This is a genomic window from Micromonospora sp. NPDC003197, from assembly GCF_053590565.1.
On record NZ_JBSFTE010000009.1, the window covers coordinates 1 to 55,639 of the forward strand.

General features: G+C 69.4%; 57 protein-coding genes (1 of these 57 cut by a window edge). 35 read left to right on the plus strand and 22 right to left on the minus strand.

What is annotated here, in order from left to right:
* Positions 1-605: 605 nt before the first annotated feature.
* Positions 606-1,901, minus strand: coding sequence for a tyrosine--tRNA ligase (gene tyrS / locus ACWDV4_RS12050; protein WP_449977241.1), 1,296 nt, complete (start codon positions 1,899-1,901; stop codon positions 606-608).
* A gap of 261 nt (positions 1,902-2,162) precedes the next feature.
* Positions 2,163-2,792, minus strand: coding sequence for a TetR/AcrR family transcriptional regulator (locus ACWDV4_RS12055; RefSeq protein WP_449977244.1), 630 nt, complete (start codon positions 2,790-2,792; stop codon positions 2,163-2,165).
* A 108-nt stretch (positions 2,793-2,900) separates the two neighbouring features.
* Between ACWDV4_RS12055 and ACWDV4_RS12060 the strand changes: the two genes are divergently transcribed.
* The 4 genes from ACWDV4_RS12060 to hrpB all read left to right on the plus strand — a co-directional run bounded on the left by ACWDV4_RS12060 (position 2,901) and on the right by hrpB (position 9,215).
* Entirely contained in the window at positions 2,901-5,000 is a 2,100-nt protein-coding gene (locus tag ACWDV4_RS12060; RefSeq protein ID WP_449977247.1) for a HelD family protein, read from the plus strand.
* A 108-nt stretch (positions 5,001-5,108) separates the two neighbouring features.
* Positions 5,109-5,384, plus strand: coding sequence for a hypothetical protein (locus ACWDV4_RS12065; protein WP_449977250.1), 276 nt, complete (start codon positions 5,109-5,111; stop codon positions 5,382-5,384).
* A 318-nt stretch (positions 5,385-5,702) separates the two neighbouring features.
* Positions 5,703-6,533, plus strand: a complete 831-nt coding sequence (locus ACWDV4_RS12070; protein WP_449977251.1) for a SigB/SigF/SigG family RNA polymerase sigma factor — start codon at positions 5,703-5,705, stop codon at positions 6,531-6,533.
* A gap of 132 nt (positions 6,534-6,665) precedes the next feature.
* Positions 6,666-9,215 carry an ATP-dependent helicase HrpB gene (hrpB, locus tag ACWDV4_RS12075; RefSeq protein ID WP_449977254.1) on the plus strand — a complete coding sequence of 850 codons (2,550 nt, stop codon included), beginning with the start codon at positions 6,666-6,668 and terminating at the stop codon, positions 9,213-9,215.
* Here hrpB and ACWDV4_RS12080 read toward each other — a convergent pair whose 3' ends face one another.
* Positions 9,216-9,962, minus strand: coding sequence for a PP2C family protein-serine/threonine phosphatase (locus tag ACWDV4_RS12080; protein ID WP_449977257.1), 747 nt, complete (start codon positions 9,960-9,962; stop codon positions 9,216-9,218).
* 279 nt (positions 9,963-10,241) lie between these two features.
* Here ACWDV4_RS12080 and ACWDV4_RS12085 point away from each other — a divergent pair, with 279 nt between their 5' ends.
* From ACWDV4_RS12085 to ACWDV4_RS12120, 8 genes are all read left to right on the plus strand, one after another.
* Positions 10,242-10,619, plus strand: coding sequence for a hypothetical protein (locus ACWDV4_RS12085; RefSeq protein ID WP_449977260.1), 378 nt, complete (start codon positions 10,242-10,244; stop codon positions 10,617-10,619).
* Entirely contained in the window at positions 10,616-11,518 is a 903-nt protein-coding gene (locus ACWDV4_RS12090; protein ID WP_449977262.1) for an SRPBCC family protein, read from the plus strand. Before ACWDV4_RS12085 ends, ACWDV4_RS12090 begins: the two co-directional genes overlap by 4 nt.
* A gap of 10 nt (positions 11,519-11,528) precedes the next feature.
* Positions 11,529-11,987 (plus strand): GNAT family N-acetyltransferase, encoded by a 459-nt coding sequence (locus ACWDV4_RS12095; RefSeq protein WP_449977264.1) that lies wholly within the window; start codon positions 11,529-11,531, stop codon positions 11,985-11,987.
* A 273-nt stretch (positions 11,988-12,260) separates the two neighbouring features.
* Complete coding sequence (locus tag ACWDV4_RS12100) at positions 12,261-12,572, plus strand: hypothetical protein (RefSeq protein WP_449977267.1); 312 nt, start codon at positions 12,261-12,263, stop codon at positions 12,570-12,572.
* 39 nt (positions 12,573-12,611) lie between these two features.
* Complete coding sequence (locus tag ACWDV4_RS12105; protein ID WP_449977269.1) at positions 12,612-13,004, plus strand: hypothetical protein; 393 nt, start codon at positions 12,612-12,614, stop codon at positions 13,002-13,004.
* Positions 13,001-13,930 carry a zinc metalloprotease gene (locus tag ACWDV4_RS12110; RefSeq protein ID WP_449977271.1) on the plus strand — a complete coding sequence of 310 codons (930 nt, stop codon included), beginning with the start codon at positions 13,001-13,003 and terminating at the stop codon, positions 13,928-13,930. Before ACWDV4_RS12105 ends, ACWDV4_RS12110 begins: the two co-directional genes overlap by 4 nt.
* Positions 13,927-14,244, plus strand: a complete 318-nt coding sequence (locus ACWDV4_RS12115; RefSeq protein WP_449977274.1) for a hypothetical protein — start codon at positions 13,927-13,929, stop codon at positions 14,242-14,244. Before ACWDV4_RS12110 ends, ACWDV4_RS12115 begins: the two co-directional genes overlap by 4 nt.
* A gap of 85 nt (positions 14,245-14,329) precedes the next feature.
* Positions 14,330-14,863, plus strand: a complete 534-nt coding sequence (locus ACWDV4_RS12120) for a GNAT family N-acetyltransferase (RefSeq protein WP_449977276.1) — start codon at positions 14,330-14,332, stop codon at positions 14,861-14,863.
* A 67-nt stretch (positions 14,864-14,930) separates the two neighbouring features.
* On the opposite strand, the gene ACWDV4_RS12125 is transcribed toward ACWDV4_RS12120, so the two are convergent.
* The 5 genes from ACWDV4_RS12125 to ACWDV4_RS12145 form a co-directional block, all read right to left on the minus strand.
* The gene (locus ACWDV4_RS12125; RefSeq protein ID WP_449977278.1) at positions 14,931-15,188 is read right to left on the minus strand and encodes a UBP-type zinc finger domain-containing protein; all 258 of its coding nucleotides are present in this window, start codon (positions 15,186-15,188) and stop codon (positions 14,931-14,933) included.
* Positions 15,185-16,759, minus strand: coding sequence for a Na+/H+ antiporter (locus tag ACWDV4_RS12130; RefSeq protein WP_449977281.1), 1,575 nt, complete (start codon positions 16,757-16,759; stop codon positions 15,185-15,187). Before ACWDV4_RS12130 ends, ACWDV4_RS12125 begins: the two co-directional genes overlap by 4 nt.
* 96 nt (positions 16,760-16,855) lie before the next feature.
* Positions 16,856-17,818 carry a TIGR03885 family FMN-dependent LLM class oxidoreductase gene (locus ACWDV4_RS12135; RefSeq protein ID WP_449977284.1) on the minus strand — a complete coding sequence of 321 codons (963 nt, stop codon included), beginning with the start codon at positions 17,816-17,818 and terminating at the stop codon, positions 16,856-16,858.
* 99 nt (positions 17,819-17,917) lie between these two features.
* Complete coding sequence (locus ACWDV4_RS12140) at positions 17,918-19,330, minus strand: NADP-dependent succinic semialdehyde dehydrogenase (RefSeq protein WP_449977287.1); 1,413 nt, start codon at positions 19,328-19,330, stop codon at positions 17,918-17,920.
* Between the two features lie 14 nt (positions 19,331-19,344).
* Complete coding sequence (locus ACWDV4_RS12145) at positions 19,345-19,614, minus strand: hypothetical protein (RefSeq protein ID WP_449977289.1); 270 nt, start codon at positions 19,612-19,614, stop codon at positions 19,345-19,347.
* Positions 19,615-19,722: 108 nt separating this feature from the next.
* Here ACWDV4_RS12145 and ACWDV4_RS12150 point away from each other — a divergent pair, with 108 nt between their 5' ends.
* The 5 genes from ACWDV4_RS12150 to ACWDV4_RS12170 all read left to right on the plus strand — a co-directional run bounded on the left by ACWDV4_RS12150 (position 19,723) and on the right by ACWDV4_RS12170 (position 25,089).
* Positions 19,723-20,751, plus strand: coding sequence for a 3-oxoacyl-ACP synthase III family protein (locus tag ACWDV4_RS12150; protein WP_449977291.1), 1,029 nt, complete (start codon positions 19,723-19,725; stop codon positions 20,749-20,751).
* Between the two features lie 34 nt (positions 20,752-20,785).
* Positions 20,786-21,523: a glycosyltransferase gene (locus tag ACWDV4_RS12155; RefSeq protein ID WP_449977294.1), complete on the plus strand. Its 738-nt coding sequence runs from the start codon at positions 20,786-20,788 to the stop codon at positions 21,521-21,523.
* A complete protein-coding gene (locus ACWDV4_RS12160) occupies positions 21,523-23,007 on the plus strand; it encodes a class I adenylate-forming enzyme family protein (RefSeq protein ID WP_449977296.1) in 1,485 nt (494 codons plus the stop codon). Before ACWDV4_RS12155 ends, ACWDV4_RS12160 begins: the two co-directional genes overlap by 1 nt.
* A gap of 112 nt (positions 23,008-23,119) precedes the next feature.
* The gene (locus tag ACWDV4_RS12165) at positions 23,120-24,175 is read left to right on the plus strand and encodes a cytochrome P450 (protein ID WP_449977299.1); all 1,056 of its coding nucleotides are present in this window, start codon (positions 23,120-23,122) and stop codon (positions 24,173-24,175) included.
* Positions 24,172-25,089 carry an NAD-dependent epimerase/dehydratase family protein gene (locus ACWDV4_RS12170; protein WP_449977302.1) on the plus strand — a complete coding sequence of 306 codons (918 nt, stop codon included), beginning with the start codon at positions 24,172-24,174 and terminating at the stop codon, positions 25,087-25,089. The genes ACWDV4_RS12165 and ACWDV4_RS12170 overlap by 4 nt, the downstream gene beginning before the upstream one ends.
* Positions 25,090-25,120: 31 nt before the next feature.
* Here ACWDV4_RS12170 and ACWDV4_RS12175 read toward each other — a convergent pair whose 3' ends face one another.
* A complete protein-coding gene (locus tag ACWDV4_RS12175) occupies positions 25,121-25,777 on the minus strand; it encodes a TetR/AcrR family transcriptional regulator (RefSeq protein WP_449977305.1) in 657 nt (218 codons plus the stop codon).
* 255 nt (positions 25,778-26,032) lie between these two features.
* On the opposite strand from ACWDV4_RS12175, the gene ACWDV4_RS12180 reads away from it, so the two are divergent.
* Complete coding sequence (locus tag ACWDV4_RS12180; RefSeq protein ID WP_449977308.1) at positions 26,033-28,132, plus strand: ABC transporter permease; 2,100 nt, start codon at positions 26,033-26,035, stop codon at positions 28,130-28,132.
* Between the two features lie 161 nt (positions 28,133-28,293).
* A complete protein-coding gene (locus ACWDV4_RS12185; protein ID WP_449977310.1) occupies positions 28,294-29,157 on the plus strand; it encodes a GDSL-type esterase/lipase family protein in 864 nt (287 codons plus the stop codon).
* Between the two features lie 57 nt (positions 29,158-29,214).
* Here the strand turns inward: ACWDV4_RS12185 and ACWDV4_RS12190 are convergent, their stop codons facing one another.
* Positions 29,215-30,030 carry an EcsC family protein gene (locus ACWDV4_RS12190; protein WP_449977313.1) on the minus strand — a complete coding sequence of 272 codons (816 nt, stop codon included), beginning with the start codon at positions 30,028-30,030 and terminating at the stop codon, positions 29,215-29,217.
* 117 nt (positions 30,031-30,147) lie between these two features.
* Positions 30,148-31,038, minus strand: coding sequence for a peptidase M23 (locus ACWDV4_RS12195; protein ID WP_449977315.1), 891 nt, complete (start codon positions 31,036-31,038; stop codon positions 30,148-30,150).
* Between the two features lie 409 nt (positions 31,039-31,447).
* Here ACWDV4_RS12195 and ACWDV4_RS12200 point away from each other — a divergent pair, with 409 nt between their 5' ends.
* From ACWDV4_RS12200 to ACWDV4_RS12210, 3 genes are read left to right on the plus strand one after another with little or no spacing between them, the layout of a single operon-like run.
* Positions 31,448-32,368, plus strand: coding sequence for a proteasome assembly chaperone family protein (locus ACWDV4_RS12200; RefSeq protein WP_449977318.1), 921 nt, complete (start codon positions 31,448-31,450; stop codon positions 32,366-32,368).
* A 59-nt stretch (positions 32,369-32,427) separates the two neighbouring features.
* Complete coding sequence (locus ACWDV4_RS12205; protein WP_449977320.1) at positions 32,428-33,270, plus strand: exodeoxyribonuclease III; 843 nt, start codon at positions 32,428-32,430, stop codon at positions 33,268-33,270.
* Positions 33,245-33,733, plus strand: a complete 489-nt coding sequence (locus tag ACWDV4_RS12210) for a GNAT family N-acetyltransferase (RefSeq protein WP_449977322.1) — start codon at positions 33,245-33,247, stop codon at positions 33,731-33,733. The genes ACWDV4_RS12205 and ACWDV4_RS12210 overlap by 26 nt, the downstream gene beginning before the upstream one ends.
* Before the next feature lie 62 nt (positions 33,734-33,795).
* Here the strand turns inward: ACWDV4_RS12210 and ACWDV4_RS12215 are convergent, their stop codons facing one another.
* From ACWDV4_RS12215 to ACWDV4_RS12230, 4 genes are read right to left on the minus strand one after another with little or no spacing between them, the layout of a single operon-like run.
* Positions 33,796-34,002 carry a hypothetical protein gene (locus tag ACWDV4_RS12215; protein WP_449977755.1) on the minus strand — a complete coding sequence of 69 codons (207 nt, stop codon included), beginning with the start codon at positions 34,000-34,002 and terminating at the stop codon, positions 33,796-33,798.
* Positions 34,003-34,058: 56 nt separating this feature from the next.
* Positions 34,059-34,538, minus strand: coding sequence for a DUF2269 family protein (locus tag ACWDV4_RS12220; protein WP_449977324.1), 480 nt, complete (start codon positions 34,536-34,538; stop codon positions 34,059-34,061).
* Positions 34,535-34,861 carry a hypothetical protein gene (locus tag ACWDV4_RS12225; RefSeq protein ID WP_449977326.1) on the minus strand — a complete coding sequence of 109 codons (327 nt, stop codon included), beginning with the start codon at positions 34,859-34,861 and terminating at the stop codon, positions 34,535-34,537. The genes ACWDV4_RS12220 and ACWDV4_RS12225 overlap by 4 nt, the downstream gene beginning before the upstream one ends.
* 27 nt (positions 34,862-34,888) lie before the next feature.
* Positions 34,889-35,548, minus strand: coding sequence for a DJ-1/PfpI family protein (locus ACWDV4_RS12230; protein ID WP_449977328.1), 660 nt, complete (start codon positions 35,546-35,548; stop codon positions 34,889-34,891).
* A 118-nt stretch (positions 35,549-35,666) separates the two neighbouring features.
* Between ACWDV4_RS12230 and ACWDV4_RS12235 the strand changes: the two genes are divergently transcribed.
* Both ACWDV4_RS12235 and ACWDV4_RS12240 read left to right on the plus strand, forming a co-directional pair.
* The gene (locus tag ACWDV4_RS12235; protein ID WP_449977329.1) at positions 35,667-36,605 is read left to right on the plus strand and encodes a GlxA family transcriptional regulator; all 939 of its coding nucleotides are present in this window, start codon (positions 35,667-35,669) and stop codon (positions 36,603-36,605) included.
* Between the two features lie 158 nt (positions 36,606-36,763).
* Entirely contained in the window at positions 36,764-37,096 is a 333-nt protein-coding gene (locus ACWDV4_RS12240) for an antibiotic biosynthesis monooxygenase family protein (protein ID WP_449977331.1), read from the plus strand.
* Between the two features lie 54 nt (positions 37,097-37,150).
* Here ACWDV4_RS12240 and ACWDV4_RS12245 read toward each other — a convergent pair whose 3' ends face one another.
* Together ACWDV4_RS12245 and ACWDV4_RS12250 are read right to left on the minus strand one after the other, a co-directional pair.
* Positions 37,151-37,744 (minus strand): class F sortase, encoded by a 594-nt coding sequence (locus tag ACWDV4_RS12245; RefSeq protein WP_449977334.1) that lies wholly within the window; start codon positions 37,742-37,744, stop codon positions 37,151-37,153.
* A 185-nt stretch (positions 37,745-37,929) separates the two neighbouring features.
* Entirely contained in the window at positions 37,930-38,451 is a 522-nt protein-coding gene (locus tag ACWDV4_RS12250) for a hypothetical protein (protein WP_449977335.1), read from the minus strand.
* 128 nt (positions 38,452-38,579) lie between these two features.
* On the opposite strand from ACWDV4_RS12250, the gene trmB reads away from it, so the two are divergent.
* The 4 genes from trmB (at position 38,580) to ACWDV4_RS12270 (ending at position 44,227) form a co-directional block, all read left to right on the plus strand.
* Positions 38,580-39,314, plus strand: a complete 735-nt coding sequence (trmB, locus tag ACWDV4_RS12255) for a tRNA (guanosine(46)-N7)-methyltransferase TrmB (RefSeq protein WP_449977338.1) — start codon at positions 38,580-38,582, stop codon at positions 39,312-39,314.
* Positions 39,315-39,391: 77 nt separating this feature from the next.
* The gene (locus ACWDV4_RS12260) at positions 39,392-41,896 is read left to right on the plus strand and encodes a DEAD/DEAH box helicase (RefSeq protein WP_449977341.1); all 2,505 of its coding nucleotides are present in this window, start codon (positions 39,392-39,394) and stop codon (positions 41,894-41,896) included.
* Between the two features lie 176 nt (positions 41,897-42,072).
* Entirely contained in the window at positions 42,073-42,816 is a 744-nt protein-coding gene (locus ACWDV4_RS12265) for a 3-keto-5-aminohexanoate cleavage protein (RefSeq protein WP_449977344.1), read from the plus strand.
* A gap of 37 nt (positions 42,817-42,853) precedes the next feature.
* On the plus strand, positions 42,854-44,227 hold the full coding sequence (locus ACWDV4_RS12270; protein ID WP_449977346.1) for a hypothetical protein: 1,374 nt from the start codon (positions 42,854-42,856) through the stop codon (positions 44,225-44,227).
* A 184-nt stretch (positions 44,228-44,411) separates the two neighbouring features.
* Here ACWDV4_RS12270 and ACWDV4_RS12275 read toward each other — a convergent pair whose 3' ends face one another.
* Positions 44,412-44,819: a RidA family protein gene (locus ACWDV4_RS12275; RefSeq protein ID WP_449977348.1), complete on the minus strand. Its 408-nt coding sequence runs from the start codon at positions 44,817-44,819 to the stop codon at positions 44,412-44,414.
* A gap of 91 nt (positions 44,820-44,910) precedes the next feature.
* On the opposite strand from ACWDV4_RS12275, the gene ACWDV4_RS12280 reads away from it, so the two are divergent.
* The 4 genes from ACWDV4_RS12280 (at position 44,911) to ACWDV4_RS12295 (ending at position 47,962) form a co-directional block, all read left to right on the plus strand.
* Positions 44,911-45,534 (plus strand): TetR/AcrR family transcriptional regulator, encoded by a 624-nt coding sequence (locus ACWDV4_RS12280; RefSeq protein WP_449977350.1) that lies wholly within the window; start codon positions 44,911-44,913, stop codon positions 45,532-45,534.
* A 262-nt stretch (positions 45,535-45,796) separates the two neighbouring features.
* Positions 45,797-46,465, plus strand: a complete 669-nt coding sequence (locus ACWDV4_RS12285) for a hypothetical protein (RefSeq protein WP_449977351.1) — start codon at positions 45,797-45,799, stop codon at positions 46,463-46,465.
* A 202-nt stretch (positions 46,466-46,667) separates the two neighbouring features.
* Complete coding sequence (locus tag ACWDV4_RS12290; protein ID WP_449977353.1) at positions 46,668-47,504, plus strand: alpha/beta fold hydrolase; 837 nt, start codon at positions 46,668-46,670, stop codon at positions 47,502-47,504.
* A complete protein-coding gene (locus ACWDV4_RS12295; RefSeq protein WP_449977355.1) occupies positions 47,501-47,962 on the plus strand; it encodes a GbsR/MarR family transcriptional regulator in 462 nt (153 codons plus the stop codon). Before ACWDV4_RS12290 ends, ACWDV4_RS12295 begins: the two co-directional genes overlap by 4 nt.
* Positions 47,963-48,117: 155 nt before the next feature.
* On the opposite strand, the gene ACWDV4_RS12300 is transcribed toward ACWDV4_RS12295, so the two are convergent.
* The 4 genes from ACWDV4_RS12300 to ACWDV4_RS12315 are packed head-to-tail and all read right to left on the minus strand — an operon-like array spanning position 48,118 to position 52,049.
* Positions 48,118-49,062, minus strand: coding sequence for an ABC transporter substrate-binding protein (locus tag ACWDV4_RS12300; RefSeq protein WP_449977356.1), 945 nt, complete (start codon positions 49,060-49,062; stop codon positions 48,118-48,120).
* Positions 49,008-49,862 carry an ABC transporter ATP-binding protein gene (locus tag ACWDV4_RS12305; RefSeq protein WP_449977358.1) on the minus strand — a complete coding sequence of 285 codons (855 nt, stop codon included), beginning with the start codon at positions 49,860-49,862 and terminating at the stop codon, positions 49,008-49,010. The genes ACWDV4_RS12300 and ACWDV4_RS12305 overlap by 55 nt, the downstream gene beginning before the upstream one ends.
* Before the next feature lie 52 nt (positions 49,863-49,914).
* Positions 49,915-51,006 (minus strand): FecCD family ABC transporter permease, encoded by a 1,092-nt coding sequence (locus ACWDV4_RS12310; RefSeq protein ID WP_449977361.1) that lies wholly within the window; start codon positions 51,004-51,006, stop codon positions 49,915-49,917.
* Positions 51,003-52,049 (minus strand): FecCD family ABC transporter permease, encoded by a 1,047-nt coding sequence (locus ACWDV4_RS12315; RefSeq protein WP_449977363.1) that lies wholly within the window; start codon positions 52,047-52,049, stop codon positions 51,003-51,005. The genes ACWDV4_RS12310 and ACWDV4_RS12315 overlap by 4 nt, the downstream gene beginning before the upstream one ends.
* A 120-nt stretch (positions 52,050-52,169) precedes the next feature.
* Between ACWDV4_RS12315 and ACWDV4_RS12320 the strand changes: the two genes are divergently transcribed.
* From ACWDV4_RS12320 to hrpA, 3 genes are all read left to right on the plus strand, one after another.
* Positions 52,170-52,547: a VOC family protein gene (locus ACWDV4_RS12320; RefSeq protein WP_449977366.1), complete on the plus strand. Its 378-nt coding sequence runs from the start codon at positions 52,170-52,172 to the stop codon at positions 52,545-52,547.
* An 89-nt stretch (positions 52,548-52,636) separates the two neighbouring features.
* Positions 52,637-53,209 carry a histidine phosphatase family protein gene (locus ACWDV4_RS12325; RefSeq protein ID WP_449977368.1) on the plus strand — a complete coding sequence of 191 codons (573 nt, stop codon included), beginning with the start codon at positions 52,637-52,639 and terminating at the stop codon, positions 53,207-53,209.
* A gap of 87 nt (positions 53,210-53,296) precedes the next feature.
* On the plus strand, positions 53,297-55,639 hold the 5' portion of the coding sequence (gene hrpA, locus ACWDV4_RS12330) for an ATP-dependent RNA helicase HrpA (protein WP_449977371.1). 1,746 nt of this gene lie beyond the right edge of the window; 2,343 of the gene's 4,089 nt are visible here — the first part of the coding sequence; its start codon is at positions 53,297-53,299; its stop codon lies off the right edge, out of view.

Sequence of the window (55,639 nt, forward strand, 5' to 3'; positions counted from 1 at the left end):
ACCAATCAAATAGATCAGCCGGCCGGGGTTCAAACATAACTTGGCACTGGCTTATCAAGCACCCTGTTGAGTTCTCAAAGAACAAACACACACCAGAAAACCGACCCGAACCTTCAAGCCTGCCCTCTGGGGCTTCAGTTGTTTTCCGCTCCCGCCGTTTCCGCCGGGCGCTTTCAGTACTTTACCTTACCGCTTTCGTCTGTCAAATCCGGTCTCGACCGGATCCTTCTCGCTAGAGCGGTTTGGTCATTCCACAGATCAGCGCGGCGAATTTCGCCGTTGCTATTTCTCTGGAATTTGCAGGCCGTTCTCTCGGCGGTCCAACTTAACCGCTCGCTCGCCCGGTGCCCTGCCGACCTGCAACCATACATGGTCGGTCTCGCAACTCCAAATCGACCCGCACTCCGGATCGCTGGTGTCGCACCGCCCACCCAGCCCCACCGGCGGTTACCCGCTTAGGTCTGGAGGTCGTCCCTCAGGCCGGCCTTCTCGGCGTCTTCGCGCCGTTTCGTCCGTATCCCTGCGGGCAGAGAGAAAGTTACGCGGCGGACGGAATGATCGTCAAATCCGCCCGCCGCGTTCCGCGTCACACCAGCGATGTCCGACTATCCCACCAGCTCGACACCAGCGAAGGTGCGCTTTCCCCGCCGTAGGACAAGGAACCGACCATGCAGCAAGGCCTCTGGCGTCACCACCGCGTCGACGTCCGACACCCGCTCGTTGTTGACGTACGCACCGCCCTCGGTGATCGCCCGCCGGGCCTCGTTCTGGCTAGCCACCAGCCCGGACTCCTTGAGTAGCGTCGCCACCGGAGCCAGCTCGGTCAGCTGCACCAACCCAGCCTCGGACAACGCCGCTCGAAGAGTCTCCGGGGCCAGCTCGTCCAACGAGCCCCGCCCGAACAAGGCCTGACTCGCCGCCACCGCTTGCCGGGTCTCCTCCTCGCCGTGCACCAGCGTGGTCAGCTCCTCGGCCAACGCCCGCTGGGCGATCCGAGCCGCCGGTCGATCCGCCGTCGCCTTCTCCAACTCCTCGATCTCCTCACGGGACCGGAAGCTGAAGTAGCGCAGGTACCGGGCCACGTCGCGGTCGTCGGCGTTGATCCAGAACTGGTAGAAGGCGTACGGGCTGGTCATCTCCGGATCCAGCCACACCGCCCCACCCTCGGTCTTGCCGAACTTGGTGCCGTCGGCCTTGGTCACCAACGGGGTCACGAAGGCCTGGACCGGGCCGGCCCCACGCCGCCGGACGTAGTCCACCCCGGCGGTGATGTTGCCCCACTGGTCGGAACCGCCGAACTGCACCGTGCACCCGTGCCGGCGGTGCAGTTCGAAGAAGTCATTGGCCTGGAGCAGCTGGTAGCTGAACTCGGTGAAGCTGATGCCGGCGTCCAGTCGGGCCTTGACCACCTCGCGGGCGAGCATCCGGTTGACTGGGAAGTGCTTACCGACGTCGCGGAGGAATTCCACCACCGACATCTCGCCGGTCCAGTCCAGGTTGTTGACCATCGTGGCAGCATTCGCCCCGGTGTACGCCATGAACGGCGACAGCTGCTCGCGGATCCGATCCACCCAGCCGGCGACCACCTCGGGCGGGTTGAGCACTCGCTCGCCCGCCTCCTTGGGGTCACCGATCTGACCGGTCGCGCCTCCCACCAGCAGCAGCGGTCGGTGCCCGGCGCGCTGCAGTCGACGGGCGGTCAAGACCTGCACCAAATGGCCGACGTGCAGGCTCGGCGCGGTCGGGTCGAAGCCGACATAGAACGTCACGGCACCCCCGGCGAACTGCCTCTGCAGCTCATCGAGGTCGGTGGAGTCCTGGATCAGGCCCCGCCACCGGAGGTCGTCGATCAGTTGATCCCCGCCGTCAGGTCCGGCGGGAGTAAGGCTGCTATCGGTCACGCTGAGGATTCTCCCCCATCCGGCCGGTTCGGCCGCACCCGGTTTGGCAGGTCAGCCCGGTGCACCACCCGGCGTGACCGGCTAACCCCGGAGGCTGGCCAGCAATCTCCAGCACACCGCGTTTCGTTGCATGAGCGAGGAGCTCACGCAGTAAGTACTTACTGAGCAATTAGCAATGGGGGCATAGCGGAGGCTGATGCGCCTCAACGGGCAAGACACCACTGGAGATGCCGCCAAACCATGCCGGCGGCTGGCAGATCGCTAGGCGACGCTGGAGAGGCCGGTGCGGAACAACCGGAACGCCTGGTCGGCGTCGCGAACGGCCTGCGGATAGATTTCGTCGGCACTGCGTCCGTCAGCGAGCCAGTGCCAGTTGCGTCGGGCGAGAATGCGTTGCCCGGACACCACCTGGCCGGCCATCAGTCGTGCCACGAGGTCGGCCAGGCCCGCCTCGACGAGCGCCTCAGCCAGGGCCAACTCGTCCTGCTCGGCGTGTTGCCCGATTCTGGTCACCAGGCTGGGGGTGGCAAAGACCATCCGATGGAAGGCCAGCACCTCGGCATCGTCGTTCAGGCCGGTTACCGGATCCCGGCGGTCAAGCCCGTCACGAAAGTGCCGATGCAACGCGGCCAGCGGCGCCTCGTTGGGCTTGCGGCCCCGTACCACCCGGGCGGATTCTCCCCGGTGGTCGGCGATCCGATGCAGGACCAGGTCCTCCTTGGTGGCGAAGTACTTGAAGAGCGTGGGCTTGGACACCTCCGCGGCGGCCGCCACCTCCGCCACCGATACCCGGTCGAATCCCCGCGCCAGGAACAGCGAGATCGCCGCCGCCGAGATCGCCTGATGGGTGCGTTCCCGCTTGCGCTCACGAAGTCCGGCCGGTGTCTGCACGGCAGAAACCGTAGCACCTCGTAGACACGGTCAATAACTTTGCGCAGTGAATTTCTTAACCGGGTAAGGTTTTGCGGCCCGAGCCCGTCGCCCGTCGAAAGGCCCACCATGACTCCTCCCGACGCTCGCCACCGTGATCACACGCCTGATCAGGCCGGACTGGGCCCGGACCTCGACCGCGAACTCGCCGACGAACGCCGATATCTGTCCGCCGCGCGGGCGGCGCTGGAGCTGCTGCTGAACACCACCCGGATACGGGTTGCCACCGGGGCGGAGATCGCCGGCGACGGCTACACGGCCGAGACCCTCGGCCGGATGCTGCGCGGTCAGGCGAAGGCACTGGCCGAGGAGCCGGAGAGCCCGCTCTATTTCGGCCGACTCGACTTCGGCAGCACGCCAGCCGCCGGCGAGCACGACGGACAGCGCTACTACATCGGTCGACGACACCTGACCGATCCCGCCGGCACGCCACTGGTGCTCGACTGGCGGGCCCCCGTGTCCCGGTCGTTCTACCAGGCCAGCGCGACCGATCCGCAGGGCGTACGGACCCGCCGCCGATTCGGCTGGACCACCCGCAGGAACCTTCCGGCGGAGCTGACCGGATTCGAGGACGAGCACCTGGACCGACCGGCGGGGCACCTCCCCGAGGAGAGTGAACTCAGCGGGCTGGTGACAGCCGAAATCGAGCGCCCCCGGGTCGGTCCGATGCGGGACATCGTGGCGACCATCCAACCGGAGCAGGACCGGTTGGTGCGTACCGGGCTGGAGGAGTCACTGTGCGTGCAGGGCGCACCGGGCACCGGCAAGACGGCGGTGGGGCTGCATCGGGCGGCGTACCTGCTCTACACCTATCCGCGCCGGCTGAACCGTTCCGGACTGCTGGTCCTCGGCCCGAACACCGCCTTCATCGGCTACGTCTCGGGCGTACTGCCGGCACTCGGCGAGGTCGACATCCGGCAGGCCACCCTGGACGACCTGCTGGCCCGACACCCGGTCCGGTCGGTCGACAGCACTCCGGCTGCCGAGATCAAACACGACGTACGGATGGCAACCGTCCTGCACCGCGCGCTGTACGCCCACCTGACCGAACCGACCGAACCGCTGACCGTGCCGGACGGGTCGTACCGCTGGCGGGTCTCCACCGAGGCGCTACGCCGACTGACCGTCGAGGTACGCCGCGCAGGGCTCCCCTACAGCCTGGGGCGGGAACGGCTACGCGCCCGTACGGTGGCCCTGCTGCAACGGCACGCCGAGACCCGGGAAACCCCCAGTGCCGCCTGGGTACGCCGGATGAGCCGCTGCCGTCCGGTCACCGCGTTCCTCGACGCGGTGTGGCCCGCCGTACGCCCCGAGGAACTGGTCGCGTCGCTCCTCGGTGAGCCGGCGGTGCTCGCCCGGGCCGTCGACGGCGTGTTGACCGCTGACGAGCAGGCCACGATCCACTGGCGGCGGCCGGTCAAGGCGCGCAGCGCGGCGTGGACCAGTGCGGACCTGGTGCTGATCGACGAGGCCGCCGGACTGATCGAGCACCCGGAGCAGTTCGGGCACATCGTCGTCGACGAGGCGCAGGACCTCTCCCCGATGCAGTGCCGGGCGATCGCCCGACGGAGCGCACACGGCTCACTCACCGTGCTCGGGGACCTGGCCCAGGCAACCACCCCGTGGGCGGCCCGGACCTGGGCGGACCAACTCGTCCACCTTGGCAAGCCGAAGGCACCGGTGCTGCCGCTGACCACCGGTTTCCGGGTCCCCGCCGCCGTGGTCGAGTTGGCGAACCGGCTGCTCGCCGTACTCGACGTGGACGTGCCGGTGTCCCGCTCGCTCCGTACCGACGGACAGTTGCGCATCGAGCGGGTCGCCGACCTGCCGGCGGCCACGGTGGCGGCCGTACGCGCCGCGCTGGAGCAGCCGGGTTCGGTCGCTGTGATCGCCGCCGACCGGGACCTGCCCGCGCTGACCGAAGCGCTGCGTACGGCCGGTGTCGACACCACGACCGCCGACCAGGCGGACGGCTCCGCCCGGGTGACCGTGTTGCCGGCGACCCTGGCCAAGGGCCTGGAGTACGACCATGTCGTCGTCGTGGAGCCGGCCGCCATCGTGGCGGCCGAACCACGCGGGGCGTACCGGCTCTACGTGGTGTTGACCCGGGCCGTCTCCCGGCTCGACATCCTGCATACCCGCGGGCTGCCCGCCCCGCTCGAGAGCTGACCGGGCTAGGCACGGCCCCATCGGGGTGGCGTGCGTGAAGGAAAGTGACACCCCTTGCAGCGATCGAGGCACTTAACTGCATTGCTGCCACGATTCGGCATCGCCGCTGTGGCAGTCGCGGCCCTGGCCGCCGGGGCATTCGCCGCCCTGGTGCCCGGACCAGCCTCGGCAGCGTCCCTGGTCGAATGCGAAAGCGAGATGGGCTACTGGGACTGCTACCTCCCCAGCGGGCTCAGCAGTCAGCGCTGGTACTACGACGGCGTGCTGCTGCCCGACGCCAACGACCACTCCTCCACCGGCGGCACCTGCACCCCCGGTACGAGTCACGGCGTACGGGTGACCTTCTCCGGTGGCCGGTCGTCGACGAACTTCACCTGCCAGTGACGTACCCCCTCGCCTGGTCGTCCGCGCTGCCCCGGCGGTCGGCGCGGCCGGCCGGCGATGGGCGTGAGACCAGCCCCACCGCAGTCACCTCCGCTGCTGTCGCAGCTTCCGCCGATACTCCCCCGACCGCTTCACTGGAGGCTTGCCGAGCACGTCAAGACACTCCATATGCCCGATTTATATAGAGATGCGAACTCTATGCATCATACTTTCGGCTAGACTTTGGCCGGACGATCAGGTTATGGTTTGGCTCTGAACGGCTTAGTAAGCGATGCGTACGCATTCCTTTTCCGTGGACGGGGTGCAGGGAGGACCAACATGACCACACCGACGAAGACTGATCGGGCCACCGACACCCAGACCAGCAATGCGAACGTCGACCTCGACCCGAACGCGCTTACCGACAGCGCCAGCGACCTGCTACACGCCATGGCCGCGCTTCCCGCGAAGCACCCGTCCCGCGCCGCGCTGCGGGACCGGGCGATCCAGGCCTGGCTGCCGCTGGCCCAGCATCTGGCCAACCGCTACAGCGGACGCGGAGAGCCCACCGACGATCTGGTCCAGACCGCCGCGATCGGTCTCATCAAGGCCATCGACAAGTTCGACCCCAGTCGGGGCGTCGACTTCGCCGGCTACGCGATCCCCACGATCATCGGTGAACTCAAGCGCCACTTCCGGGACCGTACCTGGGACATCCGGGTACCGCGCCGGCTACAGGAGCTGCGGCTGAGCATCTCCGAGGCCAACAGTTCCCTGCTCCAGACGCTCGGGCGCTCGCCGACGGTCGCCGACATCGCCGCCCACCTCAACCTCACCGAGGAGGAGGTGCTGGAAGGGCTGGAAGGCGCCCGTGCCTACAACGCGGTCTCCCTCTCCACCCCCACCGGCGATGGAGAGCGCGCGACCGAACTTGGCGACATGCTGGGCGGCGAGGACGGCGAGTTCGAACTGGCCGAGCTGCGGGTGGCGCTCGGGCCGGCGCTGGCCACCCTGGACGAGCGTGAGCAGCGCATCCTCACCCTGCGCTTCTACGGCAACCTGACCCAGTCGCAGATCGCCGAGCAGATCGGCGTGTCCCAGATGCACGTCTCCCGACTGCTCGCCCGCGCCCTGACCAAGCTGCGGGGGCAGCTCAGCGAGGCGTTCTGATCCACCCATATGGTGACCTGAAGACCGGTCACTGAACCACCACCGAAGTCTTGACCGGGTGGCCGGCCCTGGGGGGAGCCGCGCCACCCGGTCCTTTCGTGTCCTGGTGCCGCCCGGTGCGACACTGGCCGGATGCTCGCCGACGCCTCGACCGACCTGCCTGTCCGTCAGGTTCTGCCGGCGGTGACCTCGATGCTGCAAGACAGCGGAGCCGCCGTACTGGTCGCCCCACCCGGCACGGGCAAGACGACGCTGGTGCCGCCGGCCCTCGCCGAACAGTTCCCCGGGCGCATCGTGGTCGCCCAGCCCCGGCGGGTCGCCGCCCGCGCCGCCGCCCGCCGGATGGCCGCGCTCCTCGGCGAACCGGTCGGCACCACCGTCGGGTACGCGGTACGTGGGGATCGGCGCACCGGACCGGACACCCGGATCGAGGTGGTCACCACCGGTCTGCTCGTCCAGCGGCTGCAACACGACCCCGAACTGAGGGGCACCGACGTAATCCTGCTCGACGAGTGCCACGAGCGGCAGCTCGACTCCGACCTGGCGCTCGCCTTCACCGCCGAGGTACGCGCCACACTCCGGCCGGACCTGCGCCTACTCGCGGCCTCCGCCACCGTCGAATCGGACCGGCTGGCCGTGATCCTCGGCACCCCACAGCAGCCGGCACCCGTCATCCGAGTCGAGTCAGTCGGGCATCCGGTCACCACCATCTGGGCATCACCACCGGGTCCGGTCGACCCGCCGTACGGACTTCGGGTCGATCCCCGGCTGCTCGACCACGTGGCCGCGACCGTACGCCGGGCGGTGCGCGAGGCCGACGGCGATCTGCTCGTCTTCCTACCCGGCGGCGGTGAGATCGACTCGGTGTACCGACGCCTGGCCGACCTGCGTGACCGCATCGACCTGCTGCCCTTGCACGGACGCCAGTCGAGTCGGGACCAGGACGCCGCACTGCGCCCCGGAACCCGCCGCCGGGTGGTGCTCGCCACTGCGGTGGCGGAGAGCAGCCTGACCGTTCCCGGGGTACGGGTGGTGGTCGACGCCGGACTGAGCCGGACCGCCCGTACCGATTTGGGTCGTGGTCTCGGTGCCTTGATCACGGTGCCGGTCTCCCAGGCGTCGGCCACCCAGCGCGCCGGCCGGGCCGGCCGGGAGGGACCGGGGGTGGTCTACCGGTGCTGGTCCGCCGCCGGGCACGACCGGCTGGCACCGTATCCGGAGCCGGAGATCGCCGTCGCCGACCTGACCTCGTTCGCGCTGCAACTCGCCTGCTGGGGCCATCCCGAGGCCACCGGACTGGCGCTACCGGACCCACCACCAGCAGCAGCCATGCGGGTAGCCCACACGACCCTCCTGGCGCTCGGCGCGGTCGACCAAGACGGTCGGGTAACACCACGCGGCCGGGCCATCGCCGCAATCGGGGCGCACCCGCGGCTGGCCCGGGCACTGCTGGATGGTGCCGAGCGGGTCGGCACGCAGCGCGCCGCCGAGGTTGTCGCCCTGCTCTCCGACGAGGTGGGTGCTGGCGGCGGTGACGATCTGGTGGCGAACTGGCGCCGGCTACGCACCGGTGTCGATGCCGCCGCAACCGCACGGTGGCGGGCCGAGGTCCGTCGCCTCCGGAATGCCGCCGAGTCCGCCGAGTCGACAACGCGGGCCGACGGGTCACTCCGACAGGTCGACCCCGCCGACGCGGCGCTACCCGACGACCTCGCCGCTGGGCTACTGGTCGGCCTCGCCTATCCGGAACGGCTCGCCCTGGTCCGTCAGCCGGGAGGTACGTCATATCTGATGGCCGGCGGAACGGCGGCGGACCTGCGGCCCGGCTCGGCGCTGATCGGGGCAAAGTGGCTCGCGATCGCCGTGGCCGATCGGGCACCCGGTCGCAGTGGTGCCCAGATCCGGCTGGCCACGGTCGTTGACGAAGGCACCGTCCGGGAGGCGGGCGCGGCCCTGCTCCATGCCGAGCAGGAGGTCGCCTGGTCCGGCGACGATGTGGTGGCCCGGGACGTGGAACGGCTCGGGGCGCTGATCCTGGCCGAGCGGCCACCCGCACGGCCGAACCGGGAGCGGATCGTCGACGCGCTGCTCGACGGGCTGAACCGGATCGGTCTCTCCCTGCTGCCCTGGTCGACGTCGGCGAATTCGCTGCGCGCCCGGCTGGCCTTCTGCCGACAGGCGTACGGCGATCCATGGCCGGAGGTGACCGACGAGGCGCTGCTCGCCGCTGCCCGGCAGTGGCTGGCCCCGGAGCTGGCCACTGCCCGGCGTCGCGCCGACCTGGGCCGGGTCGACGTGGTCGCGGCGCTGCGCCGGCTGTTGCCCTGGCCGCAGGCCGCCCGGCTCGATGAACTCGCACCCGAGCGAATCGGCGTACCGAGCGGTTCTCAGCTACGGGTGGACTACAGCGATCCCGGGGCACCGGTCCTGGCGGTGAAGCTCCAGGAGACCTTCGGCTGGCGTGCCGCGCCCCGGCTCGCCGAGGGCCGGGTTCCGGTCCGGCTGCATCTGCTGTCGCCGGCCGGGCGGCCGGTGGCGGTCACCAGCGACCTCGAATCGTTCTGGCGTACCGGCTATGCCCAGGTCCGGGCGGAGCTACGGGGCCGGTATCCGCGCCACCCGTGGCCGGAGGATCCGACTACCGCCGTACCGACCCGCCGGGTCCAGCCGCGCCGTCAGTGATCAGCTGGCCGGGCGTTCACCGGCTTCGGCGGTGACGTCCCCGACCACGACGGTGATGTTGTCCGGGCCGCCGGCCCGCAGGGCGAGATCCACCAGGCGTTCGGCGCACGCCTGCCGGTCCGGGTAGGAGATGAGGGCCTCGGCGAGGGTGTCCGCCCGCACCACGTTGGATAGGCCGTCGCTGCACAGCAACCACCGGTCCCCCGCAATGGGCACCATCGTCGAGTAGGTGGGAGCTACATCCTCACCCTGTAACGCCTGGGTAACCACCGCCCGACGTGGATGACTGCTCGCCTCCTCGAGGCTGATCAGCCCCTCGTCGACCAGCATCTGGACGAAGGTGTCGTCCCGGGTGATCTGCTTCAGTACACCGTCGCGCAGCAGGTAGGCCCGGGAGTCGCCGACGTGGGCCAGGGCCAAGCAACTTCCGGTACGGGCAAACAGCAGTGCGGTCAGGGTGGTGCCCATTCCCTGGCGCTCCGCGTCCTCTGCCACTGCTGCCCGAATCCGGGCACTGGCTGTCTGGACCGCCTCCTGCAACCGCGCCACCAGGGCGTCCTCAGGTGTCTCCACGTCCAAGGGGGAAATCGCCTCAATGGCGATCGTGCTGGCCAGGTCGCCAGCGGCCATGCCCCCCATCCCGTCGGCGACTGCGAGAAGCCATGGTCCGGCATGCACCGAGTCTTGGTTTCCGCTCCGAATCAGGCCACGGTGGCTCACCGCCGCGGAACGCAGCTTCAGGGTCATGGCACGCAGCCTGCCAAACGGAACGCGAGATGTCTCTAGTAGATCACCGTGGCGTGACATTGACCAAACAAAAGTAACGATAAGTCACTAGATGGTGGCACGTAGCGATATGCGTGTCACGAATATGCTGATCTACGGCCGCCTGGCACATCGCCGCCCCGCCGATCATGAACTGGACGGGAGGGCCCCTCGACCAGGCCCCTTCGCCGCATTTCGCCCCCTGGCCAGGCCATCGTTACGGATACTCAGCTTTACAGCGGGGCGACGAGAGAAGCGATCATGAATCGGGCTGGGAACATTGCGCTGGCGATGGGTGTCGGGTACCTACTCGGGCGACGACGCAAGCTGCGGACCGCGCTCGTCCTGGGAGTGGCGGCAGCTACCGGTCGACTCGGCAAAGGGCCGGCGGCACGTCTGCTCGACGGCCGATCCGATGGCGAAACGGCCGGAAAGACGGCGGGTGGGGGTGGCCCCCTGAACCGGCTCGGCAACGCGGGCAAGGCCGCCGCTCGTACCGCCATCGGGAAACCGGTCGACCTCCTCACCGAACGACTCAACGCCAGCGCCGAGGCACTGCGCGAAGGAGGAAGGTCGAGGCGGGAGGACGGGTCGAACCAGGGTGGCCCGCAGGCTGGTCGGACAGGGGGAACCGAATGAACCAGCGGTCGAACCCGTCGACCGGCGATTCGGTCACCGAGAAACTCCTCGACGGACTGCACAACCTGATCAGCGCGGCAGGTGAACGTACCGCGTCGATGCTCAGCGACCGGATCGGCGCAGTCACCAACCGACTGACCGACTACGCCGGCACGAGCGATGGTGCCGGCCACGCCGCAGCCGCAGCGGCCGGTCAAAAGCTGAAGGAAGGCGGCTCGCCGGTCAACGCGGCACTGAATGCTGGGCTGGCGGGTGGCCGGGAACAACTCCACCGGACGTTCGGCCACGACCACCGGGACCATCGGGAGAAGCGTCGGACCACCAGGGTCACCGACATCGTCGAGTCGATAGACGTGGGAGTACCGGTCCGGGTCGCCTACAACCAGTGGACGCAGTTCGAGGACTTCCCCAGCTTCATGAAGAAAGTCGAAGGTGTCGAGCAGGAGTCCGATGAGCGGCTCACCTGGAAGGCGCAGGTGTTCTGGTCCCACCGGAAATGGGAATCCACCATCCTCGAACAAGTGCCTGACGAGCGCATCGTCTGGCGGTCCCACGGGGACAAGGGGGCCGTCGACGGCACCGTGAGCTTTCACGAGGTCACACCGGACCTGACCCGCATCCTGGTCGTCCTTGAGTACCACCCGCACGGACTCATCGAACGCACCGGCAACCTGTGGCGGGCACAGGGCCGCCGGGTCCGCCTCGAACTCAAACGGTTCGTCCGACATGTCATGACAGAGACCCTGCTCCGACCCGACCAGGCGCAGGGCTGGCGTGGTGAAATCCGCAACGGCCAGGTCGTCCAAGACGATGCGGCTGCACGCCGCCAAGAGCAGGCCGAAGCCGAGTGCGCCGACGCTTCGGCAACGAACCAGCCGGCAGGCGACTCGTCCCGGTAGCCTGTTGATCATGGCCGACTGGGAGATTCGACAAGCTTCGGTGGCGGACGTCGAGGCGGTGGCCGAGTTACGGGCCGTGGTGCTGCGGGCGGATCTGGAACGGCTCGGGCGGTACGACGAGCAGTGGGTGCGGCAGCGTCTGCGGGACCGGTTCGTACCGGCGCACACCTGGGTGATCGAAGTGGGCAGCGCGTTCGCCGGCTGCGTGTCACTACGGCCGGCCGAGGACGCTCATTGGCTGGAGCACCTCTACTTGACCCCGCACCTGCAGGGCAGAGGCATCGGTACGGCCGTACTGCGCGGGCTGCTGGAGCAGTGCGACCGCGATGGCACCCTGGTCCGGCTGCAGGTGCTGCAGGGCAGCCCAGCCCGGCGGCTGTACGAGCGGCTCGGGTTCACCCCTGAGTCCGAGGACCCGGTGGACGTGTTCATGGTGCGCGAGCCTGCCTTGGCCCGGCTCAACAGTTGATTGACCAGCGGCTCAACAGTTGATCAGCCGAGGCCGGGAAATCCGCGGGATGCCCTGCCGTCACCAGCGCCGACGGGCCCTCCGGGGCAGCCCCTGGTAACGCCACCGCTCTCCGGCCTGGTCCCGCGCGGAGGCCGGCCTCTCCTGGCGTTGGGTCGCATCGTCCCGCCGCCGGCTCTCCAGGTCGACCGTGGCGCATGCCTCGATCGGCCGTCCGCCGCCGTCTTGCCCCTCCTGGCCACCTTGCTGCTGCGCTTGTTGACCTTCCTGCGCTTGTTCTTGCTGTTGACCGCCCTGGGGCTGGCCCTGGCCTTGCTGGGGCTGGCCCTGGCCTTGCTGGGGCTGGCCCTGGCCTTGCTGGGGCTGGCCCTGGCCTTGCTGGGGCTGGCCCTGGCCCTGCTGGCCCTGGCCACCTTGGCCTTGGCCACCTTGGCCTTGGCCCTGCTGGCCCGGGCCACCCTGCTGCCCCTGGCCCTGGCCACCTTGGCCTTGGCCACCCTGCTGCCCCTGGCCCTGCTGGCCCTGCTGGCCCTGGCCACCCTGCCCAGTGCTCTGGGTCAACGGCTTGACGATCTCCGGATGTGACTCGATTGTCGTCAGCACCCGGTTCAGGATTTCGGTGATGTGGTCCAGCCGTACCTTCAGCAGGGCCTGCGCCTGCACCCCGCGCACGTCCAAGCGGACCTGGCCGAGCGATGCGTCGACGCCAACGTTGAGCCGAACCAGGTTGAGCACCTCGGCATGGAGCGAAACCCGCAACCGGATGTCGCTCCCCTCCAAGTCGAGCGCGTCTACGTTGAGGACCGGTACGTCCAGCAGCACGTCCTCCCCTCCCGTCGACTGGTCGCCGGAGGTCTGCCGGGCGTGCTCACGCTGCGGTGCGGTGTCGGTTCCCACGGTTTTCAGGATTCCAGCTCAGCACCCCCGGTGTGGCCGGTTCCGGCGCTTCGTCTGGCCGAGCTGGTCCGGATATTCGACGGTCGGCTGCATCCGGTCCTTGCCACAATCGACCGATGACGAACTCGCTCGATGTCCGTCGGCGTTGTGGCACCATGCCCGTACACCGCCGGCTGCTCGACACCCTCCCCGAGTACGCGACCAGCCGCGCCGAAGTCGAGGACTTCACCTTCCGGGAGTGCCGCCGTCGGCCCGAAGGACGGATCGAGGTGGTACGCATCCCGGCGGTGGTACACGTGGTCTGGTCCGACCCGACGCAGAACATCTCCGACGAGCAGATACACAGCCAACTCGTCGTACTCAATGCGGACTTTCGACGGACCAATGCCGACGTGACCGCCGTACCCCTGGTGTGGCAGTCAGCGCCCGCGGACGCCCGCATCGAATTCGCGCTGGCCACCACCGACCCGGCGGGGAATCCCACCACCGGCATCACCCGAACCCAGACTGCGACCGCCGGTTTCGACACCGACGACGCGGTGAAATCCGGTACGACCGGCGGTGCCGACCCGTGGCCGGCCGGGACGTACCTGAACATCTGGGTCTGCCAGCTCAACGGCGGGATACTCGGCTACGCCCAGTTCCCCGGCGGACCGGAGGCGACCGACGGGGTGGTCGTCACGCATCCCTGCTTCGGTACGACCGGAACCGCCGCCACGCCCTTCGACGGCGGCCGGACCACCACCCACGAGGTAGGGCACTGGCTCAACCTGCGGCACATCTGGGGCGACGACGGCGAGGGCTGCAACGGCGACGACTTCGTCGCCGACACCCCCAACCAGGGCGGCCCCAACTACGGTAAACCCCGCTGGCCCACGATGAGCTGTGACAACGGCCCGGACGGCGACATGTTCATGAACTTCATGGACTATGTCGACGACGATGCGATGGTGATGTTCACCGGTGGCCAGGCTGCTCGGATGGCCGCCTGCCTGGCCGGTCCCCGGGCCAGCCTGGTGTCTGGCGTAACGGCGACGCCCCGATGACCCCGCCCGACGCGCTGTTCCGCCGCTGGGTGCACGTACGCGAAGAGGACACCGACGAGGTACGGGTCTACCGTCCGGCTGATCGACCGTTGCCGCCTGCTCGGGGTCGCGACGGTATCGAGTTTCACCCCAATGGCACCTTCGTGGACCACCGCCCCGGCCCCACCGACGCCACGGCCTGCTCACCTGGCCAATGGCAAACGGACGAAGCCGGCCACTGCCTCGAACTGACCTACCCGAACGGCAGCAGCGGAGGCCGGTTCGCCATCGTCACCGTGGATGACGACGTACTGTGCTTGCGCCCCGGGGGTTGAGTGGTTAGGAAGGGCCCCTTGTTATCGCTTTCTGCCTTGGAAGGGGCCCTTCCTAACACCTCACACAAGGTGCAAGCATGGCGGCGTGGTTAACGATCATGATTCGCTACGGATCCGGCCCGGGGGCGCTGACGACGTCTCTGTGGTGTTGAAGTTGCTCGATGGTGCCACCCGGTGGCTGGTCGCTCAGGGACGTACCGGGCAGTGGGGCACCAAGCCCCACTCCACCAACCCCCTCCGGATCAGCCAGGTCGAGGGATGGGCGGCCAGCGGAGGTCTACACCTCGCCGTACTGGGAGATCGGGCGGTCGGGGCGCTGGCTGTCGGCCCGGCCATGCCGTACGTCCCACCGCCGGTCGAGCCTGAGGTGTACGTCAATCTGTTGGTGACCGACCGAGCGCACAAGGGCCAGCGGATCGGTACTCGGCTGCTCGCCCATGCCGAACAAATCGCCCGCGACAACCGAGTCGGCCTCCTACGCGTCGACTGTTACGCCGGTGACGACGGCGCCCTGGTCCGCTACTACGAACGCCAGGGCTTCACCGCCACCGAGGGCTTCCTGGTGGATCTGCCGGATCGGCAGTGGCCGGGCCAACTCCTGGAGCGGCGATTGGGATGAGGTGTTAGGAAGGGGCCCTTCCTCTACAAAAAGTGATAACAAGGGGCCCTTCCTAACACCAAAGCGGTTAGCCGATCTCCTCGTGCACGTAGCACCACCGCCATGATTCGCCCGGCTGGGCGGAGCGCATGACCGGGTGGCCGGTGCGGTGGAAGTGCCCGGTGGCGTGCCGGTAGGACGACGAGTCACAGCAGCTCACCTGGCCGCAGGTCAGACACTCACGTAGATGCACCCAGTCCCGGGAGCCGATCTCCAGGCACTCCTGGCAGCCCTCGACGGTACGCGGCGGGGGCGAGTTCGCCTCGACGAGATGTCCGCAGCTCATCCGGCGCTCCCACGACGAAGTAGCGACTCCTCAAGGTCCAGGTCGCGGTAGGCCCGCACGAGCACCTCCTCGGGTATGCGCCCCTCGTCACGGGCGCTACGGAAGACCTGACGCTCCACGTCGATCATCTCCTGCCGGAGTCGGCCGTACGCCTCGGACGGGGTTTCCTGTTCGTCACCGCCGAGCCGCTCCCAGGCCGAGTTGTTGCGCTGGTCGATCAGCTCGCGGAGGCGTTCGACCACGGCTGGTGGGGCGCTGTCGGCAATGCTGTCCAGCCGTTCCCGGGCGGCCCGGCCGGCCTGCTGCTGCACCCCGGCGGCGGAGAGCGCGTCCTGCACCGGGTCGTCCGGCGGCAGCCTCAGTCGCCGGGCCAGCCAGGGCAGGGTGGCCCCCTGGAGCACCAGGCTCGCCACGATCACCGCGAACGCCAGCCAGACGAAGAGTTCCCGTGGGTAGGACCTGCCGCTGGCCAGGGTCATCGGTAGGGCGAGCGCGGCCGCGAGGGTAACCACGCCACGCATACCGGCCCAGGAGATCACGATCGGAAACCCGGATGGCGGCAGTGAGCCACGTCGCCGGGCGCGGGGCACCAGCCGACCAAGGTAGGTGGCCGGGAAGATCCAGAGGAAACGGGTGAGAAAGACGGTGGCCAGCACCGCGGCGGTAACTCCGACAAGGATCGGACCGGGGGTGTCCAGGCCGATGACGATCTCCCGCAGTTGCAGCCCGACGAGCAGGAAGACCAGGCCCTCCAGCAGGAACTTGGCCAGCCGCCAGAACGCGTTCATCTGCAACCGGGAGGCGGCGGACATCAGCACCGGCATCCGGTGGCCCAGCGCGAGCCCGGTCACCACGACGGCGACGATGCCGGAGGCGTGCAACGCCTCGGCCAGCAGCACCACCACGAACGGGGTGATCAGCGACAGGGCGTTGTCCAGAATCGGGTCCCGGGTGCGCCGATGCAGGAACCCGAAGACGGCGATCCCGACCACGCCGACGACGATGCCACCACCAGCCGACACCAGGATCTCCGTGCCCACGTCGCCGATGCCGACGGCGGAGCCGACCGCCGCCGCGGTGGCCACCCGGAGCAGGACCAGCGCGGTGGCGTCGTTGATCAGGCTCTCCCCCTCCAGGAGGGTCACCACCCGCCGGGGCAGGCCGATGCGCCGGGCCACCGCAGTGGCGGCCACCGCGTCCGGTGGAGCGACGACCGCGCCAAGGGCCAGACACACCGCCAGCGGTACGCCGGGCAGCAGCGCGTACACCACCAGCCCCACGACCATCGCCGTGAAGATCACCAAGCCCACGGCGAGCAGCAGGATGGGCCGCAGGTTGTAGCGGAACGCCGGCACCGAGGTCTCCAGTGCGGCGACGTACAGCAACGGCGGCAGGATCCCGGTCAACACCAGTTCCGGGTCAAGTCTCACCTGTGGAAAGCCGGGTACGAACGAGAGCACCAGGCCGATGACCACCAGCAGGATCGGCGAGAGCACACCGAGCCGACGGGCCAGGGCAGCACCCAGCATCGCGATGGCCAGGAAGAGGACGACCTCGAACAGTGCATCCACGTCGTGAGCCTAAGCGTCCGTTGGGGTCGGATCTGGCCAGTCAAGCCGCAGCTCAGGCCGCACGGTCAGCCGATTTTGCCGCACGGGCAGCACAGGTCAGGTGATCTTCAGCGCGGGCAGGACGTCGGCACCGAACGCGTCGAGGAACTCGCGTTGCCGCTGGCCGACGTGGTGCAGGTAGATCTCGTCGAAGCCCAGCTCGGCGTACTCGTGCAGCCAGGCGGTGTGCCGACCCAGGTCGGCGGAGACGTTGACCACCTCGGCCACCTGTTGCGCCGGTACGTCCGCAGAGACGATGTCGAAGTGGTCGGTCATCTCCAGGTCCCAGCAGACCGGCGGCGCGAAGACGTTGCTGCGCCACTGCTCGTACGCCAATCGGGCCGCCGCGGCCTCGTCGGGTGCCCAACTCAGGTGCACCTGGAGGAAGATCCGCCCCTGCCCGCCGGCGTCCCGATAGGCGTCGACCAACCGCCGGAGCCGATCCACCGGGGCGTTGACGGTGATCAACCCGTCGGCCCATTCGGCGCACCAGCGGGCGGTTGCCTCGCTGACCGCCGCGCCGACCAGGGCGGGCGGCTGCTCCGGGCGGGTCCACAACCGGGCCCGGTCGACCGTGACCAGTCCGTCGTGGCTGACCTCCTCGCCGTCCAGCAACGCCCGGATCACCGCCACGCACTCGCGCAGCCGGGCGGTGCGTACGTCCTTGCGGGGCCAGCCGGTCCCGGTGATGTGCTCGTTGCTGGCCTCGCCGGTGCCCAACGCCGCCCAGAACCGTCCCGGGTACATCGCCGCCAGCGTGCCGATGGCCTGGGCCACGATGGCCGGGTGGTACCGCTGCCCCGGGGCGTTGACCACCCCGAACGGCAGCGAGGTGGCCTGGAGCGCGGCCCCCAGCCAGGACCAGGCAAAGCCGGACTGTCCTTGGCGGGCGCTCCACGGCGAGAAATGGTCGGAGGACATGGCAGCGGCGAACCCGACCTGCTCGGCATGCTGCACGGCGGTCAGCAGCTCGGCGGGGTGGATCTGTTCGTGGGAGGCGTGGAAGCCGTACGTCGTCATGCCGGAGGTCCCTACCCGGCGCAGCCGTCCATTACGCCGGCCCGACCGCAATCGACCATCACCGGCCGCGCGCTCCGACTGTTGCCTACTCGCTGTTCCCTATTCGCTGTGCGCGCCTGCGCTGGCCGAGGCCGTACCCGAGCCCACCCAGACCGTCTTGATGTTGCAGAACTCCCGGATACCCCACGCCGACAGCTCCCGACCGTGCCCGGAGTTCTTCACCCCGCCGAACGGCAGCTCGGGAAAGGAGGTGGTCATCCCGTTGATGAAGACGCTGCCCGCGTCGAGGTCGGTGGCGAACCGCTCCTGTTCCTCGGGGTCCTGGGTCCAGGCGTTCGAGCCCAGACCGAAGCTGGTGCCGTTGGCCACCTCGATCGCCTCCTCGTACGACGAGACCCGGTAGAGGCCGGCGACCGGACCGAACACCTCCTCCGACCACATCCGCATCTGCGGGGTGAGTTCGGTGACCACTGTCGGGGGATACCACCAGCCGGCCTCGTCAGGCCGCTGCCCGCCGCAGAGCACCCGCGCCCCCTGGGCCACCGCGTCGGCCACCAACTCCTCGACGTCGGCCCGCCCCTGCTCCGTGGCGAGCGGCCCGACGTCGGTGTCGGCGGCCATCGGGTCGCCCACGCGTAACCCCGACATCCGGGCCACAAACGCCTCGGCGAACGCGTCGTAGACGTCGGTGTGCACGATGAACCGCTTCGCCGCGATACAGGACTGACCGTTGTTCTGGCAGCGGGCAGTGGTCGCCGTCTGCGCGGCCCGGTCCAGGTCCGCCGAGGGCATCACCACGAACGGGTCACTGCCGCCCAGTTCCAGTACGACCTTCTTCAGCTCCTGTCCGGCGGTACGCCCCACCGCCCGGCCGGCCCCCTCGCTGCCAGTCAGCGTGGCGGCGCGTACCCGGGGGTCGGTCAGGATCCGCTCGACGCTCTTCGAGCCGATCAGCAGTGTCTGGAACGAGCCGTCCGGGAAGCCCGCCCGGCGGAACAGTTCGTCGAGGTAGAGCGCGGTCTGTGGCACGTTCGACGCGTGTTTGAGCAGGCCGACGTTGCCGGCCATCAGGGCCGGGGCGGCGAACCGCAGCACCTGCCAGAGTGGGAAGTTCCACGGCATCACCGCCAGCACCGGCCCGAGCGGCTGGTAGCGGACGTACGCCTTCGTGGCGCCGACCGTCGCCGCGTCGGCCGGTTCGTCGGCCAGGAAGCGTTCGGCGTTGGCCGCGTAGAACCGGCAGGCGGCGGCGCACTTGGCCGCCTCCGCCTGCGCCGAGGCGTACGTCTTGCCCATCTCGGTGGTCATCAGCCGGCCAATGTCGTCGCGCTCGGCGTCGAGCAGGTCGGCGGCCCGGGTCAGCCAGCCGGCCCGCTGCGTGAAGGTGCTCCGGCGTAGCGCGGCGAAGCCCGCCACCGAGCGGGCGATGGCGGCGTCGACCTGGTCGTCCGGCAGCGGGTCGAACGACTTGAGTAGTTGCCCGGTGGCCGGATTGATGGTGGCGATCGACATGTGCCGTACTCCTGTCACTCGAAGAGCGAGTGCCGCGTGCCTGGCGGCTCCTCCCGCCGGCGAGCCCGTCGGCGCAGCTGCACCACCACCAGGTCGACGATGGCCACCACGGCGAGCACGAACAGGATCACGCCCAGCACGAGGAAGTCGGCCCGCACCGCGAGCACCCCGAGCACCACGCTGATCACCAGACCGAACGACGCCAGCACCAGACGCAGATTCAATGCGCTGTACGGATGTCCTACTGTCCCTTTCGCCCCTCGGGGCTGCTGTTTCGCGGCCATCTGGCCGAACTACCCAGCCTGGCCTCCGACTAACCTGAGCTGCTGGCCTGGTCGAAATGAGCACGGCTACTCATCCCCGGCCACCCCTCCCCTCGGAAAGCTAACGGCATGATCCATCTGTCCCCGCCCCGCCCCGTCGAGTCGTCGGTGGGTATCACCTCAGTCGGGGTGAGCCTGCCCGAACAGGTCGTCGACAGTGCCGAACTCCAAGCCCGGGTGGCGCGGGCGAGCGGCTTCGAACTGCCCGCCAACCTGTTCACCCGGATGACCGGGATCGACCACCGGCGGATGGCCGGCGACGACGAGTACGCCTCAACTCTGGCTGTTCGCGCCGCCCGGCAGGCCCTGGCCGCCGCCAACCTGACCCCGACCGACGTCGACCTGCTGCTGTTCGCCTCCGCCAGTCGGGACATGGTCGAGCCGGCCACCGCGCACATCGTGCAGGCCGAACTGGGCGGCCGGGCCCACGCGCTGGACGTCACCAACGCCTGCAACAGCTTCCTCAACGGCATCGACGTCGCCCGGTCGTCGATCCTGGCTGGCCGGGCCCGCCGGGCCCTCGTGGTGACCGGGGAAACCCCGACCCGGGCGATGCGCTGGCAGCTGACCGACCCGACTCAGGCACGGTCCGCCTTCGCCGGCTACACCTTCGGCGACGCCGGTGCGGCCGTGGTGGTCGAGCCGGTCGCCACCGGCGGCATCCTGGACGTCGACACCGAGACCTGGTCGGAGCACTGGACGGTGGGCGGCATCCCGGGTGGTGGTTCCCGCCATCCGCGCGGCGACGAACACACCTACTTCCACGGTGACGGGCACACCCTGCGGGGCGTCTTCGAGCAGATCGGTGCGGACATCCTGGACCGGGTACGGCAACGCACCGGGTTGGACTGGGCCGACTACGCCAAGGTGCTGGTGCACCAGGTGACCCTGCCCTACCTGGAACGCTTCGTCGAGGTGACCGGCGTGCCGAAGGAGAAGCTGGAGGTCACCGTCACCGAACTGGGCAACATGGCCAGCGCCACGCTCGGCGTACAACTGGCCCGCATCGATCCGGGGTTACGCCCCGGCGACCGGGTGCTCTTCGTCGGGCTCGGCGGCGGGGTCAGCCTGATGACCATGGTCTGGGAGAAGTCGTGACCGAACTGTGGTTCGTCCTGTGTGGGGAGACGTCGTGACCGAACTGTGGGTGATCGTGCCCGCCTTTGACGAGGCCGACCGGCTCGGCGACACGCTAGCTGCCCTGGCCGCCCAGTCCGACCTCGACTTCACCCTGCTGGTGGTGGACAACGGTTCGACCGACGGCACCGCCGAGGTGGCCCGCCGGTTCACGGCACACGCCCCGATGCCGGTCCAGGTGATCCGGGAACCGGAGAAGGGGGTCGGCTGCGCGGTGGACACCGGGTTCCGCCATGCCATCACGCACGGCGCCCGGCTGCTCGCCCGTACCGACGCGGACTGTCTGCCATCCCCCGGCTGGGTGGCCGCCGCCCGCCGGGCCTTCGCGGCAGGGGCGGGCATGGTCTGCGGCCGGCTCACCGCCCGCCGCGACGAACACGGGCCGCTGGGCCGGCTCGGGTTCCGGTTGGTGGTGACGATCGCGTCGCTCTTCGGCCGGCTGCGCCCCGACCACCGGGGCCCGACCTACCGGGTGCCCTACCGGATGCACGCCGGCAACAACATGGCCATCACCGCCACCCTCTACCTGGCCAGCGGCGGAATGCCCCGGCGTCCCTCCCCCACCGACCGGACCTTCCTCAACCGAGTCCGCCGGGTGACAACGACGATCACCCACGAGCGGACGATGGTGGTGGAGAACTCGACCCGCCGACTGCGGGCGTACGGGCTGCGCCGTGCCGCCGCCTGGTACCTCGACAAGGGCTGCGGCCCCCTCACCCCGGACCCACGCTGATGCTGGACGAACTGGACGCCACCCTCCGTCGTCACCCCGACCGACCGGCGCTGCTGACCGCCAGCCGCTCCGGTCGTACCCGGGTCGCCGCCACCCGAGGGCAACTCATCGACCTCGCCGACGGCTACGCCGCCGCACTGCACCACCACGGGCTGGCCGCCGGGGACACCCTCGGGCTGGCGGTACGCCCCGGTGCCCGGTCGCTGTCGCTCATGCTGGCCGCGTACCGGCTCGGCCTGCGGGTGGCCGTACTCGACCCGTCCGCCGGGCCGGACGTGCTGGCCGCGCGGCTGACGCTGGCCCGACCCGCGCTGGTGGTCGCCGACGCCGCGGCCCAGGCCGTCGCCGGCTGGGCCCGCCCGCTGGCCCGCCGAGCCCACCTGGAGTTACCGGACCTGGCCAGCCTCGGTCCGGTGCGGACCGCCGGCCGGCGACTGCCCGGCTGTGCCCCGGCCCTGCGACCACGCCCCACCGGTGGACCGCTGCCGGACCGGCGCACCGACGACGGTGACGCAGTGATCATCTTCACCTCGGGCACCACCAGCCGGCCCCGGGCGGTGGTACACCGCCGCTCCGGGCTGGCCGCCGCGATGCGGTCCGTCACCGAACTGGTCCACCCGCAGCCCAACCAACCGGTGCTCGGCGGCACCTTCTTCGTCCTCGTTCCGGCCCTGGCCAGCGGCGCACCGGTCGCCCTGCCGGCCCGGTCGGCCCGGGTGCTGGCCCGCCAGATCCCCCGGCTCCAACCGCAGGCCAGCTATCTCACCCCACCGCAACTACGCGCGCTGCTGGCCGAGTCACCCCAGCTCTGCGGCGCTTTCTACAGCGGATCCGCGCCGGTCAGCGCCAACCTGTTGGCCCGCACCCGGCAGGCCGGGGCGAGTCAGGCCTGGGGCGTGTACGCGCTCACCGAGATGTTCCCCGCCGCCGCTGTCGAAGCCACCGAGAAAGCCGCGTTCACCGAAGACGGGGATCTCGTCGGCACCCCACTGCCGGGCGTACGCACCCGGCTCGACCCGGACGGTCAGCTGCTGCTCGCCGGGCCGGGCAAATCGGACCGCTACCTTGGCGAGGAGCCGCACGAGTGGGTGGCGACCGGGGATGTCGCCCGATTGGCCGGGGACCGGGTGGTGCTGGCCGGCCGGTGCAAGGACATGATCCTGCGCGAGGCGGAGAACATCTATCCCGGCCTGTACGAGCCGGCGCTGCACATACCCGGGGTCAACCTGGCCGTGCTGGTGGGCGTACCGGCCGGCGACGGGGACGAACGACTCATCGCGGTCGTCGAGCCCGAACCGGGCGCCGACCCGGGACAGCTCCGCCTGGCCCTGGCACCCGTACTGGCCCGGATGGGGGCGGCCCGGCCCGACGCGGTGCACTTCTGCGCCGTACCGACCTCGGGGCGGTCCCGTAAGCCGGACCGTACCGCCACTGCCACGCTGGCAGCGGCGATGGAGGCAGGTTGGCGGCCGCCCCGTGGCTAAGGTGCTCGCTTCGGTGTTAGGAAGGGCCCCTTCCTCTACAAAAAACGATAGGAAGGGGCCCTTCCTAACCGCACGGCGGAGGGATCGGCGCGTCTATCTGCGTAGTCATCCGGTGCTGTTCGCGCTGCTGTCGGCCACCCGGCGCTGGCCGGTGCTGCGGTTGGGGCGGACCGTGCTGGTGCACGACCGGCAGGCGTACCTTGACGGACTGACCCGGGTGCCGTTGGACCGGGTGGCGGCCGGCACCACCGGGGGCACGGCGCGGCGGCTGGAGGCCGAGGGGCTGCTCTTCGACCAGGAAGGTACGGCGCACCGGGGCACCCGACGAAGCATCCACGAGGGACTCGGCGCGGCCGGAGTCGACCGGCTGCGACCAGTTTGGCGGAAGGTGCTGGACCGACGGCTCGCTCCGCTGGCGCTCGGTCGGCACGTCGACCTCGTACCGCTGGCGGCGGAGCTGGCCGGGGCGACCACAGCGGCGCTGCTCGACCTTGACGTCGATCCGCTCCTGCTGGCCCAGGCGGCCCGGGACGCCGCAGCGGCGACCGCCCACGAGCAGCTACCTGGGCCGCGCTGGCCGGGTCAGGACCGCGCGGCCCGGCTCGCCGCCGACCGGCTGACCGACCTACTCAAGTCCGGCAGCTCCGACGCGGCCGCTACCTCGGGGGAGAACGCGGGGCTCGCCGGGATGCTGGCGGTGGCCGCGGTCAACACCACCGTGGCCGCGTTGCCCCGGGCGGTCGCCTGGTGTGCCGACGACGGGCTGTGGGAGCGGGCCGCCGAGTCGGCCACCCGAGAGGTGCTGGTCGCCGAGCTGCTCCGGGTCACCGCACCGAGTCCGCTGTTGCCCCGGGTGGCGGCCGGCTCCGGGACCGTCGGCGACTGCCCGGTACGCGCCGGCGATCGGCTGGTGCTGGTGGCGCGGCATGCGGTCGACGCCCACCGGTCCGGGCCGGACTACACCGAGCCGGCCCCGGCCCGGGTCGCCCAACTGGTCTTCGGTGCCGGCTCGCACGCCTGCCCCGGTGCCCGGCTGGCCCGGGCGCAACTGGCCGACACGCTGGCGGCACTGGCCGCGTACCGGCCGGTGGTGGTCCGGGCCCGGGCGGACCGGCGGGCCGCCCTGCCCAGCTGGGCGAGTCTGGTGATCCGGGCAGACCGCCGATGAACCTGACCGGGGTACGGGTGGCGGTCACCGGTGCCAGCGGCTTCTGCGGTGCCGTGGTGGCCCGGGCCGCTGCGACGGCCGGCGCCGAGGTGCTCTGCCTGGGCCGGCGTCCCGGGCCGGTGGGCCGGCACGTGTTCTGGGACGCCGCGCAGGCCGTGCCTGACCTCGCCGGGGCCGATCTGGTGGTACATCTGGCCGCCGCCGTCGGCGATCCGGCCCCTGGTCGGGCCGCCGAACGGGCGTTCCAGGCGGTCAACGTGGATGGGACCGCCCGGCTGCTGACCGCCGCCGGGGAGCGTCCGGTGGTCTGGGTGAGCAGCGCGAGCGTCTATCGACCCGGGCTACGACGGGACCGGATCACCGAGGACGATCCGGTCGAGGGCCAGTTGACCGCGTACGGGCGGACCAAGGCGGCCGGTGAACGGTTGGCGCTGGCAGCGGGGGCGGTGGTGCTGCGCCCCCGGGCGGTGTACGGCCCCGGTGACCCGCATCTGTTGCCCCGGCTGCTGGGGGCGGTCCGCGGTCGGTATCTGCTTCTGCCCGGTCCTGACGTGACGCTCTCCCTGACGGCGGTGGAGAACCTGGCCGATGCGTGTCTGGCCGCGTCGGGTTGGCCGGCCGGGGCCTACAACATCACCGACGAACGGGCGTACTCCCGGGACGCGGTGCTGGCGAGCGCGCTGACCGCGCTCGGTCGGCCGGCGCGGGTGGTGCACGTGCCGGTCGGGTTGGCCGTGGCGGCGGCGGGACTGGCGACAGCGCGGGCCCGACTGCCTGGGTCAGGTCCGCCGACCCTGACCCGGTACGCGATCGACCAGCTCGCCCACGGGGTGGTGCTGGATATTTCCCGGGCCAGGGCACAGGGTTGGCGGCCGCGCCACTGCTTCGATGACTTCGTGGCGTCGATTCGTTGACGAGGACCGCCAGTTCGAGGTTTTTCGACAGCTATGGCGCCAACCGCAGCGGAGTCTCGGTCAATGGGTTCCTACGCCCCGACTTGCTGATCGGGGCGGCCAGCATCCCGGCGATGGCGTCGGCCAGGAAGTCGCCCACCGAGTGCCAACGCGGATCCTTCCCGTCCTGCTCGGCGCGTGCCTCGACCTCGGCGCAGGCCCAGGCGGCGATCCGGGTGATCAGACTGGCCCGGGCGGCCACCACACCGGGGTCCAGATGAGCGAGCCGGGATGCCAGTGAACGGGCGATGAGCGTCGCGGTCGGGGTGGATGCCGCGGCCTGGCGCATCAGTACCGCTGCCGTCGGGTCGGAGAAGGCCTGGGCCAGAAACCGGGCCCGCCAGGTTGGCGGCGGCAGTTCGGCCAGCGCGTCCGTGGCCGGCACCACGAGGCTGCGCACGTCACCCAGGACCGAGTCGGAATGTTCGAACATCGCCCGGCGGGGCTCCTCCAGCAGGACCATCTGCCGCTCGATCAGTGCTCGCAACAGGCCCTCGCGACCGCCGAAGTAATAACGCACGGCGGAGTGGTTGGTGTTGCCGGCCGCTTCGGCCACCTTGCGGTCGGAGACCTGCGCGATGCCCGACTCGGCGAACAGACGTTCCGCCGCGTCGAGCAGTGCGGTCCGAGCCGCCTCTGACCGGGCCATCCGCAGGTGCCTCCTGGTGCATGAGTGCCATGTGATCGAGGTCAAGGTACCCGATTGCAACTTTGTAAGCCACGTGACTTAGACTTAGCCCACCAGTTCCGCTACCGACCGTCAGTCCGCGTGGCGTAGCCGGATCGGTTCATCGCGCTCTTCGGCGCCCTTCGACAACATGTCAGGAGTATGCCTATGCCGTCCTCGACCGCTCCCCCGTCCGCCAACGTCCCCGGGGGTGGTCCACCGGAAGAGGATCGGAAGATGCGGATCATCCGGTACGCCGCCCTCTTCGTCATGCCGTTCGTCATGGTCTCGATGATGTTCGCCACCTACGTGGGCACCATGCACTCGCCGCATCCGCGCGAGATGCCGGTCGCCGTCGTGGGGGCGGGTCCCGCCGCGCAGGCGATCGTCGACGCCTTCAACGCCGCACCGGGCAACGCCATGGACGCGCGGCTGGTCGAGTCCAAGAACGACGCGGTGGAACTGCTGAAGGACCGCGAGATCGCGGGCGCGCTGGCGATACCCACCGAGGGATCGGCCCAGGCAACGATCTACACCGCGATGGCAGCCGGTGCATCACAGGCCACGACTGTCCAGCAACTCCTCGCCCCGATCGCCATCGAGCAGAACTGGACAGCGGCGGTCGAGAACGTCGCACCGCTGCCCGACGGTGACACGGCGGGCATCGCGGTCCTGTTCGCCGCCATGGGCATGATGCTGGCCGGGTACGTGCCACTGAGCCTGCTACTGATGGCCTGCCCCCACCTACTGTCCCTCCGGCGCTTCCTGCCGATCGTGGTCGGCTGGTCGGCGGCCACCAGCAGCATCATCTGGTTGATCCTCGGGCCGATCGTGGGTGCCGTCGACGGCCACTACCTGGAGTTCCTCGGCGTCGGAATGCTGGCGACCGGTGCTGTCGCCCTCACCCAGTTGCTCCTCACCAAGTTGATGGGGCCGCTCGCGGTTCTGGTGGGCATGCTGCTCTGGGTCGTATTCGGCATGCCGTCGTCGAACCTGGCGCTGTCGGTCGACATGATGCCCGGCTTCTTCAACTTCCTGCACGGCGTGCTCCCGCTTCCGGCAGCAGGCGAGGCGCTCCGCTCGCTGCTCTACTTCGACGGCCGTGGAGCCGGTGGGCACCTGCTGGTTCTGGCTGTCTGGGCGGTGGCCGCCCTGGTGCTGTCCTGGGTCAAGGAACGTGTGAGCGGACATGCGATCCCCACAGCACCGCAGGTCAGCGACCCGAACACCCCGCTGCCGGCGCTCGCTGGCAGCCCACCAAGGTCCAAGCGGTTCCGTTATGTGACGGTGGCGGCCTTCCCACTCACCATCCTGGTGATGGTGGTGGGCCTGATGGGCTTCTCCATGCACAAGCCAGAGATCCACAATCTCCCCGTCGCGGTGGTCGGCGCCACGACCGAGCAGGCCCAACAGGTGGCCGCCGGCCTGGAGTCGAAGCTGGGTGACATGCTCGACGTCGAGGTGCTCGCCTCGACGGACGAGGGCATCGATCGCATCCTCGACCAGGACATCGTCGCCACGTACGTCCTGCCCACCGCCCGGGGCGCCGAGGCGACGCTCTACACGTCCTCGGGTGCCGGAGTCAGCCAGCAGAGTGCAGCGAAGTCGATCTTCCAGGCAATGGCGGCCCAGCAGCAGATGCCGTTGGCGATGAACGACGTGGCACCGCTGAGCGACACCGACACCATGGGTAGCAACAGCCTGTACGTCGGCATGTCGTGGATCATGGCCGGGTTCCTGATGCTCGCCGTGCTGCGTGGTGGGGCACCGGAACTGAAGCGGCTGCGGCAGTTCCTTCCCCTGCTCGCCGGTTGGTCGGTCGGAATGGCCGTGTGGTTGTGGCTGCTCTTCGACGTCATCATCGGCGCGGTCACCGGGCACGCCTGGGAGATGATCGGCTTCGGTGCCGCCACCATCTTCGCCGTGTCGCTGGTGACCGGGGTGTTCACCCGGACCATCGGTCTGGCCGCGATCATCCCGGTGATGGTCGTGATGATGCTCGCGGGTGTCCCCGCTTCCGGCGGCGGGCTCTCGATCTATATGGTGCCCGAGCTCTTCCAGGGCCTCAAGGACATCCTGCCGCTGCCGGCCGCGGTCGACACGGCCCGGTCACTGGTCTACTTCAACAGCGCCGGAATCGGCAGGAACCTCCTGGTCATCGGCGTCTGGGCGGCCGTCGGCCTCGTGCTGAACCTCCTCGTCGACCTGTGGCAGAAGCGCCGGGACGACCGGGCCCGGATCACCGGACCGGATGAGCGTCCGCCGGCCCCTGATTTCGACGACGAGATCATCTCCGTCGACGACATCGGTGAGCTGGAACCGGCCGCAGCACGCTAAGAACGCAATGACCGGGCTGGTACCGCGCCCTCGGCAAGTTTCGAGGCGCGGTACCAGCCCGGTTCGTCGGTCCCGAAGGTGACCTGATCGGCTGCTGTCGCCACTCGCCCAAGCAGCGTAGAGTCCCGAATCGATGACTCTCCGCAGCCCCAGGGGGACGCATGAGCCGACGCTGGACGGTCGTCGTCACCGCCGCTCTCGCCGTATTCGCCCTGGCCTGCGAAGGCTCCGACGGGCCTGGCAAACCCACTCCACCACCCGACTCGCCCCGGCCCGACCTGCCCTCCTCGATGGCGGCGCTCGGTGACTCCATCACCGCCGGTTTCGGCTCCTGCCTGGTGCTGGCCACCTGCCAACGCAACTCCTGGTCCACAGGGGACGGATCCCGGGTCGACAGCCACTACCAGCGACTACGAGAGGGCAACCCGGCGATTCGCGGCAAGGCGCTGAACAAGGCGACCCCGGGGGCCCGGGCGGCAGCTCTGCCCGGTCAGGCAACCGCAGCCGTCAGCGCCAAGGCGGAGTACGTGACCGTGCTGATCGGAGCCAACGACGCCTGCCGCAGCCGGATCGACGCGATGACCGGCGTCGCCGAGTTTCGAGCCGACGTGGACCGGACGCTGACCACCCTGAAGAAGGGCCTTCCGCGCGCCCGAGTCCTGGTGGCGAGCATCCCCGACCTGTACCGCCTCTGGGAGATCGGGCACACCGAGCAGCGGGTGACCCGCGCCTGGGATCGCGGCATCTGCCCCGCCCTCCTGGCCAATCCCACCTCGACCGCCGAGGACGACGTCCAGCGTCGCGCGGCCTTCCGGAAACGGATCGCCGCCTACAACGATCAGCTCTCCGCCGCCTGTCGGGCGTACGGATCCCGGTGCCGCTACGACGGTGGCGCGGTGCACCGGACCCGGTTCACCCTGGACCTGCTCAACGGGCTCGACTACTTCCATCCCAACGCGGCCGGGCAGCAGAAACTCGCCGAGGTCAGCTGGGCCGCGTCCGGTTATGCCGGCCGGGCCCGCTGAACTCCGCCGGCTCGGGCTACGGCCGCGGTGCTGCCGGACGGGCGGGTCCGGCCCGAGCTACGGCCGGTAGGCCTCCGCCGGGCCAGCGGTGATCGCCTGTGGGCGGTAGAGGGCATGCGCCCGGTCGGCCAGTTCCTTCGTGGCCGACGAGTTCGCCCAGGTGCCGAGGATGATCGCCGCCCCTGGTACGACCTTGGCGAAGGCCCGTTTGGCGGCCCGTACCCCCGCCATCCGGGCAAGCTTCACCCCCAGCCGGAGCATCGCCTGCTGTAGTGGGGTGTTGGACCCACGCAACAGCGCGCTCGCCCGCTCCCGACCTGCCGCCACCCCGAGCGCGAGGCGGGCGCTCTCGGCAACCTTGTGCACCTTCTGCAGCACCAGCAGATCGGTGGCCCGGTCCGGGTGCGCCGGGTCGTGCCCATAGGCAGCGGCGACGTGGAGCACCAACCGGGCCTGGGTCCACGCCAGGACGCCGACATCGACGACCGCACCCGGCAGGCCAGCGGCGCCGGACACCGCCCCGGAGAGGCGGGCTCGGGTGACGAACTTGCGGACCGCGATCTGCGCCAACACCTCCGGCTCGATCCCTGGATACCGAGCCCGGGTGCGCTCGACCCAGGTATCGGCCTCCGGCCCCAGCCGCCGGACCGCCTCCAGGGCCAGGTACTCCGGCGCGTACTGCGGGTCCGCCCGCATCTGGTCCCAGAGCCGAACCGGTGGGGCGGCGGCGGGATCGTCGTCCGGTCGTACCGGATCGTCGTCCGCGACCGCCCCGACCGGTGACGGGGACAGGGTTTCTGGGTTCGTTGCGGCAACATCGCCGCCAGGGGGAACCGGTACGGCCTCGGCGCCGGACGGGACGGGGTCGCTCATGGGACGCTCCGATGGGTGACGTTGCCAGGGGTACGCGCAGCGGTTGACGTCTCGCCGTCGGCCGTGCCCGTCCATTCTGGCCGGAGAGATCAACCCTCGGTCAGCGTGGTGCCCCGGTCACTGCCAGCCCGGCACGATGGCGTCGACGATGGTGGTCGCCGGGCTCTCGTGCTTGGCGTAGTGCTCCGGGAACGCCGAGACCTGCACCGCCTGCGCCGCTTCGGTCAGCCGCATCCACTGCCAGCCCGGTACCCGCATGAGGGCTTCGAGAAACTGCGCCGTCGCGTACGCGGGGTCCATCAGTTTGGCCACCGGCCCCCAGCCGGTGCTGCTGCGCTGCTGGAACAGGCCGACCGAGTCGTGGTCCCAACCGACACCCTGGTTCGGATAGTTCATCGACTCCGGCAGTACGCCACTGGCCAGGTTGAGCAGGTTGCTCTCCTGCATGGCGGTGGCCACCGCGATGATCAGGGCGCGACGGGGCATCTGCATGTCACGGCCGGTCCGGACGATCGCCTTGGCGTTGTTCATCTGGTCGTGGGTCAAACCGGCGACCGGACCGGGGTCGACCGGTGGGGCGGGCTCCTCCGCCGGCGGGGCGGGCTCGGTGGACGGGGTGGACTGCTCCGGCGCTGGTTGCTCCTGGACGTCCGGGTCAGTGGTCTCCGCCGGGTCAGTGGTCTCTGCCGGGGCGGGTTCGTCCCGGGTGGCCCGGTTGGCAGCCTGTTCGGTCAGGGCCCGGTCGGCCAGGACTGCTACCTGGTCGACCGAGATGGCGGGCTCGGCGGAGCCGGTGGGCACCTCGGCAAACATGGCCAGGCTCAGGCAGGAGACAACGCTGGCGGCCACGGTGAGTCGGGCGGTGGCACCCCGCCGCCCGAGCAACTCTCCGATCCGATCCCGGACCTGCCGGACGCGGTCCCGCGTCTCGGCCGAGCCGACATCATCCGTTCGGTCAGGGGGGCTAGGGGCGGCGTACCCGTCGTCAAAACTGTCGTCGTTACGCATTCGACGAGGCTAAACAGCAGGAACGTCGATTACATAGAGTCATTTAGTGGCCCTCGCCACAATTGCTGACTGATCAATCGGTCAGCGGATGACAGGCGCAAAGCTCAATACCCAACCCCCGCAAGCCTGACAAGTCGGTAACAAGGAATTCCACAGATTAAGCAGGCATTTACCTTCTAAGCCACCAGCCTTTGATCACTAAGAGTGATCTTCATCCGTTCGACCCATACCACTTGGACCTCCCGGCCGCCCCCTTCAGCCGAGAGGCCGAATCGGGGCGATGATCTTCGGTCCCGGGGGCGACAAACGCTGCCGGTGGAATGCGGAAGGATGGTAGGTGCGTTTGCCACATCAAGGCGGCGTCCGTCCCGGACCCGCCTCGGTGTACCCGTTGAGGAGGTCCTGACCGGTGCTCGATCCGCACGAGCTCTACCAGCTCACCGACGACCTGCCCGAGCTGGGTCAGCCGGTGCTGATCCACGCGCTGACCGGCTTCGTCGATGCCGGCAACGCGACCCGGCTGGCCCGAGACCACCTGCTCGCCACGCTCGAAGGGCGGACGATCGCGACCTTCGACGTCGACCAGCTACTCGACTACCGGTCCCGACGTCCGATCATGACCTTCGTCGAGGACCACTGGGAACGGTACGAGGAACCCCAGCTGGAGTTGCACGTACTGAACGACGACGCCGAGACTCCGTTCCTGCTGCTGACCGGACCGGAACCGGACCTACAGTGGGAACGCTTCACCGCCGCGCTCATCGCCCTGGTGCACCGCCTCGGCGTACGCCTCACCGCCGGGCTGACCGCCATTCCGATGGCCGTCCCGCACACCCGGCCGACCGGGGTCACCTCGCACGCCACCCGCCGCGAACTGATCACCGGCACCGAACCGTGGCTGCACCAGGTCCAGGTACCGGCGAGCGCGGGACATCTGTTGGAGTACCGGCTCGGCGAACTGGGATACGACGCGCTGGGCTTCGCGGTGCACGTACCGCACTACGTCGCACAGAGCGAATACCCGGCGGCGGCGGAGCTGCTGCTCACCTCGATCTCCCGCAGCACCGGGCTGCTCCTGCCCACCGAGGAACTGCGTACCTCGGCGGAACTGGTCCGGACCGACATCGACCGCCAGGTGGCTCAGACCGACGAGGCCACCGCCCTCGTCCGCGCCCTTGAAGAGCAGTACGACGCCTTCACCCGGGGTCGGGGCGAGCCGAACCTGCTCGCCAGCCAGACCGGGGCGCTGCCCACCGCGGACGAACTCGGGGCCGAGTTGGAGCGGTTCCTCGCCGAGCAGGGCCATCCGGGAGAACCACCGAACCGGTGACGTCGTGATCGACAGTGGCGCGCCGGGCGCAACCCGTTCCAGTACGGCAGGCTGGGTTCATGCGCCTTGCCACCTGGAACGTCAACTCGGTGAAGGCCCGGCTGCCCCGGCTGCTGGACTGGCTCGCCGAGGTCCGCCCCGACGTGCTCTGCCTGCAGGAGACGAAGTGCCCGGACGGCTCCTTCCCGGTCGCTGAGGTGGGCGAACTGGGCTACTCGGTCGCCAGCCACAGCGACGGCCGGTGGAACGGGGTCGCCGTACTGTCCCGGGTTGGGCTCACCGACGTCGTGGTGGGCTTTCCCGGCGAACCCGGCTTCCCGGATCCGGAGGCCCGCGCCATCTCCGCCACCTGCGGCGGGCTGCGCGTCTGGTCGGTGTACGTGCCCAACGGCCGGTCCCTGGACTCCCCCCACTACGAATACAAGCTCGCCTGGTTGGCGGCGCTGCGCGAGGCGGTCCGGGACGACCTGCGATCCGGGCTGCCGCTGGCGGTGTGCGGCGACTTCAACGTCGCCCCCACCGATGCCGACGTGTGGGACCCGGCGCTGTTCGTCGGTTCGACGCACGTCACCGAGGCCGAGCGTCAGGCGCTGACTGCCCTGCGGGATCTCGGCCTGCACGACGTGGTGCCGACCCCGATGAAGGGGCCGCACCCGTTTACCTACTGGGACTATCGGGCCGGGATGTTCCACCAGAACAAGGGCATGCGGATCGACCTGGTGTACGCCACCGGTGCGTTCACCGCCGGAGTCCAATCCGCGTACGTCGACCGGGAGGCTCGCAAGGGCAAGGGCCCCTCCGACCACGCCCCGATCGTGGTCGACACCGACCCCGCCGGTGGCAACGACCTTGCCGGACACTGTGAAACTGTGTCGCATGTCGATACAGCTTCGGCCGGTTGACCGGGACGACGCCGCGCGGCTCGCCGTACTCCTGGATCAGCTCGGCTATCCCACCGACCCAGCCGACGTCAACGACCGCCTCGACTACTGGCAGGGCGACCCGGCGAGCTTCCTGCTCGGCGCCGCCGTCGGCGACGAACTGGTCGGGGTCGCCGCACTGCATGTCTGCCCGATGCTGGAGGTGACCGGCAGGTTCGGGCGGCTGGTGGCCCTGGTGGTCGACGACCGTCATCGGGGACAGGGGGTCGGGCGGGCCCTGGTCGGCGCGGCCGAACACCGGGCCCGCGACGCCGGCTGCCTCTTCATGGAGGTCACCAGCAGCCGCCGGCGAGACCGAGCCCACCGGTTCTATCAGGACCTGGGATACGAGGACGCCTGCGGCAAGAAGGCGCGCTTCACCAAACCCCTGACCGTGGCGTCGCCCGGTGAACTGACCCGTTCGGTGGGCGGCCTCGACAGATGATACACCGTGGATCACTCCACATCGTCGTAACCCATCGCGCTCAACCGATCACCCGATGACCCCTAATAGGCTTCCGGACGGGTGACCGGTGCGATGCGTGCCGCGAGGAGGCCGCCGAATCCGGGAACGAGCGCGTAGAGCCAGACCCGGTGGTTCCCGTTCATGACGAGGATCGCGGTGATGACTGTGGTGGTGTAGGCCAGGCCATGTATCGGACCGAGGATGCGCGAGATCTCGGGCAGGTGGACGGTGACGATGTTCGCGAACATCAGAGCGAGCGTCAGAAGTTCCGCCGCGCCAGCGGCGTGCAGGATGCGGCGTGGGGTCACAGTCCGACGCCTGTCGTCGAGCCGGGACGGTAGATCATCAGGACGACAACGATCGCCCAGAGCAGGTTGAAAACCCCGGTCAGCATCCCGAGTCGGCGCGTACTCCGGTTTGCCTCCGCACCACCGGGCGAGTCCGTGTCGAGTGCGTGGACGACGCGCTGCTGCGCGGGCAGGATGAAGGCGATCAGTATCGCGGCTGCGGCGGCGGTGAGAATCATGGAGACGATCAGCCAGGCGTCGCCGAGCACGCCGATGCTGGCACCGGTGGCGAGGCCGAAGACCGGCACGAGAGCGCCGATCACCGCGTAGACGCGGGTAATGCGGTGCAGGACACGCACCACGCTGGTGGGTCGCAGATCAGTGGACGCGGCGAGTGCCGCACGTGCGGCACGAGGGAACATGCTCGCGGCGATGGCGACCGGGCCAATCGTGAGAATCGCGGCGAGCACGTGGACCGAGAGTAGGAATGCGCTCATCGGATGCGCTCACCGGTCACGGGGGTACGCGGGAGTCGCCCTGCGCGGGATTCTCCGGACAGGTCATCGCCGGTCACGACGACATCGAAGACGAGGTTGAGTCTCAGGGGTTTCCTGATGCTCTGCCGCCAGGTGATGCGTTGCCCTTCGGGAGTGTCCTCGACGGCGATGTCGGTGAGAGGTGTGGTTTCGCCCGCCCCGGTCGCGCTGCCGTGCAGTACACCGTCCCGCTCGTCAAAACAGTAATCGGCCTGGATCGTGCCGACTGGGGTTCGCATGCGTAGCCGCCAGATTCCGGTGATGGCGTTCATAGTCTTGTTCATTCCGTTTTCCTGCGAGATGAGCAGTGGTCAGGCGGCGAGTGGGATGTCGTTCTTCCAGACGGTCCCGCGACGCTGGTACTCGAACAGTTCCTCGACCGCCAGGGCGGCGTGCGAGCCGAAGTCGCGGTCAAGCAGGTGAAGAGCAACGTCGAGGCCCGAGGTCACTCCGCCTCCTGAGATGAGGTCACGGTCGTCGACGACGCGGGCGCGGACGGCATTCACGCCCGTGGCGCTGAGCAGGTCCATGCCCAGCACATGGGTGGTGGCGTTGCGGCCTTCCAGAAGCCCTGCCATCGCCAGCGCGAGCGATCCACCGCAGACCGTCACCACCGTGACCGCCGGATTCCACAGTGCACGGGCGATGAGCGGGATGGCCTTGCCGGCGGCGAAGCGGGAGAGCAGGACTGGGATCGTTTCCGCGCCTTCGTCGGGGTCTCCCGCAATGGGGCCGGATGCTCCGGGAACAACCAGGTAGCCGGGCGCTTCCGGATCGATGGCCGCGGTTGCCGTCAACGTGAGCCCGGGAGTACCCGAGCGCACGGTGCCCGGGCCATCGGCGCTGACAAGCTCGACCGCGAGTACGCCGCCGAGAGCGTCACTTCCGGCGGAGAGCACCTCGAACGGAGCGATGACGTCCAATGGATCGAACCCGTCGAAGAGCACGAACTGGGCACGGCGTAGCGACATGGACGCTCCCTTTCGTTGATCACTTCCCATTCTCGGGAGCGCGCGCCGACCGCTACCACGGCCAAATAGCCATCTTCCGCCTGTTTCTGGCCACGCAGCTGCCCGTAGCCTTCACGCCATGTACACCGTCGTTGTGCTGGGCCTTCCGGATGCGATCGCCTTCGATCTGGCCACGCCCATCGAAGTCTTCGGTCGCGTCCGCCTCCCTGCGGGCCGGGCGGGGTACGAGGTCGTCGTGGCTGGCCCTGAGCCGTCGGTCACTGCGGGACCGTTACGACTCGCCTTCAACGAGGGCCTGGAAGCGATCGATCGCGCCGACCTTGTCGTGGTGCCCGGCCGGAACGAGCCCCTGCATCCGACGGCACCCGAGGTCCTCGCAGCCCTACGCTCCGCAGCTGAGCGGGGAACTCGGGTGGCATCGATCTGCGTCGGCGCGTTCACGCTCGCGGAAGCGGGACTCCTGGACGGTCGGGATGCGACAACGCACTGGCTGGCCGTCGACGAGCTCGCGCGCCGGTATCCGACCGTGAAGACCCACCCCGACGCGCTCTACATCGACAACGGCGACATCCTCACGTCTGCGGGAGCGTCGTCCGGTCTCGACCTGTGCCTGCATATCGTGCGGAAGGACTACGGGATGGCGGTAGCCGCAGACGCCTCCCGGCTCGCCGTCGCACCGCTGCACCGCACCGGCGGACAGGGGCAGTACATCCTCCAGAACCCGCCCACTTTCCAGACTTCGACGCTGGAAGGCGTACTCGCCTGGGTCGAAGAGAACGCGCACCGCGATCTCACGCTCGCTGACATCGCCACAGCCGCCGGGATGAGTGTGCGCACGTTGACCCGCCGATTCAACGACGAGACCGGCCAGAGCCCGATGCGCTGGGTATCCGGCGTGCGTATCCGCCATGCGCAGGAGCGGCTCGAGACAACCGATCACACCATCGACCGAATCGCCGCCGACGCCGGTTTTTCCTCCACAAGCAACTTCCGGGCCCAGTTCGGCCAGACACTCGGCGTGACACCCCGCGCATACCGAAAGGTCTTCCGCCCCTGACGCCAATGCCGCTGTTCACCCGCGTCGGCCAACGCCGCCTCACCCGGCCGCGACTGACACCCCACCGACATCGGCGCACCACACCCACGATCACTGATCGGCTACGGCCGCTAACCAACCAGGACTTCGGGATCAGTCGTCTGGGTAGGGTGGGAAACATGGCAGTCGTGAAGATCAACGCAATCGAGGTACCGGCCGGGGCCGGCGAGGAACTGGAGCGGCGGTTCGCCGCCCGTAAGGGTGCGGTGGATGGCCAGCCCGGTTTCCTCGGGTTCGAGTTGCTCCGTCCGGTCGCCGGCGAGAGCCGCTACTTCGTCTATACGAAGTGGGAGAGCGAGGAGGCGTACCGGGCATGGGCGCAGGGACCGGCCCGCGAGGCGCACGGCCACGGTGGTCAGCCCGGCCACGGCGAGCAACCGAAGCCGGTCGCCACCGGCGCCAACCTGCTGGAGTTCGAGGTCGTTCCGCTCGCAGGTCCCGCCAGCCACTAGCCCAGCTGGCGTCGGTTCCCAGGACGGTCGACTGGCGTCGGTTTCCGGCGGCGGTCAGGTGTTGCGGGAGCTGATCAGGGACGCGAAGGCGATCAGGTTGTCCTGGTAGCCAATGCTGCCACCGACCCACTGGCCGCCACAGGTGATCAACCGGAGGCCGGGCCGCTCGAAGTCGCCGTAGACCCGCTCGACGGGCAGCCCCGACTTGTCGAACCGTTCCACCGAGTTGACCTCGAAGATCGCCACCGACCGGTCGGCCCGGGTCACCTCGACCCGGGCACCGGGCCGGAGCTTGCCGAGATCGTGGAAGACCGACGGCCCGGTACGGGTATCCGCGTGCCCGACGATGACCGCCGGGCCGAACTGGCCGGGCGTGGGCCCGCGGTCGTACCAGCCGGTCTCGTTGTGCTGGTCGAGGGCGGGCACCGCGATGGTCCCGTCCGGCGCGAGCCCCACCTGGCCCACCGGGGCGGTCACCCCGATCGACTTGATCACGAGCTGCACCGGCCGGCTCGGTTCCAGCACCGGAAACTTCTTGGGTGGCGGCCGGTTACCCGCCATCAGCCAGTCCAGCGGCGAATGCCCGGCCTGTCCGAGTCCAGCGCCCGTGGCGAACACCCCTGCCAGCACCAGCATGACCGCGAGCACGCCGCGCCACCGGTGCGGCGACGGTGGGCGGATACGGCGTCTCGGCGTACGTGGTGGGATGGTCCGCGTCGGTCGGCCCACGGGCACCGGCTGCTGCCTGCTGACCCACCGCGCGTGGGCGGCGGGCGTCAGAGGCTGCGATGCCGGACGGTGTCCGGCCGACGGGCGGGCCATCGTCCGTGCGGTCAGCCGCCGGCCCGGCCGCGCACGGGTCGGGTACGGACGTTGCGGCGGCGCAGGGCGACCAGCCCGACCGCGACCCCGAGTACGGTGCTGCCGAGCCCGCCGACGAGCAGCAGGTTGCCGTCGTCCAGCCCGGCGCTACCGCCGAAGCCGGTGGCCGGGCCCCGGGTGGGATGATCGCTGGCCACCACGATCAACTGGGTGCTGGCACTACGACCGTCCGGGCAGCTCAACCGGACCCGGTAGCCGTCGGCGGCGGTGTTTCTCGGCACCCGGGCCGTGGCCTCCAGGAAGCCGGCATTCGGGTGCACGGTGATCGAGCCGAACGCGGGTGACTCGACGGTGGCGGGGGCGTTGTTCTCCCGGCAGCTGGCCCGGATGTCCACGGTCCGACCGGCCTGCACCGTACTCGGGATGAGATCGACGAAGACGTCGGCCGCCTGGGCAGGGGCAGCGCCGAGCAGCACGCTCGCGATCGCCGCCGCGACGACGAGGAGTCCCGCCGTACGCCGATGTTCGGACATCACGAGCCCCCTCCTGGCACCGCCGACCGATGCCGGCGTCCCTGCCCCGCCGGAAGCTGGGGTCCTTGCCCCTCAGGGAGGCGGATCACAGGTGGCTGCCCTCGGCCGTCGCGTAGGCTCACGTTCCTGTGACCTCCAGCCAGCAGGACCAGGATCTCGTCGTGCCGTCCCGGCACGCCGCCCGGATCCGTACCTTCCATCCGCGTCGCGGTCGGCTCAGCGGGCGGCATCACGACGCGCTCGAACGCATCTGGCCCGCCTACGGCCTTCTCGTCCCGGACGCGCCCACCGCGCCGGTAGATCTGGCCACCCTGTTCGGACGCCGAGCACCGGTAGTGCTGGAGATCGGCTCCGGGATGGGCGATGCCACCGCTGCGATGGCATCCGCCGACCCTGGCCGAGACTATCTCGCGGTTGAGGTGCATACGCCCGGAATCGCCAACCTCCTCGCCCTCGTCGAGCGACTGGGCCTGACCAACGTGCGGGTCGCCCAGGGGGACGCGGTCACCCTGGTCCAGCACATGCTCCCGGCGGAGTGCCTGGACGCCGTACACGTGTTCTTCCCCGATCCGTGGCCGAAGGCCCGGCACCACAAGCGGCGGCTGATCCAGCCCGCGCACGTCGCACTGCTGCGGTCCCGGCTGGTCCCCGGCGGTACGGTGCACTGCGCCACCGACTGGGCGGAGTACGCCGAGGCGATGCGGGACACCCTGACCGGTGACCCTGAGCTGGTCGACGTCTTCGAGGGGTACGCCCCTCGGCCGGCCCACCGGCCAATGACCAAGTTCGAGCGGCGCGGGATCACCGCCGGTCGGCAGATCTTCGACCTGATCTTCGAGCGTCGCCAGCCCACTCTCGGATAGCTGTCGCCTTCCCTCCGTCGGGTAGATCTTGATTCGGGCTGGCGCTGACGCGATCATCCAGGCACCATGGACCAGCCATGACGCTCACTGACCAGCTGCCGCGCAGCGCCGACCCCGACACCCTCTACGACGCGTTCACCAGCTGGGCGACCGAGCAGGGACTCACCCTCTATCCCCACCAGGACGAGGCGCTGATCGAGATCGTCTCCGGCGCCAACGTGATCATGAACACGCCCACCGGCTCCGGCAAGAGCCTGGTGGCCATCGCGGCACACTTCGCCGCTCTCGCCGACAACCGCACCACCTTCTACACCGCGCCGATCAAGGCCCTGGTGTCGGAAAAGTTCTTCGCCCTCTGCAAGATCTTCGGACCGGCCAACGTCGGCATGCTCACCGGGGACGCCAGCGTCAACGAGGACGCCCCGATCATCTGCTGCACCGCCGAGATCCTGGCCAACATCGCGCTGCGCGAGGGGTCGCGCGCCGACGTCGGCCAGGTGGTCATGGACGAGTTCCACTTCTACGCCGAGCCGGACCGGGGCTGGGCCTGGCAGGTGCCGCTGATCGAACTGCCCCAGGCGCAGTTCGTGCTGATGTCGGCCACCTTGGGAGACGTCACCCGGTTCGTCGACGACCTGACCCGCCGCACCGGCCGGGCCACCGCCGTCGTACGCTCCGCCGAGCGACCGGTGCCGCTGATGTTCTCGTACGTCACCACGCCGCTGCACGAAACCCTGGAGGAGCTGCTCACCACCCACCAGGCCCCGGTGTACGTGGTGCACTTCACCCAGGCCGCCGCCCTGGAACGGGCCCAGGCCCTGATGAGCGTCAACGTGTGCAGCCGGGCCGAGAAGGACGCCATCGCCAAGGCGATCGGCAACTTCCGGTTCACCTCCGGCTTCGGGCGTACCCTGTCCCGCCTGGTCCGGCACGGCATCGGCGTACACCACGCCGGCATGCTCCCGAAATACCGCCGGCTGGTGGAGACGCTGGCCCAGGCCGGACTACTCAAGGTCATCTGCGGTACCGACACCCTCGGGGTGGGCATCAACGTGCCCATCCGGACCGTGCTCTTCACCGCGCTGTCGAAGTACGACGGGGTGAAGACCCGGCTGCTCAAGGCGCGCGAGTTCCACCAGATCGCCGGCCGGGCCGGCCGGGCCGGCTTCGACACCATCGGCCGGGTGGTCGTACAGGCCCCCGACCACGTCATCGAGAACGAGAAGGCACTGGCCAAGGCGGGCGACGACCCGAAGAAGCGGCGCAAGGTGGTCCGTAAGAAGCCGCCCGAGGGGTCGATCGGCTGGGGCAAGCCGACCTTCGAGCGCCTGATCGAGGCCGAACCGGAGCCGCTCACCTCCAGCTTCCAGGTCAGCCACTCGATGCTGCTCAACGTCATCGGCCGCCCCGGCGACGCGTTCGCCGCGATGCGGCACCTGCTCACCGACAACCACGAGGACCGGCCGGCGCAGCGCCGGCACATCCGCCGGGCCATCGCCATCTACCGGGCCCTACTCGCCGGGGGCGTGGTGGAGCAGCTGCCCGAGCCGGACGAGACCGGCCGCCGAGTACGCCTCACCGTCGACCTTCAGCTCGACTTCGCGCTCAACCAGCCGCTGTCGCCGTTCGCGCTGGCCGCCATCGAACTGCTCGACCGGGAGTCACCGACCTATCCGTTGGACGCGCTGTCGGTCATCGAGTCCACCCTGGACGATCCGCGTCAGGTGCTCTCCGCGCAGCAGTTCAAGGCGCGCGGCGAGGCGGTCGCGCAGATGAAGGCCGACGGCATCGAGTACGAGGCCCGCCTCGAACTGCTCGACGTGGTCACCCACCCGAAACCGCTGGCCGAACTACTGGACGCCGCCTACGAGATGTACCGGCAGGGGCACCCGTGGGTCGCCGACCACCAGCTCTCGCCGAAGTCCGTGGTCCGCGACATGTACGAGCGGGCGATGACCTTCACCGAGTACGTCAACTTCTACGGCCTGTCCCGCTCGGAGGGACTGGTCCTGCGCTACCTGGCCGACGCGTACAAGGCGGTCCGGCAGACCGTCCCGGAGGATGCCAAGACCGAGGAGCTGGTCGACCTCATCGAGTGGCTGGGCGAACTGGTCCGGCAGGTCGACTCCAGCCTGATCGACGAGTGGGAGCGGCTGCGCAACCCGACCGACGCCGACCCCGAGACCGTCGTGATCGACGACCGGCCACCGGCGGTGACCAAGAACCTCCGCGCCTTCCGGGTACTGGTCCGCAACGCCCTGTTCCGCCGGGTCGAACTCGCCGCACTGCGTCGCTACGACGAGTTGGGCACCCTGGACGCCGAGTCCGGTTGGGACGCCGACGCCTGGGCGGAGGCGCTGGAGCCGTACTTCGAGGCGTACGACGAGATCGGCACCGGGCCGGCGGCGCGTGGACCGGCGCTGCTGATGATCGACCAGCAGCGGGACCGGTGGACCGTTCGGCAGATCTTCGACGACCCGGACGACGACCACGACTGGGGCATCAGCGCCGAGGTGGACCTGGCCGCCTCCGACGAGGCCGGGGCGGCGGTGCTACGGATCACCGAGGTGGGGCAACTGTGAACGGCTGCGGCCCAAGTCAGATCTGATAGCGGCCGATTCACTCGGATTCAGGGTGGCTGTTCCTTCCTGTCGTGCTCCGGGTGGGAAGCGCCGGGATCGGGTCTGGACCGAATCGACGTCGCCCGGCGACGATCTGGACGGCGCCGCTGATGCAGTGGTGTGCCACCATCGGCCACATGCACATCCGTCGAATCAAGGCGTGTCTCAACGGGGGCCGGACGTCCACCGACCATCCAGGGGTACCGATCAGCCCGGATGAGCTGGCGATCGCCGCGAAAGCGGCGGTGCACGCCGGTGCCGAGGCCATCCACCTGCACCCACGCGACGCCCGTGGAGAGCAGTCCGTGGCCGCGCAGGACGTGGCCGCCGCCGTCGAGGCCGTACGTCGCGCCTGCCCAGATACGCCCATCGGTGTCACCACCGGGCTCTGGATCACCGGTGGGGACGCCGACGCCCGGCAGGCCAGCATCGAGCGGTGGAGGGGCCTCGACCCGGTCGAGCGGCCCGACTTCGCCTCACTCAACGTTGCCGAGGATGGGGCTAACACGCTCGCAGCGACCCTGGTCGGACTGGGAGTCGGGATCGAGGCCGGCGTGTGGTCACCGGCCGACGCCGATCTGCTCGCCGAGGCCCCCTACGTCGCGAATTGTCTGCGCGTACTTGTCGAGGTGTTGGACACGCCCGCTGACCGTTGCCTCTCCGCCGCCGACGCGATCCTGGCCCGAATGGATGCCCACCAACTGAACCTGCCGCGGCTCCTGCACGGCGAGGACGACTCCGCCTGGCCCCTGCTCAGGTACGCCGGACGCCTGGGGCTGCCCACGCGAATCGGCCTGGAGGACGCCATCGTCGGGCCGCACGGCGAGCCCGTGCGGGACAACGCTGAACTGATCGCGATCGGTCTGCGCCTGATGAGCTGATCGTCTGCGGTCTTCGGAAATCCCTTCAGGAGGCTGGATGCCATTTGCCGTCGACCACATCTACATCCCGATCAAGTTCGATCTCGGTGGGGTCATCGACGATGTGTGGGAGGTGATGCCCGTCCTGGAGCGTTTCGGCGAGGTCTCGATCGACGCCGTGGACGACAAGGACGCCCGCTCCTACAACATCTCCTATCTGGCCACGCATCCGCCGGTCGTGACCATCAAAGTCGGCACGTCGCGGGTACGACTACGCGACATCACCTGGTCCGTGGCGACCGAACTGGTCGTCTACTCCGGCCTTGGCGTCCTCTCGGTCGATCTGCGCTTCTCCGCGCCCAGCCGCCTGGCAACCGACGACGACCTGCGGCGGTTCTACGACGACCAGGTTGCCGCCAACAATGTCGACTACTTCGAGTACCTGGCCGATGTGGGCGTGTTGTCGAAGAACCTCGCGTCCTACCGCAGCTCCGCCGAGGCGAACAAAGCGTCGCATTCGGGCTGGCGCGCGGCACCCTACGTGACGCGCCTGCGCGCCGCGCTGCTGGGCAGCCCCGCTTTCCGCCCACGTGAGCATTGCTACCCGTTCCAGAACATGCGGCAGTTCTTCGTGCTGCGGCATGCTGACCCGATCGAGGTGACCGGTCCGCACGCAGCCGAGGACGAAAGTCGCCTCCTCGACTCGCTGCTCGGACTGACCGCACGTACCCCTCGGCAGGGTGCCTCCCTCGCCGCCCCGGAATGGCCGCAGCTGAACATCGAGGACGTCGTCGTGCAGTCCAGCGGTTGGTCGACGGTGGCCGTCGTCGGCGAGGTGCGGCTGACCGACGCGCTGGACGTCGTCCAGGAGATGTACGGCCAGATGCATGCCCAGTGGTTCTTCTGTCAACTCTGGGTCGGTGTCGATCCGGCCGACCGGGAAGATGAGCTGTTGCTGACCGGCCCCGGAGGTGCCAGTGACCACCGGGTCGCCCACCTGGCGCGTACCCAGATGCAACTGGCCCACGGCCTGGCCGAGATCGGCAACGTCGACCTGATGTTCCGCGACCCGGTACGCGTCACCGTCGCCCACTTCCTCATCGAGAGTCTGCGGGTACGGCGACACGCCGAGGCCGCCCAGCGTCGTCTCGAACTTGTCCGGGCCAGCCTCGAACAGGTCTCCAATCTGCGTACTTCCTCATTCGAGCGCCGTCTGCAACTGTTGTTCGCCATTACCGCCATCGCCGGGGTGGTCAGTCTCTACCCGGCGCTGTCCAGCCTCAACAGCACCTGGCGGCTGGCCACGGTCGGGCTGTTCCTGGCGATGTCCCTCATGTGCTGGGGCGTCGTACGGGCGATGGGCCGGGCCGCCGAGTTGGAGCGGACCGGGCGACGCGGCGGCAGGCGACTGTTCCGAAACCCGAATCGGTGAGCGATCAGCAACTGTCGGCCGAATAGTCCGTATCGCTGTCCCCATTACGATGTGCGGTCCCGCCACTGGGTCGAAGGTACGCCGGACGATGCACGAGCACGGTCCCCGCCTGCAACAGACGGGGACCGTGCGAGACCTCGATCGCGATTGCCGTGCCGGCCCGAGCCACGTCATCACCATGCGGTCAGTCGAGGACTGCGGTGGCCTCCACCTCCACCAGGAGATCCGGACCGGCAAGGGCGCTGACGCCCAGCCCCGTGAACGGCGGGACCGGGGTAACGCCCAGCTTCGCGGCCGCCCGGTTGATCCCCTCAACCAGCAGGGGCATCTTGTCGGGAGTCCAGTCCACGACGTACGCGGTCAGTTTCGCCACGTCGTCGAAGGAGCCGCCGACTGCGGCCAGGGCGGTGGCGACGTTGAGGTAGCACTGCTCGACCTGGGCAGCGAGGTCGCCCACGCCGACCGTGGTCCCGGCGGAATCGACGGCGACCTGACCGGCGAGGAAGACCAACTTCGACCCGGTGGCGACCGACACCTGCCGATAGATGTCGACCTTCGGTAGTCCTTCAGGGTTCACCAGATTGATGGCCATGTTGGCTCCTTGTCGTCAAAGGGGTGCACATTGAGGTCCGGAAACCCGAACCCGGAAACTATAGCAAAGCTATGCTATGTAATGTAGCAGCATGGCGAGGACGAAGGATCCGGCGGTCCGCACCCTGCTCATCGAGCGCGCGGCACACATGCTCCGCACCCGGGAGCCGGTCACCCTGCGCTCGCTGGTGGCCGGGACCGGCGTGTCGACGATGGCCGTCTACACCTACTTCGGCGGCATGGACGGCATGTGGAAAGCCCTCCGCCAGGAGGGCTTCACCCGCCTGGCGGCCAGGTTCGCGGCAACGCCAACATCCCAGGACCCGGTGCAGGACCTGGCCGCCCTGGTCGCCGCCTACCTCGGCAACGCCCTGGACCACCCCGACCTGTACCGGGTCATGTTCGACGCGAACTTCGACCTCGAAGACCTCAAGGCAGCGGACGCCACCCTGGAACACCTGGTCCAGGCTGCCCGACGGAGCCGGGAGATCGGCCGCTTCCGCGCCGAGACCGACCCGCTGGAACTGGCGATCCAAAGTTGGGCCATCGGACACGGGCTGGTCTCCCTGGTCGCCAACGGCCCGCTGCCCCGTCAGACCCTCGGCCACGGCGCCCCCATGCTGACCGCACTGTTCATCGGCGCGGGAGACGACCCCGACAACTGTCGTCGATCGGTCGAGAACGGCTGGGAGCAACTGCACGCACCCGGCGAATAGCTCCGCAGCCTGTCCCGGCCCGAGCAGTACTTCTCCGTGCGACGCGGCGACGCGGCCCTCCAACCCTCTCCACCGCACGGCGAATCGAGCTCACGGCGAACGAGCTGACGACGAGCCGCCTCATGGGCGCGCCAACCAGACGCGCGCCTTCCCATATTCCGGCGAAACCTGCGGTCCGGAACGTCCCCTTTGGGCTGGGCGAAGCGGCGTCAGTCAATTAGAATGTATGTACTAATCCGGCTTCTGAACTGGGAGGACAGCCGTGACCGCGCCCGTCTCCGCCACCCCAACCTCCCCCACCGCCGCCGCCCCGCTGCCCTACGCCACCCTGCTCGGTTTCACCCGTTACGTCGACCGCACCGGGCCTGCCAAGGCCAACTTCGTCGGGGGTCTGCGCAAGCAGCGGGCGAGCCGCTCCGGCTTCAACCCGCACGGCCAGTTCGTCAAGGCGCTCAAGAGCGACATCGCTTTCCACACCGGCGGCACGCACCTCACCGAAGTCGTCAACATCGTCAAGCCACGCTGGCAGCCGCTCTACGCGGCGCTGGTGCCCGGCGCGCTGCGCTACCTGGAGTCACTCGGCGATCCGGCAGCGGTCCAGCTCGCCCAGACCCGGGACGCGCTCGGCCTGCTCGGCGGCCTGCCGGTGAAGGTCAACCCACACTTCGGGGTGCGCTACGAGGACGGCCACGCCGAGGCCGTACGACTGCACTTCGACGAGACCGCCCCAAGCGACGAGACCGTGCTGGCCGCCCTGCACCTGATGGGCCGCCACATGGAGCAGGTGCTTCCGCACGCCGAGCCGGTCCTGGTCGACCTGCGGCGGGGTGTGACCCACCGACGCGATCCCGGAGTCAAGCCCCAGCAGGTGGAGAGCTGGCTGGCCGGTGAGGCCGCTGCCTTCGCCGCCATCTGGTCCATCGCCGCCTGACCCAACTGGTTCCCCGCACGCACGCACACTTGCCGAGAAAGAGTGGCTGTTCAACGCGAATGGCCACTCTTTCTCTGTGCAGCTACGGACGCACGAGGGCACACACTGCGGCCGTACCGGGAGAGGCAACCGTCCATGGAGTTCCTGCTCGGCGGGTGCGCCGAGGTCTGCGTTCGAGGCTTAGATTTGCTAGATTCTGAAAATGTCAAATCTGAGTGAAGTTCTGGAACGTGCTGGAAACGAGCTTCGCTACGCGGACTCCGGCGGCGACCGCCAGCCGGTCGTGTTCACCCACGGTGCCGGCATGGACCATCGGATGTTCGACGTGCAGGCCACCGCACTGTGCGCGGCCGGGCATCGGGTGGTCAGCTGGGATCTACGCGGACACGGCATCTCCACACTCGCTGCCGGCGTACGGTTCGACGCGACCTCGGTCGTGGACGACCTCGCGGCGCTCCTCGACCACCTCGCGCTCGACCGTCCGGTCCTCGTCGGCCACTCCCTCGGCGGGAACATCTCGCAGGCGCTGGTCCGTCGACTGCCCGACCACGCGGGTGCGCTCATCGTCGTCGACTCGACCTGGAACGCCGGCCCGCTCACCGGGCTGGAACGGTTCCTACTCGGTCTCGCGGCCCCGTCGCTCGCCCTCATCCCGGCATCCCGGCTACCCGGGCTGATGGCACGGGCATCAGCTGTCACCCCGGCTGGCGTCACCGAAGCGAAGGCAACGTTCAGTCGGATGCCCAAAGCGGTCTTCCTCGACGTCTGGCGGGCGACCGCGTCGCTCGTCGCGCCTGAGCCGGGCTACCACACCCCCGTACCGCTCGGGCTCATCCGGGGTGGACGCGATCGCACCGGTAACATCGCGACGGCAATGCCGCGCTGGGCCATCGCCGAGGGAGTGACCGAGCGAGTCATCCCCGACGCCGGACACCTGGTCACCCTGGACGCGCCGGACGCGACGACGTACGCCATCCGCGATCTCCTCGACGGCTGGGAGCGGGATGCTGGCAAGGATGGGAACGGATCGACCAGATGACCACAGACGACGACCGGACGGCCTTCATCACGGCCATGGGCGACCTACTCGCGTCCTGGAACCTCTCGCGGACCACCGGCCGGATCTACGGGCACCTGCTGCTGCACTCCGCGCCGACGTCGCTGGACACACTCGGCTCAGCACTCGGACTGAGCAAGGGCACCGTAAGCACCTCCGTCCGTGAACTGACCGCGTGGGGGCTGGCACGCACCATCCCGCAGCCGGGCAGTCGGCGGCTACTCGTCGAGGCCGCGGGCGGCTTCGAGCAACTGCTCGCCGCCAGTCACGAACGGTCCAGGGCCCTCATCCGGGTCCTTCGCGACGGCGGCAACCTCGCCGAGGACGAGCAGGCCCGCAGCCGTCTGACCGACGTCACCGAACTCTTCGAATCCTATGTATCGGCCGGCGATGAAATGCTGCGGCGGACCCGGGACGGAAACAGAGGGCCACGCCCCTGAGGCGTACCGCCCGGATGCACCGCTGCCGGAACACGGATGCGCTCAGCGTTGCGGCCCACATTGGAAAACCACCAACCGCAGGAACCCGGAATGGGTGGTCGTTCCGCGAGGAACAACCACCCATTCCGGGGAACTGCGAGGATCTTGCGGAGCGGTCACGCCGCAGTCAGGTACTTCTCCAGATCGTCGAGGATCTTGCCGGCGGCGGTGACACCGATACCCGTCATCCAGATCTCGTCCGGCACCACGTGCGACTTGCCGGCCTTCACCGCGGGAAGGTTCTTCCACAGGGTGCCGCCGGTGACCTTCGCCTGCTCGGCAGCGGCCTTCTCGCCGTACGCGGCGACGAAGATGATGTCGCCGTCGACCTCGGCGATCCGCTCCGGGCTGACCTTGTCCATCCGCTTGTCTTCCTTGTCGGCCAGCAACTGACGCTCCGGACGACCGAGGCCGACGTCACCGACGACGATGCCGGAGAACGAGTCCGGCCCGTACACCCGGATCTCGGCCGGCATGAAACGGACGATGGAGATCTTCCGTGCCGCCGGGTCGCCGAGCTTCGCGCCCAGGTCCTTGGCCCGCTTCTCGTACGCGGCCAGCAGGTCACGGGCCTGCTGGTCCTTGCCCAGTGCCTTACCGTCGAGAAGGAAGTTCTCCTTCCAGGTGATGCCCACCTTCTCGGTGAAGACGGTGGGGGCGATCTTGGACAGCTCGTCGTAGAACTTCTCCTGGCGGAACTTGCTGCCCAGGATCAGGTCCGGCTTGAGCGCGGTGATCCCCTCCAGGTCGGGCTCGGTGAGGACACCGACCTCCTTGATCGAGGTGAGCTGGTCACCGAAGTAGGTCGGCCAGCCCTTGGCCTCGCCCGCCCGAGCCGCGCCTACCGGCACGACGCCCAGCGACAGCGCAGTATCGATCTTGTCGGTGTCGAGCACCACGACCCGCTTGGGGCTGACCGGCACCGAGGTGGTGCCCATCACGTGGGTGATCGAATGGGTTTCCGCCGTGTCGGACCCGGCGGCCGGATCGCTCTCAGCGCATCCGGTCAGGCCGACACCGACCGCGACGACCGCGGCGATGGCGGTGGCGAGACGGCGCATGATGTTCCTTTCATCAGGGATGGTGTGGTGAGCGTGGGGACGACCATCGGCGCCCCGGTCACCGGGCAGGGCACGACCACACAGTCGAGCCCGAAGACGTCACGGACCAGGTCCGCGGTGAGGATCTCGCGGGGCGCACCGGCCGCGACCACCGCACCGCCGCGCATGGCGATCAGGTGGTCGGCGTAGCGGGCCGCCTGGTTGAGGTCGTGCAGGACGGCCACCACGGTACGGCCGCGGTCGACCCGCAACTGGTGCAGCAGGTCCAGGACCTCCACCTGGTGGGCCAGGTCGAGGAAGGTGGTCGGCTCGTCGAGCAGCAACGCCTCGGTCTCCTGGGCCAGGGTCATCGCGATCCAGACCCGCTGCCGCTGGCCGCCGGAAAGGGTGTCCACCGCCCGATCGGCGAGGTCGTCCACGTTGGCCAGGGCCATCGCCTCGGCCACCGCCGACCCGTCCTGGGCGGACCACTGCCGCCACCACCGCTGGTAGGGCTGCCGCCCCCGGCCGACCAGGTCGGCGACGGTGACTCCTTCCGGCACGAGCGGGCTCTGCGGCAGGACGCCCAGCCGCCGGGCCACCTCCCGGGTCGGCAGTTCCCGGATCGCCGTACCGTCGAGCAGCACGGTGCCCCGGTTCGGGGTGAGCAGCCGGGCCATGGTGCGCAACAGGGTGGACTTGCCGCAGGCGTTGGGACCGACGATGACGGTGAAGGCGTCCGACGGCAGTTCGACGTCGAGTCCGTCGATGACGATCCGGTCGTCGTAGCCGACGACGAGGTCGCGCGTGGAAAGCTTCACGGGTTCCTCCGGACGGTGACGGGACTCATCAGGCGACCTTCCGTCGACCCCATCAGACGGCCTTCCGTCGGCCACGGACCAGCAGGAAGATCAGGTACGGGCCGCCGATGGCGGCGGTGAGCACCCCGGCGGGCAGTTGGGTCGGGGCGAACAGCCGCCGACCGGCAAGGTCGGCCAGCACGACCAGTACCGCGCCGACCAGTGCTGCGCAAACCAGCGGGGGACGTTCCGCACGGACCAACCGCCGGGCGACCTGGGGCGCCACCAGGGCCACGAAGTCCACCGCGCCGACCTGGGCGGTGACCGACGCGGCGGCAAGGACACCGGTGGTGGCCAGGCCGACCCGCCGGGCGGTGGGCCGCAGGCCGAGGCCCCGGGCCGTGTCGTCGTCGAGGGCGCTGCTGTTCAACGCCCAGCCGGCCCAGAGCAGCACCGGCAGCAGCACCAGAAGGGTGACCGCGATGTACCTCGCCTCGGTCCAGCCCTTGCCGGCGAGGGTACCGACGAGCCAGATCTGCGCCCGCATCCCGTCGATCGGGTCGGCTGAGAGGAGCACCACCTCGGTCAGTGCGCGCAGGGCCATCGCGACGGCGACCCCGGCCAGGACGAACCGCTGGGCGGCCAGGCCGTGCTTGGAGCCCAGCGCCAGCAGTGCGGCGGCGGCGAACAGGCCACCGGCCAAGGCGGCGGGTGCGACCAGGGCGGCGGCGACCCCGGTAGTCAGCGCGATGGTGGCGGCCAGGCCGGCGCCCTGGGTGATGCCGATGATGTCCGGGCTGGCCAACGCGTTGCGGGAAACGCTCTGGATCAGGGTGCCGGCGATGCCGAAGGCTGCCCCGGCCACGACCGCGAGGACGATGCGGGGCAACCGCAGGTCGAGCACGACCAGGTCGTACGGGGTGCCGGCACCGGAGAGCGAGCGCAGTACGTCGACCGGCGCGACGTACGGGGTGCCCAGGGAGAGGCTGAACACCACGGCGGCGCAGAGTACGACCAGCAGCCCGACCGCAACGAACACGGATCGGCGACGGACGAGCAGGCTGGCCCGGCCGAGCCGGATCAGGGCCCGGTTCCCGGGGAGCATGGTCGATGCCGCCTTGGCGGCCGACGTCGGGTCGGCAGCACGTTCGCGAAGTGTGGTCATGAGGTCACCACGCGGGCCCGACGGACCATGATCACCAACAGTGGCGCTCCGATCAGGGCGGTGACGATGCCCGCCGGGATCTCGCCGGGCGGGGCGACCAGCCGCCCGATGATGTCGGCGGCGAGCAGCAGCACCGGCCCAAACAGGCCGGAAACGAGCAGGGTCCACCGGTGGTCGGTGCCGACCAGGGCGCGGGCCAGGTGCGGCACGGCTAGCCCGACGAAGGCGATCGGCCCGGCCGCCGCCACCCCCGCCCCGATGAGCAGCACGGCGGCGGCTCCGCCGCTGAGGCGTACCAGTCCGACCCGGTGCCCCAGGCCCCGGGCAACGTCGTCGCCGAGGGCCAGGGCGTCCAGGCCCCGGGCGGCCACAGCGGCGAGCACCAGCCCGACCAGGGCGAAGGGAACGACCTGGGCGGCGACGGTGGCGTCTCGGCCGGCGATTCCGCCGACCACCCAGAACCGGTATTCCTCGAAGGTGCGGGCGTCGATGCTGAGCAGGGCGACGACGATCGCGCCGAAGCTGGCGTCCATGGCGACGCCGACCAGGGCGAGAGTCACCGGGTTGGCACCGTCGCGGGTCCGGTTGGCGATGCCGAAGACGAGCAGCCCGGCAAGGAGGGCACCGGCGATGCCGAACCAGACGTACCCGGCGAGGGTGCCGACGCCGAAGACCGCGATGGCGACGACCACACCGAGCGAGGCACCGGCGCTGATGCCCATGATCCGGGGCTCCGCGAGTGGGTTGCGGGTCAGGGCCTGCAACAGCACACCGGAGACCGCGAGCGCCGCACCGACGACGAGCCCGATGGCCGTACGGGGCATGCGCAGTTCCCAGATGATGATGCTGGCCTCGCTGCCGTCCGCCGCGACCAGGGCGTGCCAGACCTGCGCCGGGGAGAGCGGCTTGCTGCCGATGGCGAAGCTCGCCAGTACCGTCAGCCCGAGCAACGCCAGCGCGCCGACGACGACAGCCACCCGACGGCGGTCACGCCGGGGCGGGCGGGTCTCCAGCCCGGCCGACTGGACCGCAGCGCTGGTCACTGATCTCGCACTCCTCACATTAGGGTCGGCTAACCTTATGGCCTGGTCAGTCGGCTCATGGGCCGGGGATGGCCGAAGTCACGATGGTCGACGTGCCATCCAAGCGGAGAGGGACCGGACGTGATCGCCGCCCTGCAATGCGTGGTGCTGGACTGTCCCGACGTCGCCAAGCTGGCGCACTTCTACCAATCCCTGCTGGGCGGCACAGTCAACCAGCCCGACCGGCGGTGGAGCCTGGACGAGGACTGGGCCACCCTGCACACCGGTTCCGGACTGGTGCTGGCGTTCCAACGGGTGGCGGACCACCAGCCACCCCGGTGGCCCGACCCCACCCGTCCCCAGCAGTTCCACCTCGACCTGGGCGTGCCCGACCTGGACGCGGCCGAACGGGAGGTGCTCGCGGCCGGAGCCACGTTGCTCGATGCTGGGGACCCCACCCGGGGATGGCGGGTCTACGCCGACCCGGCCGGGCACCCGTTCTGCCTCGTCTGCGAGTGATGTCCGGTCCGCTGTGAATCAGCGGCGGCACGCCGGGCAGACCGACAAGACCTCGGGCGGGCGGGCCGAAGGTCGGGCAAGCTGTCGGGATGGCGGTCGACATCGTCTTCGAGCCTCCGGCACCGACCATCGACGAGGAGGCCGGCCGGATCATTGGCTGGCGCTCGGGGGTGCTCTCCGCGTACGGCCGTGACCGGGCCCGGCAACTCGGTGAACGGCACCGGGCCGACGGCATCACCGGGGTGTTCTGTTCCGACCTGGACAGCGTGGTGCAGACGGTGGAGATCGCCTTCCCGCACCGGGGCATTCCGATCCACCGGGACACCCGGCTACGTGAGTGCGACTACGGACACCTCGACGGTGTGCCGGTAACCGAGTTGGCCCCCTTGCGGTCACGGCACATCGACGAGCCGTTCCCGGGTGGGCAAAGCTACCGTCAGGTGGTCGACCAGACCCGGGGGTTCCTGCGTGATCTGGCCGCGGCGTGGGATGGACGGCAGGTGCTGGTGGTCGCCCACACGGCCAACCGGTGGGCATTTGACCATCTGCTCACCGGGGTGCCGTTGGAGGATCTGCTCAACGCGCCGCTGCACTGGCCGGAACGCGGGCAGTACCGCCTACCAACGGAGGGCATCGTCCGCCGGCACGGTTTCCACACCTGAGCGGCGCGGTCGAGGAAACAAGCAGCGTGGTCGAGGCGATAAGTCGAAGGCAGCCGGAGATCGGTTGTGCCTATCCTTGGCGACGACATGCAGACGCCGCCAGACTCCCACGCCCGTACCAAGCTCGCCGATCTTCGCTCCCGGCTGACCGAGCTGACCATCCGGGACCAGCGCCGTACCCAGCGCCGACTCGACGGAGTCCGCAAGATCCGCGACCCCGAGCGACGCGAGTCGGCCCTAGCCGAGATCGAGGCGGAGGTGGCCGCCGCCGAGGAGCAGCTGGCCATTCGCCGGGCCGGTGTGCCGCAGGTCACCTATCCGGTGGGGTTGCCGGTCAGCGAGAAGAAGGACGACATCCTCGCCGCGATCCGCGACCACCAGGTGGTGATCGTCGCCGGCGAGACGGGCTCGGGTAAGACCACGCAGCTGCCCAAGATCTGCCTGGAGCTGGGTCGGGGTGTGCGGGGCCTGATCGGGCACACCCAGCCGCGCCGGTTGGCCGCCCGTACCGTGGCGAACCGGATCGCTGAGGAGTTGGGCACCGAGCTGGGCCAGACGGTCGGCTACAAGGTGCGTTTCACCGACCAGGTCAGCGACGGCACCCTGGTCAAGCTGATGACCGACGGCATCCTGCTCGCCGAGTTGCAACAGGACCGGATGCTGAGCCGGTACGACACGCTGATCATCGACGAGGCACACGAGCGCAGCCTCAACATCGACTTCATCCTCGGTTACCTCAAGCAGCTACTCCCCCGCCGCCCCGACCTCAAGGTGATCATCACCTCGGCCACCATCGACCCGCAGCGCTTCGCCCGGCACTTCGGTACGCCGAATGGTCAGCTCAGCGTTGGAACATCGAACGGCCAGCTCAGCGAGGACAAGCCGGTCAGCGACGACAAGCCGGTCAGCGGGGACGCGCCGATCATCGAGGTGTCCGGCCGGACGTACCCGGTGGAGGTGCGCCACCGGCCCCTCGTGCTCGACCTCGACAACGAGGACGGCGAGGACGACGGCGAGAACGTCCGGGACCAGGTGCAGGCGATCAGCGACGCGGTCGAGGAACTGGTCGCCGAGGGACCCGGTGACATCCTGGTCTTCCTCAGTGGGGAACGGGAGATCCGAGACACCGCCGACGCGCTCGGCAAACTGGTCCAGTCCCGGCCCGCACTGCGCGGCACTGAGATCCTCCCGCTGTACGCCCGGCTCTCCGCCGCCGAACAGCATCGGATCTTCCAGGCACACAGTGCGCGACGGGTGGTGCTGTCCACCAACGTCGCTGAGACCTCGCTGACCGTGCCCGGCATCAAGTACGTCGTCGACCCCGGCACGGCCCGGATCTCCCGCTACAGCCACCGGTTGAAGGTGCAGCGACTGCCGATCGAGCCGATCTCCCAGGCCTCGGCCAACCAACGCAAGGGCCGATGTGGGCGTACCTCGGACGGCATCTGCATCCGCCTCTACGACGAGCAGGACTTCCTGTCCCGGCCCGAGTTCACCGACCCGGAGATCCTCCGTACCAACCTCGCCTCGGTCATCCTCCAGATGACCGCGATCGGGCTGGGCGACATCGCCGCCTTCCCGTTCATCGACCCGCCAGACCGGCGCAACATCACCGACGGCGTGCACCTGCTGCACGAGCTGGGTGCGTTGGAGCCGGCGACCAGCGACGCCGCCCAACGGCTGACCCCGTTGGGTCGCCGGTTGGCCCAGTTGCCGGTGGACCCCCGCCTGGCCCGGATGGTGCTGGAGGGCGAGCGCAACGGATGCGCCACCGAGGTGATGGTGATCGCCGCCGCGCTGTCGATCCAGGATCCACGGGAACGTCCGGCGGACAAGCAGGCCCAGGCCGACCAGGCGCACGCCCGGTTCGCCGACAAGGAGTCGGACTTCGCCGCGCTGCTCAACCTGTGGCGCTATCTGCGGGAGCAGCAGAAGGCGCTCTCCTCCAGCGCGTTTCGCCGGATGTGCAAGGCGGAATACCTCAACTACCTGCGGGTACGCGAGTGGCAGGACATCTTCAGCCAACTCCGCCAGGTGCTGCGTACCCTCGACGGTGGAACGGATCGGGCCGGCAACGCGGTTCGGCGAACGGAGCCAGACCCGGTCGGCGACGGTGCCGAGGTGGACGCGCAGCGGATCCACCAGTCGCTGCTGGCGGGCCTGCTCTCCCACGTCGGGCTCAAGGACGCGCAGAAGCACGAATACCTCGGTGCCCGAGGTGCCCGGTTCGCGCTCTTCCCCGGCTCGGCGCTGTTCAAGAAGCCGCCGCGCTGGGTGATGGCCGCCGAACTGGTGGAGACCTCCCGGCTCTGGGGGCGGATGGCGGCCCGAGTGGAACCGGAGTGGGTCGAGGCGCTCGCCGGCCACCTGGTCAAACGCAGTTACAGCGAGCCGCACTGGGAGAAGAAGCAGGGTGCGGTGCTGGCCTAC

What these genes read in the sequence shown, in the direction of transcription:
- ACWDV4_RS12060 (WP_449977247.1), top strand. Translation starts at nt 2,901, where the DNA reads ATGACTCCTCCCGACGCTCGCCACCGTGATCACACGCCTGATCAGGCC.
- ACWDV4_RS12070 (WP_449977251.1), top strand. Translation starts at nt 5,703, where the DNA reads ATGACCACACCGACGAAGACTGATCGGGCCACCGACACCCAGACCAGC.
- hrpB (WP_449977254.1), top strand. Translation starts at nt 6,666, where the DNA reads ATGCTCGCCGACGCCTCGACCGACCTGCCTGTCCGTCAGGTTCTGCCG.
- ACWDV4_RS12080 (WP_449977257.1), bottom strand. Translation starts at nt 9,962, where the DNA reads ATGACCCTGAAGCTGCGTTCCGCGGCGGTGAGCCACCGTGGCCTGATT.
- ACWDV4_RS12085 (WP_449977260.1), top strand. Translation starts at nt 10,242, where the DNA reads ATGAATCGGGCTGGGAACATTGCGCTGGCGATGGGTGTCGGGTACCTA.
- ACWDV4_RS12090 (WP_449977262.1), top strand. Translation starts at nt 10,616, where the DNA reads ATGAACCAGCGGTCGAACCCGTCGACCGGCGATTCGGTCACCGAGAAA.
- ACWDV4_RS12095 (WP_449977264.1), top strand. Translation starts at nt 11,529, where the DNA reads ATGGCCGACTGGGAGATTCGACAAGCTTCGGTGGCGGACGTCGAGGCG.
- ACWDV4_RS12110 (WP_449977271.1), top strand. Translation starts at nt 13,001, where the DNA reads ATGACGAACTCGCTCGATGTCCGTCGGCGTTGTGGCACCATGCCCGTA.
- ACWDV4_RS12115 (WP_449977274.1), top strand. Translation starts at nt 13,927, where the DNA reads ATGACCCCGCCCGACGCGCTGTTCCGCCGCTGGGTGCACGTACGCGAA.
- ACWDV4_RS12125 (WP_449977278.1), bottom strand. Translation starts at nt 15,188, where the DNA reads ATGAGCTGCGGACATCTCGTCGAGGCGAACTCGCCCCCGCCGCGTACC.
- ACWDV4_RS12135 (WP_449977284.1), bottom strand. Translation starts at nt 17,818, where the DNA reads ATGACGACGTACGGCTTCCACGCCTCCCACGAACAGATCCACCCCGCC.
- ACWDV4_RS12140 (WP_449977287.1), bottom strand. Translation starts at nt 19,330, where the DNA reads ATGTCGATCGCCACCATCAATCCGGCCACCGGGCAACTACTCAAGTCG.
- ACWDV4_RS12145 (WP_449977289.1), bottom strand. Translation starts at nt 19,614, where the DNA reads ATGGCCGCGAAACAGCAGCCCCGAGGGGCGAAAGGGACAGTAGGACAT.
- ACWDV4_RS12150 (WP_449977291.1), top strand. Translation starts at nt 19,723, where the DNA reads ATGATCCATCTGTCCCCGCCCCGCCCCGTCGAGTCGTCGGTGGGTATC.
- ACWDV4_RS12160 (WP_449977296.1), top strand. Translation starts at nt 21,523, where the DNA reads ATGCTGGACGAACTGGACGCCACCCTCCGTCGTCACCCCGACCGACCG.
- ACWDV4_RS12170 (WP_449977302.1), top strand. Translation starts at nt 24,172, where the DNA reads ATGAACCTGACCGGGGTACGGGTGGCGGTCACCGGTGCCAGCGGCTTC.
- ACWDV4_RS12175 (WP_449977305.1), bottom strand. Translation starts at nt 25,777, where the DNA reads ATGGCCCGGTCAGAGGCGGCTCGGACCGCACTGCTCGACGCGGCGGAA.
- ACWDV4_RS12180 (WP_449977308.1), top strand. Translation starts at nt 26,033, where the DNA reads ATGCGGATCATCCGGTACGCCGCCCTCTTCGTCATGCCGTTCGTCATG.
- ACWDV4_RS12185 (WP_449977310.1), top strand. Translation starts at nt 28,294, where the DNA reads ATGAGCCGACGCTGGACGGTCGTCGTCACCGCCGCTCTCGCCGTATTC.
- ACWDV4_RS12190 (WP_449977313.1), bottom strand. Translation starts at nt 30,030, where the DNA reads ATGAGCGACCCCGTCCCGTCCGGCGCCGAGGCCGTACCGGTTCCCCCT.
- ACWDV4_RS12195 (WP_449977315.1), bottom strand. Translation starts at nt 31,038, where the DNA reads ATGCGTAACGACGACAGTTTTGACGACGGGTACGCCGCCCCTAGCCCC.
- ACWDV4_RS12205 (WP_449977320.1), top strand. Translation starts at nt 32,428, where the DNA reads ATGCGCCTTGCCACCTGGAACGTCAACTCGGTGAAGGCCCGGCTGCCC.
- ACWDV4_RS12210 (WP_449977322.1), top strand. Translation starts at nt 33,245, where the DNA reads ATGTCGATACAGCTTCGGCCGGTTGACCGGGACGACGCCGCGCGGCTC.
- ACWDV4_RS12215 (WP_449977755.1), bottom strand. Translation starts at nt 34,002, where the DNA reads ATGTTCGCGAACATCGTCACCGTCCACCTGCCCGAGATCTCGCGCATC.
- ACWDV4_RS12220 (WP_449977324.1), bottom strand. Translation starts at nt 34,538, where the DNA reads ATGAGCGCATTCCTACTCTCGGTCCACGTGCTCGCCGCGATTCTCACG.
- ACWDV4_RS12225 (WP_449977326.1), bottom strand. Translation starts at nt 34,861, where the DNA reads ATGAACAAGACTATGAACGCCATCACCGGAATCTGGCGGCTACGCATG.
- ACWDV4_RS12230 (WP_449977328.1), bottom strand. Translation starts at nt 35,548, where the DNA reads ATGTCGCTACGCCGTGCCCAGTTCGTGCTCTTCGACGGGTTCGATCCA.
- ACWDV4_RS12235 (WP_449977329.1), top strand. Translation starts at nt 35,667, where the DNA reads ATGTACACCGTCGTTGTGCTGGGCCTTCCGGATGCGATCGCCTTCGAT.
- ACWDV4_RS12240 (WP_449977331.1), top strand. Translation starts at nt 36,764, where the DNA reads ATGGCAGTCGTGAAGATCAACGCAATCGAGGTACCGGCCGGGGCCGGC.
- ACWDV4_RS12250 (WP_449977335.1), bottom strand. Translation starts at nt 38,451, where the DNA reads ATGTCCGAACATCGGCGTACGGCGGGACTCCTCGTCGTCGCGGCGGCG.
- ACWDV4_RS12260 (WP_449977341.1), top strand. Translation starts at nt 39,392, where the DNA reads ATGACGCTCACTGACCAGCTGCCGCGCAGCGCCGACCCCGACACCCTC.
- ACWDV4_RS12265 (WP_449977344.1), top strand. Translation starts at nt 42,073, where the DNA reads ATGCACATCCGTCGAATCAAGGCGTGTCTCAACGGGGGCCGGACGTCC.
- ACWDV4_RS12270 (WP_449977346.1), top strand. Translation starts at nt 42,854, where the DNA reads ATGCCATTTGCCGTCGACCACATCTACATCCCGATCAAGTTCGATCTC.
- ACWDV4_RS12275 (WP_449977348.1), bottom strand. Translation starts at nt 44,819, where the DNA reads ATGGCCATCAATCTGGTGAACCCTGAAGGACTACCGAAGGTCGACATC.
- ACWDV4_RS12280 (WP_449977350.1), top strand. Translation starts at nt 44,911, where the DNA reads ATGGCGAGGACGAAGGATCCGGCGGTCCGCACCCTGCTCATCGAGCGC.
- ACWDV4_RS12290 (WP_449977353.1), top strand. Translation starts at nt 46,668, where the DNA reads ATGTCAAATCTGAGTGAAGTTCTGGAACGTGCTGGAAACGAGCTTCGC.
- ACWDV4_RS12295 (WP_449977355.1), top strand. Translation starts at nt 47,501, where the DNA reads ATGACCACAGACGACGACCGGACGGCCTTCATCACGGCCATGGGCGAC.
- ACWDV4_RS12300 (WP_449977356.1), bottom strand. Translation starts at nt 49,062, where the DNA reads ATGCGCCGTCTCGCCACCGCCATCGCCGCGGTCGTCGCGGTCGGTGTC.
- ACWDV4_RS12310 (WP_449977361.1), bottom strand. Translation starts at nt 51,006, where the DNA reads ATGACCACACTTCGCGAACGTGCTGCCGACCCGACGTCGGCCGCCAAG.
- ACWDV4_RS12325 (WP_449977368.1), top strand. Translation starts at nt 52,637, where the DNA reads ATGGCGGTCGACATCGTCTTCGAGCCTCCGGCACCGACCATCGACGAG.